The sequence below is a fragment of the Paenibacillus sp. FSL H8-0034 genome, from assembly GCF_038000305.1.
Taxonomy (GTDB): Bacteria; Bacillota; Bacilli; order Paenibacillales; family NBRC-103111; genus Paenibacillus_S.
Map to the genome: position 1 here is coordinate 2055315 of NZ_JBBOBS010000001.1, position 57671 is coordinate 2112985.

Here is a 57671-nt window from a genome sequence, read left to right on the forward strand (position 1 = left end):
AATCTGATCCATGTGAATCTGCGATTGGTTCGTCCGATACAGCTTGGCTGACGGGTTCATCGTGACCAAGCGTTGCTCCAGCTTATGCAGCGCCTCCTCGGATACTAAATCCACTTTGTTAACAAGCAGTACATCGGCAAAAGCTACCTGCTCCTGAGCTTCATGTCCTTCATCCAGATGCTGTCCGGCATGTCTGGCATCGACAACGGTAACGATCGCATCCAGCTTATAAAATTCAGCCATTTGCTCGTCCACAAAAAAGGTCTGGGCAACAGGAGCAGGATCAGCCAAGCCTGTAGTTTCAATCAGAACACGATCAAAGTCAGCCTTACGCGCACTGCTTTTTCCTTGCTTAGCCTCCATCAGTTCACTCAGAATACGAATAAGATCACCACGGACGGTGCAGCAGATGCAGCCGTTATTCATTTCGACAATCTCTTCATCAGCCCCAACAACGAGTTGATTATCAATGCCGACCTCACCGAATTCATTAATAATAACGGCAATTTTTTGGCCGTGCTGTGCGTTAAGCACATGGTTCAGCAGTGTAGTTTTGCCGGCGCCAAGAAATCCGGTCAATACGGTTACAGGAATTCGGTTATCTACTTGTTCTACAGCTGGCATGGAATGCACTCCTTGTATGGAAGATGGTTTTATTTAAATGTAATTATTACAATTAAAATCATATAATGGTCATGAATATTTGTCAAACCATAATTATGCTGTATAGTTATAAACCCTCATAATGGAATAATTACGATTAAATCATTGACGAAAGCACACACAGCTGATAGAATGAAAAAAGTAATAATTACTATTAAACATTTTTGGTTATGCAGATGTAGATTTATGGTATGTCATACGAGGGTTCTCATCGAATCGGCTTCCCAATGCGGCAGCTTTTCTTTTAGCGACCATATCGTAATAATTACTTATTAGTAAGGAGGCGGAATGTACTGTGATCGATCAAGGCGTGGAGCGTACGATTCAGGTGATGTCCAATCATGGACTGCGAATTACCGGACAGCGTAGAACGCTTGCGCGATTATTTGCAGAAGCATCCGGCTTTTTGTCAGCGAAGGAAGTTTATCAGAGTCTGGAAATGAAGCACCATGGACTTAGCTTTGATACCGTCTATCGCAACCTTAGATTATTGCAGGAATTGGGAGTGCTGGAGCAGTTTAATTTTGAGGATGGAATGAAATTCCGACTGGGCTGCGATGGACATAAGCATCATCACCATCATCTGATATGCATGTCCTGTGATCACATCTATCCGCTCGATTATTGCCCCCTGGAGCATCTGACGAATCTTCCGGCGCATTTTCAGGTGGTGAAGCATCAATTTGAAATATACGGATACTGCGAGGAATGTCAACAACAAGGTAACAAGCCCTTGCAGAACATTGTATCCGTTTGAAAGGAACATGAGTATTATGCTGCTTGCTTCAATGAATAAAGTGGTGTTTGGCTATCATGACATCCCGAGTCTGGATGGCGTCAACATCGAACTATTTTCCGGCGAGTTCGTGGCCGTAGTGGGACCCAACGGCGCCTCCAAAACCACTCTGCTCAAGCTGGTGCTTGGTCTGCTGCAGCCATGGAGCGGCGAGGTCCGGCTATCCACTCACAATAAGGATGGGAACAAGCTGACAGTCGGTTACGTCCCCCAGCAGGTCGCTTCATTTAACAGTGGATTTCCGAGCAAGATTCTTGAATTCGTGCTATCGGGCAGGTATACCAGAGGGTCATGGCTGCGCAGGCTGCGTCCTGAGGATCATGAAATCACGGAACGTGCCCTGCGTCAGGTCGGCATGTGGGAGCAGCGGCATCGGAAGATCGGCGAGCTGTCTGGCGGTCAAAAGCAGCGGCTGTGTATTGCCAGGGCTCTGGCGCAGCAGCCGGATTTGCTCATACTTGATGAGCCAACAACCGGTATGGATGAGGAAAGCCGATACGGGTTTTATGAACTGATGCACCATCAGGTGAACGCACATGGCCGCACAGTTGTCATGGTCACTCATGGGTTGTCAGAGGTTAGCCACTATCTGGATCGCATCATTGAGCTGGAAAGAAAGGAGCACGGAGGATGGAAATGCTGCACTACGACTTCATGCAGCGGGCATTTTGCGCCGGTGGAATCATCGCAGTAATCGCTTCGGTGCTGGGTGTGTACTTAATGCTTAGACGGCAGGCGCTTATGGCTGATATGCTGTCGCATGTTTCACTGGCCGGGGTGGCAGCGGGTGCCGTACTGCGAGTGAATCCGGCTTTAATGGGATTTGCTGTAGCTGTGCTTGGCGCGATTGCGGTTGAATATGTACGGCGATCATACAAAACCTACAGTGAAATTTCAGTTGCAATCATCATGATCGGCGGCTTGTCTACAGCTGTTGTTCTGATGAGCTTGAATCAAAGCATTAACAAAGGCTTTTCTGCTTATTTGTTTGGCTCGGTGGTAGCGGTCAATGAAACCGAGCTTTATATGATGCTGGGCGTTGCTGTAATCGGAGGGATTTTCTTTTATACGCTGAGAAGACCTTTATACCAAATTACGTTTGACGAGGAAACAGCCCGAACCAACGGTCTTCCAGTCAAGCAGATTTCACTAGCCTTCAGTATTCTAACGGGAATGATTGTAGCTGCCGCTATGCCGATTGTTGGTGTGCTGCTGGTCTCTTCCTTGATCATTCTGCCTGCAGCACTCGCGATCCGGATAGCCCCGAGCTTTGTAGCTGCACTGCTGTTATCCATGGTTATCGGCTTGATCGGCGTATTCAGCGGACTGACGGCCTCTTATGCCTGGAGCACCCCTCCGGGTGGTACGATTGCACTTGTACTTTTGACTTTTCTGGTAATCGGAATTGTGGTTAAAAAATGTATCGTCAAGCTAGGCAAAAATCATAACACGAGTATGGAATTACAGAAAAGAGAGCTTCATAGCGAGGCTCGCAGTTTTATGAAAGAACCATCTATTCAGGAAACAGGGGGAAAGAATCATGAACGCGTGGTTTAAAACAACAGTTGTATTGGCAATCTCCTCAAGCTTATTGCTTGCAGGGTGTGGGAATTCAGATTCGCAGACGTCCTTTAGCGGCAAGAAATTGAAGGTCGCAGCATCTTTTTATCCGATGGTTGAATTCACCAGACAGGTGGCAGGTGAGCATGCCGAAGTGATCGGCTTGATCCCTTCAGGCGTTGAACCGCATGATTGGGAGCCTTCAGCCAAGGAGATGAAGCTGATCAAGGAGGCTGACGTTTTCGTATATAACGGGATTGTGGAGGGCTGGGTCGAGGCTTCCCTGAAGAGTGCGGCTAATGATAAAAGAATTGTGGTGGAGGCCAGCAAGGGAATCGATCTGTTGGAGGGCTTGCCGGAGGAAGAGGAAGCTGATCATAAAGCGCCTGCCAAGGAGGAAGAGCACCATCACGACGATGATCACGATCCACATGTATGGCTGAACCCGGTTCTGGCGCAAAAGGAAGTAGCATCGATTCAGGCTGCTTTGGAAAAAGCCGATCCTACCCATAAAGACGATTACAAGAAAAATGCCGATGCTTACATAGCGAAGCTGAAGGATCTGGATCAAGCCTTCAAGACAGATCTGAAAAGTCCAAAACGTAAAGAATTCGTAACCCAGCATGCTGCATTTGCCTACCTGGCCAAGGAGTATGGTTTGACTCAGGTGCCTATTGCAGGACTATCGCCTGAACAAGAGCCATCCCCTGACAAAATGGTAGACATTGTGAAGTTCGCGAAGGAAAAGCAGGTGAAAACGATCTTTTTCGAAACACTGGTTGATCCGAAAGTGGCGGCTACCGTTGCCAAAGAAATAGGGGCCAAAACCGATGTGCTTAATCCCTTGGAAGGCTTGACGGATGAAGACAAGAAGAACAAGCTGGATTATATCGGCGTGATGAAAAATAATTTGGCAGCCTTGAAAAAAGCATTGAATGAATAACTCTTTATAGAACTTATTCGATAAGGCCGGTTACTGCTGAAGGGGAATGCTTAAAGGCTGTGGTTAACATTGCCAGTATCCCCTTTCTCTCCGGTCTTTCTTCTGAGTGTATAATAGTAATAATTACACATAAAAGGAGCCTGACCATGCAACCATTCCAAATACCCGTAACCGTACTTAGCGGCTATCTCGGTTCTGGGAAAACCACATTGCTTAATCATGTACTCAATAATCGAAATGGACTGAGAGTAGCTGTTATTGTTAACGATCTGAGTGAGGTTAATATTGATGCTGACCTAATAAAAAACGGCGGCGGTTTATCACGTACGAATGAGACGCTGGTGGAGATGTCCAACGGCTGCATATGCTGTACATTGCGGGAGGATTTGCTTCGGGAGGTTGAAAGGCTTGCCAAGGAAAACCGGTTCGATTATATCCTGATCGAATCCACTGGGGTTGGTGAACCGGTTCCCGTAGCGCAAACCTTTACGTATATGGATGAGGAGCATGGGATTGATCTGACCCGCTTTTGCCGTCTGGATTGTATGGTTACGGTTGTTGACGCCTATCGCTTCTGGCATGACTTCTCATCAGGCGAAACACTGCTGGAGCGCAGCCAGGCTGTTGGGGAAGACGATACACGCGAGGTTGTGGATCTGCTTATCGATCAAATCGAATTTTGTGATGTGCTCGTACTGAATAAGTGCGATAGCGTAGAAGAGGACGAGCTGCTGGAGCTTGAACAAATTCTCCGTAAGCTGCAGCCTCGTGCCAAGCTGATTCGTTCCGTTCAGGGGCAGGTGGACCCGGCAGAAATACTGAATACCGGTTTATTCAATTTTGACGAGGCAAGCGTATCCGCAGGCTGGATTAAAGAAATGGAAAAACCTTCACATACCCCAGAAACTGAGGAATACGGCATTACTTCTTTTGTATACGAACGGACAAAACCTTTTCAACCGGAACGATTAATGGAATGGATGGCGCAGTGGCCAGCTGAGATTGTCCGTGCCAAAGGGATGATGTGGCTGGCAACGCGTAATGATTACGCACAAAATATAAGCCAAGCGGGCCCTTCGGTTCAATTTGGTCCTGCCGGATACTGGATTGCCGCGCTTCCTGAAGAGGAGCAAGCAGCACTGCAGCTGGAGGATCCCGAATGGAATGAGACTTGGGATGTGGTCCATGGTGATCGTATCAATAAGGTTGTATTTATCGGTATTGAGATGGACAAGGCACAAATCGTCTCCTCCCTGGACGCCTGTTTATTGACGGATGAGGAAATGCATCAGGATTGGACCTTGTTCGTTGACGAGCTCCCGAATATGCTGGAACCGGAATTAGAGACCGTTCAGCAATGAAGAATGTAGGGTTACAACGGCCGCAAAGCGGAACTGGAAGGAGGTGAACAGCTTGCGAGTAATCATCACATTGGCTTGCACGGAAACTGGAGATCGTAACTACACGACAACCAAGAACAAAAGAAATCACCCGGAACGTATGGAATTGCGTAAATACAGCCCCCGATTAAAAAAATATACCATTCACCGCGAAACCAGATAATAGCCGGAACGTGGGACCGGGCTGCAAAGTCCGGTTTTTTTATAATATCAGAATGGATAAGTTTTCAGCAGAGCTGAATATTCTGATATGGCAAGAAAAGCTGCATGTAAAATACGGATGTATCTTCGTCGAATAGGCTCCGATCAGGAGCTTTTATTATCATCAGGGGTTTCGAATGAAAAAAAAGAGCCAACAGATTCGGAAGCATGCTACAGCTTCTGAGTTCCTAGCTCCCTACTTCGGCTATTTGGTTTTGAGCCTGTGCTTTGAGATGGCTGTTGTGGAGCCACGGTCTGACTCTGTTTTTCCGATACCCTTGTCGTTGTGTTCAAAAGAACCACAAAAACTTCCGCCTGGGCTCGACTTGCCGTTCGGAACGAGGGATTAGTTTGTATTTGACAGCTTCATGAGCAATCGCTGCTCCTGTCTCTGCCAGCATTTCCTTACCTGTAGATGTCTCCAGCATGGTCTCCGAATCCTCGATGGATTCATTATCCCTGCTCAGCGATTTTATCCACATAAGCCGTTCCGTCGTAACCGCGACTTCCCCGATTAGCAGCTGCTGCTCTGTCAATTGCCGCTCCATGGACTCGATTCGTTGTTTAAGCGCCGCATGCTCCCGCTCCTGTATCTTGACTCGCTCATAGAGCATTTTCATCGTGAGCTTGGGAATCGTCTGCTGCTTCGACTCATCATCATTGGATACAATAATGCTCACCTTACCTACTCCTTCTGATTCATAGATTTCATCAGCTCGTATTCGCTGATAACTCTATCGTACAGCAAGTCCATTAAGGATACTGTCACAACCTGCTGTCAAAATCAGGGCATAATCGACGATTAAAATAATAATACGATAGCAAGCAGATCAAACAGGACTAACGGAATAATAAACGGGAAAAATGAGGTATGGACTTTCTTGCCATCATTGACGGAAGTAACCTTAAGATGGACCCTTTTACCATCGACTTTGACAATTTTTCCTACATAGGTATTTCCATTTCTGGATTTGATGCGGACACGCCGATTTAAATATTTGATACATTTATTGTAATTGGAAATAACGGACATAAGGATAACCCCCTTTTCGTGTGATACTGTATGATATGGCACTGGCAAGCAATAAGTGTGGACGGTTCGGGAGTTGGCAGCCTGCAGGCTGGACCCTGGTTGTTAAGGTGATGCCATTTGAGCAACGGGTGCTAGTTTGCAAACCGATCATGGTTGTGGTTCACTATGGTGTAAGTTAAGCTTCAGGAGGGATTTTCATGATACGACAGGCAACAAAAGAAGACGCGGCAGCTGTTATCAGTTTAATGTATACAGCGATAGGCGGTATTGTGCACACACTGGCAGGAACCGATGATGTCGAGGATGCGCTGCAGGTGCTGGAGCAGTTTTTTCAGGAAAAGGGAAACCGGATCAGCTTCGAAAATGTGCTGGTCCTGGAAGAGGATCAGCGAGTGATTGCCTTTATGCTTGCTTACCACGGCAGCCGCGCTGCGGAGCTGGATCGTCCATTTCTTGAACGTTTGGCCGCGATCGGCAGCACAACACAAATCATTGAACGTGAAGCGCGTGAGGATGAGTACTATTTGGATTCCATCGCTGTTCATTCGGACTATCAGGGCAGGGGCATCGGGACCGAGCTGCTGCGCTTGTTCCAACAGCAGGCCACAGAGCTTGGACATCATAAAATTATGCTGCTTGTAGATCAGGAAAATGCGTCTGCCAAGCAGCTATATGTTAAGCAGGGATACAGCGAGGATGGGGTTGTTCAGGTCAGTGGACATCTTTTTTATCGGATGATTAAGCGACTAGATCAGGTTCACTGAACATGCTAAATATATAATTTTATTGTAATTATTTACATTCGATGTTAGTATAGTAAAAATTATGTGGAAGGACTTCTAGGGATCCGAGGGTCAGCAATGGCCTGCTCGAACCAAGCGAAGTCGAACGCAGCTGGCTGCTGCGTTACACCGTAGGGATAAAAGACCTCGAGTAAGTTCCGCCTGTCCAAGGCGAAGCTGCTCGGGGTCTTTTCTGCGTTAGTGGAATAAAGGGGGATGAAACGATGAATGCAATCCGGGTAGAGGGCTTGACCAAATCTTTTGCCGTGAAACGTAAAGCAACGGGTTTATTGGGGAGCATGCAGTCGCTGATCAAGCCCCAATACACGGAAAAGCTGGCAGTACGCAGTGTGGATTTGCAGGTAGAGCAGGGTGAGATGCTAGCCTTTCTGGGACCGAATGGTGCCGGTAAATCAACAACGATCAAAATGCTCACGGGAATTTTGCATCCGTCCGGGGGTGAAGCACAGGTTCTGGGGTATTGTCCCTGGAAGGAAAGAAGTCGTCTGGCCTATCATATCGGTTCCGTATTTGGTCAGAAGTCCCAGCTGTGGTATCACCTTCCGCCGTTGGATTCCTTTGAGCTGATGAGTCGAATCTACGAATTGAAGCGTTCCGATTTCTACAGCCGTCGCGATGATCTGGTTCGCCGTTTTGAGCTTGGGCCTTATTTGCATACTCCGGTGCGCAAGCTGTCTTTGGGTGAGCGGATGCGCTGTGAGATTGCTGCCGCGATGCTGCACCGGCCCAAAATTGTGTTTCTCGATGAGCCGACCATCGGTCTGGACGTAATCGTCAAGCAAAAAATTCGCGAGCTGATTCTGGAAATGATTCGTGAAGAGGGCATGACGGTTTTTCTGACCTCGCATGATGCGGGAGACGTGGAGCAGTTATGCAAGCGTGTCGTCGTCATTAACCACGGTGAGGTTATTCTGGATGATGGTGTCGAACGGATGAAGCGCGAGCTGCTGACGGTGAAGACGATTCATCTGCAGCTTCAGGAGGCGGGTGCAAGCTTCAGCTTTCCTGGTGTGGAAGTGCTGCAGCAGGACGGACTCACGCTAAAGCTGTCTATCGAGACGACAGCTGTCAGCATGGAGCAGGTGCTGGCGCATATCGTAAGCCAGTACCGGGTTATCGATGTTACGATTGAAGATCCGCCGATGGATCAGATCATTAGCCATATTTATGCCAGAGAATCCGGATTCGTCCAGTAGGAGGGGAGCGCGCGGATGATGCAAGCGTTGAATAAACATACAGGCGCAGACGGCCCATATCCCCATGCTGCCCATATTGACAAACCGCCGGGCCCCCGTGTATCGTTCGTCGGCAAACTGTTTAAGTACGGAGCAATCGGCAGGGTAACACTGCGTAATCATTTTGCCTATGTGTACGATTTCCTTATTCGCTCGATATTTCTTATTCTCATTATGTATATTTTCATTCAGCTGTGGAGTGTTACTTATCAGGGTGAAGGAACCTCGCTTATTGAAGGATACAGCTATGCACAGATGATTTGGTATATTTTATTTGCTGAGGCGCTGACGACAGCATTTCCGAGTCTGGCGACAAGGGTGGAGGAAGAGGTTAAGAACGGAGACGTTGGCTACAAGCTGACGCGGCCCTTGAACTACATTGCATTTCATTATGTAGGTTATGTTAGCGAGGTTACGGTGCGACTTCTTGTTAATCTGAGCATAGGCGGGCTGCTTGGCGTTGCGATCTTCGGATGGCCTGATTTTGGCTGGGGCTGGATGGGCTTCCTGTTGATGTCGCTTGGTGCGATAACGATTAATTTTTTGCTTAATATGGCTCTTGCTCTTTGTGCGTTCTGGGTGGAAGAAACAAGGGGACTGGAATTTGTGTACCATAAGCTCCTGTTCACGGTTGGCGGAATGCTGATGCCTCTTGAGCTGTTTCCCAAGCTGCTGCAGGAGGTATGCCGCTGGCTGCCCTTCCAAACGGTCTTGTATTTCCCAGCAAAAACAGCTGTAAAATGGGCCGATGTTGCTCTCGCTCCCATGCTGCTCACGCAAATGTGCTGGATCCTGCTGTTGGGGGCTGGGGTATGGATGATTTATCGCCGGGGTGTTCGCAAGCTGAATGTGAATGGCGGGTAAACGTATGTCGATGTCAGGTGGGACCTGAGGTGATGATCTGTGAAGTCAGAGAGGGGGACAACCAAGTGGTCAAGCAGGTGGCAGGACTTGTGGCATTCGTATGGGGCTGCTGGAAATTGAACTTGGCCGGAGCGATGGAATTCAGGGTCAGCTTTATGCTAACTGCTGGCATGATGGTAGTGAACAATTTGGTGTGGATTGTGTTCTGGGGATTGTATTTCCAGAGGTTCCAGGTCGTGAATGGCTGGTCGCTGCAAGACGTTATGATGATGTGGGCGGTCAGTGCAGGAGGGTTTGGCTTGTCGGCTGTATTGTTCGGCAATGCTTACCGGTTGGCTTCATTGATCGCGTCAGGTCAATTGGATGTATTTCTGTCCCAGCCGAAGCCGGTGCTGCTGCATATTCTGATCAGCCGGATGTCGGTTTCAGCCATTGGTGATGTTCTGTTTGCCCTGCTTGTATATGGGTTGTTTGGGGATACGTCATTGGCGGGGATATTTAAATTCATGCTGGCCCTGCTTATTGCGCTGTTGATTTTTATATTTTTCGTCGTCATTGTACAATCGCTTGCCTTTTTTATCGGGAATGCCGAGGGTATCGGGCAGCAGGTGTTTAATGGGCTACTGGCCTTTTCGACGTATCCTACGGGCATATTTAGCGGCTGGGGGAAGCTGATATTGTTTACAGTTATTCCTGCCGGCTTTATCAGCTATTTGCCAATAGGTCTGCTGCGTTCGATGGAACCGGTATTTGTGTGGCAGGCGATTGGTGTAGCTGCAGGTTTGACGATCGTGGGGACGGCTTTTTTTTATTACGGTCTGAAAAAATACAGCTCAGGTAACTCGATGGGGATGCGGATGTGATTCAGGCTTTCCAGGCGAAGCCGATATCATTAAGAAACAGCGATGTAATCAACGTCGAGATTTCATGGCATTTATGGCCTTGTCGGCTTGCTGATCTACGTTCGCTGCTGCCGTTTATGCTATAATAAATGCTCTATTCGCTTCTAATTTGGCTAAAATGGGTAATTTACTGGGAAGCTAAATTGCTATAAAACGCAGCATAACCTGTCATAAATGGAGAGGATGTAAACAGAATGAACGACAAATATGAGAGAATACCATTTATACCAAGCGAACATAAGGAAAAATCAAAGAAGAAATCGGGAAGACGCAGTAGAAAAGGTCTACTCGCGCTTATGCTGGCAGTTGCTGTAGGCGGTGGTACTAGTCTGACCCTGCAAGGCCCGTCCGAAGCGTACGCAGCCATACTGGGAGGAGAACGAATAACGGTTGCTTCCCATCCCTTACTTATTGATGGGGTGCGCAAGATGGTTCCAACCGCGAATGTTAAGGGTGACACTTACATCGGTTTACGTTCCCTGAACGATGAGCTGGGTTTGGAAACAAGCTACGATGCAGGTAATCAAGCTGTCACCGTGAGCGGGCGGGGGCGGATGTTAAAGTTCGAGTTAAAGGAGTATAATAGTGCCTATTTGCTGAATGACCAGCTTATTTACGGCTTGCCGCCTATTGTACAGGAGGATAAGACTTATGTGCCGCTTCGATTTTTGCTCGAAAGTGTCGGTTATGGGATTTCCTACGATGCAGCGTTGGGTATGGTAGGTATTGAATCTATCCAGGAAAATCCGCTTACTTACCAAACGGTGCAAATCGCTGAATCCAGTACAGAACTATCACTGAAGGTCAGCTATCCGCAAATCAGTGGCTTGGCTGATGACGGTATTCAGCAAAAGTTGAATACTTTTTTGAAGAAGGAGGTCGAGTCTCACGTCTTGGCGAGCAAGGTATTGATGGACAAAGCAGCAGCCGACAATAAACAGGCAGAAGCCGATAATCCGAAATTCAAGATTCCTCCTGTTAGCCTTGATGGTGTATATAAGATCACCTACAATGAACAAAAGCGGCTAAGCCTCTATATCGATTATTATATATATTTGGGTGGAGCGCATGGGATCACTGAACGTGTACCTTATACATTTGATCTCACTACGGGTAAGCTGCTAACACTCCAAGAGGTAGCAGGTGGCAATGCCAATTATGTGTCGATTATTAATAATGAAATTATTAGACAGTATACAAACACAGGATTGAGTCTATTAGAGCCGTTCAAGACGATAGAGCCTGACCGTCCGTACTTTCTGAAACACAACGGCGTTGTGATCTATTTTAATCCATACGAATACACAGCGTACGCTTTCGGTATGCCTGAATTTGAAATACCCTATGCGGCATTTCGCTAACCGTTTCTGCCAGGAACCTGCATAATCATTGATATTCCAGCATTTCAAGACAAAAGTTATATACTTTTGCGACAAAAGTAGGTATAATGAGGGAGAAATTAGACCTATGTATGACTCGTGATATTGTCGCAAAGGAGCCAGATCATTTTATGAAGGCGGAATACATCAATCCATTTTTGGAATCTGCTAGAATTGTCATAGAGCAAGTCGCCAATATTCGTCCTTCTACCGGACAACTGGGAATAAAGGATGTCAAATTCGTAGAGAACTTTATCTGGATACAGATTGGCATGACAGGAGAAATGCAGGGAGATGTCGTATTCGGTCTGCATGAAGAGGTTGCGTTGAAGATGGTTTCCGCAATGATGGGTGGTTATGTGGTCACCGAGATGGACGAAATGAGCAAAAGCGCCATATCAGAGCTTGGTAACATGATCAGTGGTAATGCCAGCACCATGTTGTATAATCAGGGAGTACGCGTGGATATAACGCCTCCGAAATTGCTTCATTCCGCTAATGCTGCTGGATTTATTCCCAAGAAAGCATTGACGATTCCTTTAATAATGGAGGGAATTGGTGAGTTGGATATACAGGTTTTGATCGTTTGATTCTAATCGGGTACAGAGAAGTGGTAGCTTCCGGCTTGACGGACAGCTACCGCTTTTTTTTGAAAAAATGTTTCATTCTATCACATACATATATTTCTGGGTAAACGTACTCGTCCATGATGGACGGCGTAGCCGTTTATCTCGAATGTTCAGATAGTATAAAGCTGCTGATTTCGGGGTATGGCTAGACAAACGTTACCGTTCTTCCAAACTTGGCGGTACCGTCTATTCTTCTGGGGGTGTCTCAAATGTTTAGCGGTAAAATCGTTGTCGTCACGGGAGCTTCCAGTGGAATCGGAGCCCTCATGGCGGAGGAGCTGTCGAAGCGTGGTGCTATTCCAGTGCTGATGGCACGCTCGGTTGATAAGCTGGAGAAAGTTGCTGCCAAGCTGCAAGGTGAGCATCGTATATATGAGCTGGACGTTACTTCCACCGCACAAGTGGTCTCTACGATGGAGCAGGTTATTGAGCATTACGGACGTATCGATGTCCTGATCAATAATGCAGGCTATGGCCTATTTGAGAAGCTGCTGGATTGTTCCATCGAGGACATGGCCGACATGATGGATGTGAATTATCTGGGAACCGTTCGCTGTACCAAAGCCGTGCTGCCTTCCATGCTGAAGGCAGGTAAAGGTCATATTATTAATATTGCTTCGATGGCGGGTAAAGTCGGCTCAGCCAAATCCTCAGGGTATTCGGCAACGAAGCATGCGGTGCTTGGATTTACTAACAGTCTCCGACAGGAGCTGGTTGGTTCAGGGATCAAGATGACTGCGATTAATCCGGGACCGATTGACACGCCTTTTTTTGACAAGGCTGATCCTTCTGGTCATTACGTAACGAACATCAAATGGTTTATGCTCAAACCGGAGCAGGTGGTCGGCAAAATCATGCGTGCGATCGAGAAGGGGACTCCCGAGGTAAATATGCCTTTTGTGGCAGGCTTTGGGGCCAAGCTGTTCCAGCTGTTTCCACGGACTTTTGAAAGGTTCACCTACAAGATGATGAATAAGAAATAAACACATTTTTACTGAACAGACCCTTATAATATGCAAAAATGCAAACGAGCGCCTTGGACCATATGGTAGTGGTTCAAGGCGTTTGCTTGGTGTCAGGGTGTGGATGCTTACATCTGTGTAATTAAATTGTGCTTTCCTGCAGATCGTACTATTCTTCAGGATTCGTGCTTTTGTTCTTTTCTTTCAGCTCGAGATGCATGGCGCGTACTTCCTCGAAGAGACCCCGAATGACAGCTCTACTTTCTGGATGATCCTGATTCCAATGGCTGGCCAAGGCGGGCATCGTTTTGTGGATATGATTATATATGGACCAAACTTTGATTTTTTCCACCATTTCCGGCGATCTGCTGCCTGTCACCATTTCTGCAAAGGTTTCGACCAAAGCGTTGAATTCACTTTCAAACTCTGTATTCATAGAAAAGCCTCCTTGTCTTCATATTAATAAGGTAACGCTAGTCTAGCGTATTTGTGTGAGTTCTGTAAAGCAGGAGATCCCGAAGTCCGATGGGTAATGAGTGAAGTGGCCATATGATCATGGAGAAGCGTTAGGGTTCCAAAGATATTTGGCACGAAGCGGGGCTTATTCATTGGACTTCTTAGGAAAGGAAAAAATCCTAGTGATGAACATTGGTGAAACCGGAATACCTTCAGGTACGTTGTTACAACGTGATCTATTGCAAAGTCATAGACAGGATGTACGCCTCTATTTATTAACCTATTCGAGTGATGGCCTGAGGGTCAAAGGGTATCTGGCAGTACCGGATTCGAAGGGACCTTGTCCGGCATTGATCTTCTGCCGTGGCGGTATTCGCAAGGTAGGGATGCCCCGCAAGCGCAGGGTGATGACTATGGCGGAACGGGGATATGTGGTGTTTGCTCCTTTTTACCGGGGGAATGAAGGCGGTGAGGGGCGGGATGAGTTTGGCGGGGAAGACCGGCTGGATGTCATTCATGCGATTACAATGATGAAATCTCTCCCTGAGGTGAAGCCGGGGCTTGTTCCGTTGATTGGATTCTCTCGTGGATCGATCATGGCTCTGTCGGCAGCCAAAGCGTGTCAGGGTGTAGGACCTGTCGTCGTATGGGGCGGCGTTAGCGATTTATTCGATACCTATGAAGAGCGTGTCGATCTGAGGCGTATGCTCAAGCGTGTTGTGGGCCATCCCCGCAAGCAAATTGATGCTTATCAAAGCCGATCCCCCGTATATTGGGTGGATGCTTTGAAGGTACCGATTATGATCGTTCATGGTACTTCAGATGCTTTGGTTCCAGTGAGACACGCGTGGAAGCTTGCAGAAGGCTTGAAGCGATCAGGCAAGGATTTTGCTATGGAGCTGCATGAGGGCTTCGGCCATCGTTTTCCAAGGGAACAGGATGACAAGGCATTGGACGCTGTATTCGAATGGTTGTCACAGAAGCTTCAGCAGATGGAGATCTCCTATTGATGTTACCCACTTCCATTGGTATGATGCTTTTATAGGCTTGTTTGGTGAAAATGCTTACGAAGAAGGTTTTGCCAAGGCAAAACCCTTAGGAGGAATTAGATGAACAGTTTTTCAAGTTTGCAAATTGATGAGGTTTATATAAATAAGCTGCGGGAAAAGGATATTGTGGTTCCATCGCCGATTCAGGCAGAGTCGATCCCGGTTATTTTATCCGGCAAGGATGTAGTGGCGCAATCCCAAACGGGCTCTGGTAAGACCTTGGCCTACGTGCTGCCATTATTACAACAGGTTGACAAGAACTCGAGAGAGGTTCAAGGTATCGTGATTGTGCCTACTCGCGAGCTTGGCTTTCAAATACTGGAAACCCTGCAGCTGTTAGCTGATGAAGCGGGTATCCGTGTTCAGGGACTAATTGGCGGCGCTGCCTTAACCCGGCAAATCGACAAGCTCAAGCTTCGGCCGCAGCTGATTGTCGGCACACCGGGCAGAGTGATGGAGCTGTTAAAGCTGCGCAAGCTGAGCGTTCACCATGTGAAGACGGTTGTCGTCGACGAGGTCGATCAAGTATTTGATCTGGGCTCCATGCGTGAGGTTGAAGTCATCTTTAAAGGCACACAGCGCAACAGACAGATGCTATTTTTCTCGGCTACGATGCCTGAGCCTATCCAGGCTGTCATCAGCCGTTGGATGCAGGACCCGGTTTATGTGCAAATCTCGCCTGAGCAGCGGACCTCGGAAACGCTTAAGCATTTGTATTTCGTCTGCGAGGACCGTGACAAGATTGATACGCTTCGTCGTATCGTTCGTTTGTACAATATGCCTGCGGCGATTGTGTTCATTAATGAAATCGATAATGTCGCTGAAATTGTGGAAAAGCTGAAATTTGCCGGATTATCCATTGAGGCATTGTATGGCGATGCAGGTAAGCATGAGCGGGCAAAGGTGATGCAGGCATTTCGGGCAGGCAAATTCCAATTGCTGCTGGCAACGGATATCGCGGCGCGCGGCTTGGATATTCCTCATGTCACACATGTCATCAACTTTGAGCTGCCGATTGATGCAGACCATTATGTACATCGGGTTGGACGGACTGGACGGATGGGGAAAAAGGGTACGGCAATATCCATCCTGACGAACAAACAGCGGTTTATTATCGATAAATTTGCCAAAAAGCTGGGCTGCAAGATAGAAGAACAAGAAATGGCTTACGGCAAGATTTATCAATCCGGATCACGTGGAGCAGCCCGATCAACAGGGCCTTCCAAAGGCAAGGAAACACACGTGAGTCAGGCAAACAAGAAGGAGCCCGGTTCAACTGCGTCTGAAGCGGTATCTACCAATTCCCCTAATTTGGCGCCTGCCCGCAGCACAGCATTGGGTAAGCCAAACCCTGCCAAAGCCTCATCGGCAGCGGGTAAAGCACCGAGCAAGTCTGCATCAGGCAAGCCGGTAAGCTCGCCTTTCAATAAGACCGTGAGTCCAGGCCCATCCAGATCTGAGAGCAGATCCGAGACCAAGCTTGGGGCTGTATCGGATATTCGCAAGTCAGGTGTCTCGAATGCTGCAGCGGCAATCAAGCCTGAAGCCAAGAAAGGCACCAAGCCAGTACAGCAAAAATCCGAGCGTGAGCTTAAGCGGGAACGTAAAAATAAAGGGGCTCCGCGCTGGTTGAAAGAAAAACAAAACAAGCCGACATAAGTTTTTTGCAACTTGTTTATCGATAGTCAGGAGGAACTACGGAAATGGGGAAGCTATTGCGTTTTGTAGGAATGCTGCTTATCCTTTGTATCCTGCTGTTGGGTGTTTCCTATGCGTACGCGCAGCCGGATCGATTGCTGGACCTGAATTATTCGGAAATTTCGGTTCGTGATAAGTTAACGGATATGTTGGCAAACCGAAGGCTTGAGGTTGTGTTGACCGAAAGCGAAGTAAATGATTTGCTGAAAAAGACGCTTTCCTCACGTGCGCAGCTGAATGAGGATTGGAAGCTGTCAGGGGCACAATTCAATCTGAAGGGAAACCAGTGGACAGCTGATGTAATCTTGATGTACAAAGAGAAGTGGCCGATTGGAGCCCAGCTGTTTTTTACCGTCAAATGGGAGGATCCCTTTCTGACAGCTACCCATACGGGAACTCAAATCAAGCAATTATCTGTACCGATGGATTGGTTTCAATTGCAGTCGCTGCAAATTCCGTTGAACGACTATCTGCCCAAGCCTGCAGGCATACGCGCTGTGACGTTCCAGGACAATGTGGTAAGGCTCGCGCTTCGGAGACGATAACAAAAATCAAGAGCCTCAGCCCATTCATATGACGGGTTGAGGCTCTTGGTTTGCCATTCTAGCGGTTACCGCCGCCGCGCAGCTGCTTGTGAATCTTTTTCCAACGTTCCTTTTCCGCACGTGCGGCACCCGCATCGGCTTTACGCTCTGTATAGGCCAGCTCTTTTTGCAGCTTCAAAAAGCTATTCCAGCGAGCATCGTCCAGTGTCCCTGCTTCGAGAGCCTGCTGAATGGCACAGCCAGGCTCCCCGTGGTGCCCGCAGTCGCCAAAGCGACAGCTTGCAGCCAGCTCGTCAATATCCTGAAAAGCGGTGTGCATCGATTCGCTGCTGTCCCAGAGCTGAAGCTCGCGCATTCCCGGCGTATCGATCATGAGCGCGCCGCAAGGCAGCACGATCAGCTCACGGTGTGTGGTCGTATGCTTGCCGCGGTCATCTCCATCGCGTGCAGCACCTGTCTTCTGCTTGTGCTCACCATACAGGCTGTTGAGCAGCGTTGATTTACCTGCCCCGGAGGAGCCAAGCAGCGCAATGGTTTCTCCTGGCTTCAACGTGCTGAGAATCGATTCGATCCCATCATCTGCCAGACTGTTGACGGTATAGATGGGTACACCCGGGGCAATAGCCTCTACCTCCATAAATCTGGCTGCTGTATCGTCGCATAAATCCTTTTTGGTCAGTACGATTTCTGGTGCGGCTCCGCTTTCATAGGCAAGCAGCAGGTAGCGCTCGAGCCGTCTTATATTAAAATCGAGGTTTAAGGCCATAACCAGAAACACACGGTCTATATTGGTGGCTACGATCTGCTCCTCGACGGTTGAACCGGCAGCTCTGCGTGAAAATTTGCTTTTTCGCTTCATAATGTCATGAATGATCACGCGCTGCTCGCCAGGCAATGGGGTCATCCAGACCCAATCGCCAACTGCCGGATAATCCTCTCGCCGAGTTGCTTCATAGCGGCTTTTGCCGGAGAGTTCACCTAACCATTCCCCGTTCTCGCCCAAGATCCGGTACAAATGCTTATGCTCCAAAATGACACGTCCAACCTCATAGCCAGTATGTTGTATGGCCTGTTCTGCAAAAAACGGCTGAAAGCCGTAGGTTTCCAGTGGTGTTTTCATGAATATATGCTCCCTTATTCGCTTCGATTATGCAGGGAGGATAATCCGAGATCACACATGTATGTTTTACCGGGTCCAATCCCTGTTAATTTGGTTCCACTTGTCCTGCATTTCGGTCATTCTAGCGGTATGAGTTACAATTCTCTTCATATACTTCACTCCCAGTTATCAGATCTATGTATAGTATAGACAATAGCGCGTACTTTCAATAGGGAATAAATGATTATATAAGAAAAGCCTCTGATCGAAGCTTATTCGGTGAAGATACATTCGTGTCCAATAGGTTGCTTTTCTTGCAATATCGGAATATTCAGCTCTGCTGAAAACTTGTAAATTCTGATATTATAAAAAAAGCAGCCCCCATTATGTCCTGTTAGGAGCATTTTTGAGGCATGCTTATTTACGATCTGATGTGGTGTAGGGATCGGCTTATTATTTTCGTGTATTCACATAAGCAGGATATACGATTTTACCTATGTCCAGCTTGGCGATTTCATCAGCCGTCCAGCCTTTGATTTTGTTATTGCCTACAACGCCTGTCAGCTTGATCTTGTATTTGGTTTCCAGGTAGCTGTGAAGCGCAGGCATATCGGCTTCCTTCAGCTCCCGCAGCTTTTTCTTACCCTGGATTTGACCAAGCAAAATACCGATGGTTTCAGCGGCAAGGCTCGTATTCGGCTGGATGCGTGCGCTGCCGTACGCAATTGCGGATGAACCGACATTTTTACCAGCCACAAGCACATTATCATAATCCTTCAGCAAAAAGCTGCGTAGGGGCATTCCGTACTTGTCCGGTCTTCCCATCTCAATGCCCCATTTGCTGGTGCTGATGCCTTGGAGATCAAGTGGATAACCCGCGATACTGACATTGTCCCAGAACATATTCGCCCCAAGCATATCCGATGGCTTCAGCACATAATCCGTTTCATAATGATTATATTCGCGGATATACAAGTAGTTGGGGGAGCCGTTCAGCTCGGCCTTTTCCCAGCCAATTATGTTTTTGCGGAAATGGTTGAGGATCAGCGGCAGCTCATTTTTTCCAAGCTCCATCGCTTCGGCTACCGATTTCTCGTCGGAAGGATCGACGGTGTATATGAGAAAAGCATTGATTAACACCTCGCCATCCCGCTGGTTCACGGCATTCAATCCGCGTAAAAACACTCTTTCATTACTCGGCTTGTACGCGCTTGTCATTCCGCTAAGACCGATCGCATAGCTTTCACTGACGGAACCGCCGCCATATTTGGTTTTGCGCTCCTGTGCTGTCATATTGTTAAAGCTGGAGTTGAATTTGGCCCAATCGACATTTTTGAATTTAAGCATAAATCCGGAACTCATATATTCGATTTTGGTCTCTCCATAAAATTGCTCCAAACCGGGCATCCGGTTTACCTTTAACTGACTTAACAATGCGGCAAAATCGCTGTTATCCACCCAATAGGATGCCTTGATGTTCTTCTTGGCGCCGTCTTTTCCAGCATACGTTACCGATTCAACGGCATTGGGTCCGAATTGTCCTGCTGTTTGCTTAATGTCGACGATCTTGATGCCTGATTCTATCGGGATGTCTTTTTTGAGCTTGTCAAAGTATTGTGTGAACTCTGTAAGCTTGCGGATTTTGCCATTGCGGAAGCCATCGAACAGCTCCTTGGCACGTCCTTGCACCATCAGGTTGTATTTGTCATCCCGGGTCTCATCGAGAAACAGCATTTCACCCTGCAGCACCTGACCGCCAAACCCTTCTCTCGGATCCAGCACTTTCACTTTAAGACCTTCATCAGCTGCAGCTCGTGCCAGATAGAGGCCTTCCAGTTCACTGCCGAATATCGCGATATCGACCTGCTCTGTTGGAACAGGCGGCTCCGGTGGTGGCGCTGGTGCAGCCGTTTGCGGCTTGGCAGCCTGCGGTGTTTTGCTAATGTCGGCAGCCGACTCGATACGGGTCTTGTCCTCTTTGGCAAAAGTCATCCATGAATAAAAAACACCCACAGCGACCAACGCAAATAAGGCCAGCGCGACAGAAAGCTTTTTTGCATTCCATTTCATGCTTTTAAATCCTCCCTCAACTCACACCTCTTCGTGATCTATCCATAATCGGAATCATCGCCCTGAAGGCATTGTCGTCCTAAGTTTACCATTTATATCCCGATTGATCAAAATGACCCCCATAAATGTTTGAGCAATGGCGAAACTTTTAGTAATTCCAAAGAACTCTTCGCGAAGGTTCGGATTCATTTTAATTAACCAACAACAACAAAATTTGTGTTATGAGGAAGAGGAGAATGATGATGAATCATTTATTTAAGAAGGTATTAGTAACAGGTCTGACACTGGCTATGGTAGTGGGTGGTTCTACAGCGGCTTTTGCCGATAATTACAAAGGTAAGGGCAACGATAAGGACAATGATCGAGATAAAGGGCGCGAAAAGGCTCAAGCTGTTCAAGCTGTAAAGACGAATTATAATGATAAAAATAACAAGCTTGAAATCAAGCTGACGTTTGATGATGTCAAAGGCTCTGATGTCGAGTGGGCCATGCGTTATATTGCAAGCCTTGCATCCAAGCGAGTGTTCGAGGGTTATGAGGATGGTACCTTCCAGCCACGTAAAACCATTACTCGTATTGAAGCGATTACAGCTGCGGTTCGATTGATGGGATTGCGGGATCAAGCGGAATCGGCTGAGGCGATGCAGGCAAACCTGAATTTCAGCGATGCCGATAAAATCAAATCCAAATATGCTTGGGCAACCGGTTATGTATCCGTAGCGCTGCAAAACGATTTGTTTGAGGAATCCGAGAACGCTGTACAGCCGGAAAAGGAAGCGGATCGCTTGTGGGCGACAACTTTATTGATAAAAGCATTGAAGCTGCAAAACGAAGCAAAAACCAAAATGAATACGAAGCTTACTTTCAAGGATGCCAATAAAATCCCGGCCGGTTCTGTTGGTTATGTAGCCTTGGCGATTGAGAAAAAGCTCGTTGACGGCTACGAGGATAATACGTTCCGTCCGAACAATCCGGTGACACGTGCTGAATTGGCGGCGCTGCTGGACCGCACAGGCAGTCAACTGCCTGATAACACCTCGGTTCGCGGTACGGTGAATGCTGTTGTAACGAACAACCTGCTGACACTCACAACGGAAGGTCAAGCTTATAGTGTGGAACTGGATGCAGGAGCTTTTATTTACCGCAACGGAGCCAGAGTTGCTGCAAGCGAGCTGAGAATAGGCGATGATGTGGTAGTTCGTACTTATGGCGGCAAAGCGATTTTCGTAGAAGTAAAGACGTTGGGAAACGGCAATCAGCTGCCTGATAACACTACTTTCACAGCTTCGATTAACACAACAGTGAGCAATAATACCTTGACGCTCACCAAGGATGGTCAGACCTACAGCGCTCAGCTTGATGCCAATGTGTCTATTATCCGTAACGGCGTGTCCGTTGCAGCTTCCGAGCTAAGAGTCGGTGATTCGGTGCTGGTAAGAACCTATGGTGGCAAGGTGATCTTCGTTCAAGTAGTGACTCCGACACAGGAGCAGCAGACTGACTTTACAGTGATAGGTTCATTGAACTCTTACACGCTGAACTCAAGCGGACAAATTGCGACAATTTCAATCAATCAGACATTGAGCAGTGGTTCAGTGCAAACTGCCGTCTACAATGCAGCAAGCAACCTGTCGATCCAGGGTGATATGTCCTTGCTGACCGCTAATCGCGCGATTGAACTCAGAGGCAACAACCAGGTCGTTCATACGATCGTGATTCGATAATAGGATCCTTAGAGATCCATAGAGAGGTAGACACAAGAGAGAAGAAAAAGGTTGATTACCCGGGAACAGCTCTTTCGTTCAGGCCCTTAGTGCCGGACGGAAGGGCTGTTCTATTATGGTATGGGATTGGATGAGTTTCATAGGGGATGGAATCGGGTAAAAACACATAAGCAAATGAAGAATACGTGGAGGGGAACCCAATGGTGATACGACATGAAGAACAACCACTGACTGCTTTGTCGGAGGAGAAGATAGTAGAATTTTTGATGGATATTCGCGATCGTGTCGATGCGGTAGAATTACTTAAATCTCAGCACGAGGATACGCACGAGGTCAGCTTTTATAAAGGTCAGCTTGCCGAGTTGAACCGGATTATCGAGAACAGCAAGCTGTTTTTTAATATGGATGTGTTTGATCTCAACTACGCCCATAAAATGCTCGATTCGTATGAGCTCAGCCTTCAGGATGCATCGGGTAAAGGTTTTCAGGCTAAGGTTAAAGCATTTGATGTGGAGCATGCACAGCATAAGGCAGCGCTTGACTACCCGGATTACAGCTTTGTAGAAGCTAGAAAAATATAGTCATTTGATGGAACCACTGCTGAGAAATCTTCAAGGCGGTGGTTTTTTTGCGTGTAAGCCGTTGCAAAAAGAAAACTATGGACAACCTGTCCTCGGGGTGTATAATTAAAAAAATGTACATTCGGTGGAGGTTACTATGGACAATCAGACAATCAAGCTGGAAGATATCATCATGGCGAGTCATTTGCTGAAGGATGTGGTGTCTCATACACCTCTGCAAAGAAACTCCATTCTATCTGATAAATATAATTGTAATGTGTTCCTGAAGCGTGAGGATTTGCAAGTTGTTCGTTCCTTCAAAATTCGTGGTGCCTATAATTTGATGCGTAGTCTGCCTGAAGAAAAGCTGCGTAAGGGCGTAGTATGCGCCAGTGCAGGCAATCACGCACAAGGCCTGGCTTACTCCTGCAAGGCGCTTGAGGTGCAAGGTAAAATCTTTATGCCAACCACAACACCACGTCAAAAAATATCCCAGGTCAAGCTGTTCGGAGCTTCCTATGTGGAAGTGATCCTGATTGGAGACACCTTCGACGATTCCTTAAGGGAAGCGATGCTGTACAGTGAGCGGGAGGGGATGCAGTTCGTCCATCCTTTTGACCACCTTAAGGTAATGGCGGGCCAAGGGACCGTAGGTCTTGAGCTGATGAACGATATGAAGGACCCGGTGGACTATGTATTCGCCGGTATTGGCGGCGGCGGCTTGGCTGCAGGCGTGGGTACCTACATTAAGGCTATCAGTCCATCGACTCAGGTGATTGGTGTTGAAGCTGCGGGTGCGCCCTCTATGCGTCAATCTATGGATGAAGGTCAAATTGTCACCTTAACGGAGATTGACAAGTTTGTTGATGGCACAGCGGTTAAGCGTGTAGGGGAATTGACCTACGAGGTATGCCAAAGAGTCGTGGATGATGTTCTGGTCGTACCTGAAGGCAAGGTGTGTACGACGATTCTGGAGCTGTATAATGAGAATGCGATTGTCGCCGAGCCGGCAGGTGCGCTGACGATCACAGCACTTGAGTTTTACCGCGAGCAGATTGCCGGGAAAAATGTTGTTTGCATCATTAGCGGCGGTAATAACGATATCGACAGGATGCAGGAGATTAAGGAAAGATCGTTGATTTATGAGGGGCTGAAGCATTATTTTACCGTTCAGTTTCCGCAGCGGGCAGGAGCCTTGCGCGAATTCCTTGATGAGGTACTGGGACCCAACGACGATATTACACGCTTCGAATATACGAAGAAAACAAGCAAGGAAAACGGCCCGGCGCTAGTCGGCATTGAGCTGAAAAATCAAGAGGATTATGCTCCGCTCATTGATCGTATGGAGAGCAGAGGCATTAAATATGTGGAGATTAATAAAAATCCTACCTTGTTTAATTTGTTGATTTGAGGTTGATATACAGGTATGCTTGCAAGCCTTCCAGAGTAACATTATGGAGGGCTTTTCTTTATGCGGACCACCCTTGAATTTGAGAATCCGCGATCTATAACGATTTAAACCTGACATGTAGGGTTGTTTTCATGTATACTAGAAGATAAGCACAGAATCATTCCTGGAGAGCTAATACAGATAGGAGAGGATGTCGCCATGCTAATTGTTTATTGGAATTGCTTACTATTTGGTATTGCCTTTGCCGTAATAACGCTTGTGATCGGAGAAGTGATTGGTCACTGGCTGGATAGCGCTGCGGCTGCGCTGCATCTGGATCATTTTGACTTTATGCAGCCGATTGTGGTCGTTGGAGGCATCACTACATTTGGCGCGGCAGGTATTATTTTTCACAAATACACACTGCTTGATGTCACACTTATAGCTATTTTGGCGGTGCTTATTGCGCTTGTGCTGTCGGCTGCAATTTACATTTTCTTCGTGCGCAATATGAGCAAGGCCGAGCACTCTATCGGGCATTCGGTTGGTGAATTGGTTGGCAGGGCAGCCGAGGTTTCGGTTACGATTCCGACGCTTGGCTATGGGGAAATCATTATTCATACGAACTCTGGCATATCCAATTATCCGGCTGTCAGCTTTGAGGGCTTGCAAATTATGCAGGGCCAGAAAGTAGTGATCGTTGAGTTAAGAGGCCGCGATTTTGCAGTAAGCGAGCTTAATATTTAAACCCGACTAAAAAACGTAAAAGGTGGGATTTCTTTGACGCAATTGACTACTAACTATGAATACTTAACAATTCCTGTATTATTGATAGCTGTTCTGGTTATACTCGGATTGGCCTTTTGGTCGCGCTATAAAACGGTCAGTCCTGATAAAGCGATGATCATCACCGGTTCTTTTTTAGGCTCCAAAAATGTAATGAATGATGAAACAGACCGTAAATTAAAAATCATTCGTGGTGGCGGCGCATTCATCCTCCCCGTATTCCAGCAGGCACAGTTCATTTCGCTTTTGTCCCACAAGCTGGATATTGCGACTCCTGAGGTATATACGGAGCAGGGGGTACCTGTACTCGCTAACGGTGTTGCGATTATCAAGGTTGGCGGATCGATCGAGGATGTTGCTACGGCTACCGAGCAATTTCTCGGCAAAAGCGATGAGGAGCTGCGTGGTGAAGCGCAAGAGGTGCTCGAGGGCCACCTTCGGGCGATTCTCGGCAGTATGACGGTTGAGGATATTTACAAAAACCGTGATATCTTTGCTCAAAAGGTTCAGGAGGTTTCGGCCATCGATCTTCGTAAAATGGGCTTGCAAATCGTCTCCTTTACGATCAAGGATTTGCGCGACAATAACGGATATCTGGACGCATTGGGTAAACCGCGGATTGCTGCAGTGAAGCGTGATGCGGATATTGCCCAGGCCCAAGCATCCCGGGATGCGCGAATTCAAAAGGCAAATGCCGAGGAGCAGAGTCAGAAGGCCGAGCTTGCGCGTGACACGAACATTGCTGAATCCGAGAAGGATAAGCAGCTGAAGATCGCTTCATTTAAGAAGGAGCAGGACGTAGCGAAGGCCGAGGCCGATCAGGCTTATGGCATACAGGAAGCCAAGTCGAAGCAAATTATTGTAGAAGAGCAAATGAAGGTTGAGCTTGTTCGTAAAGAGCGGGAAATCGATCTCGAAACCAAGGAAATATTGCGCCGCGAGAAGCAGTATGATTCCGAGGTCAAGAAGAAAGCAGATGCGGATCGTTATGCGATCGAGCAGGCAGCAGAAGCAGATAAGTCCCGTCGTATGCGTGAAGCCGATGCGAGACAGTATCAGATTGAGGCAGAAGCAAGAGCCAATGCGGAGCAGGTACGTATTTCTGGGATTGCCATCGCAGAAGCGGGCTTGGCCAAGGGTAATTCCGAAGCTAATGTTGAGCGGGCCAAAGGTACCGCACAAGCGGAGGTCATTCGTCTTCAAGGGTTTGCGGAAGCAGAAGCCAAGGAAAAGCTTGCTGAAGCTTACGCCAAGTTCGGTGAAGCGGCGATTCTGGATATCATCGTCAAGATGCTGCCTGAGCTGGCAGCCAAAATCGCCGAGCCGATGTCTCATATCGATAAGCTGACCATTGTAGATGCCGGTGGCAACGGTGGCGGCGCTACAAAGGTTAGCAAATATGTAACCGAGTTGATGGCTACAGCACCAGATATGCTGAAAAGCGTGTCTGGCATCGATCTGGAGGAGCTCGTCAAAGGGCTGACCAATCGGTTGGGAGGCGTGGGCGCACCTGACAAACAACAGATCGTGTCTACACCTGCAGAGCCTCACAAAGTCATTCCTCTGGAACAGATCGTTGTACCGACAGAGGGCAAATAACGAATTCAGCCAGCAGCCTTCCGGCCGTCATAGACGCTTGGAAGGCTTTTTTGCGGCTGTACTTTCTTTTCCATTATAATGATAGTATCCTCAGTGGATGATAAGGCTTCTTTATGAAAGGAGAGGCGATGAGACTGTGATGGACGACGTTATTTTTGCGATGAGAGATCTTGAATATATACAGAAAACTGTTGACTGGCCGCTCGAGTCCAAGAGGAGTGGAAGCTACACGCTTTTTTTAATCACAGAAGGCGCAGGTCTTCTCCATATGAATGAAGAGAAAATTCGTTTGTTCGCAGGGCGCTGCCTGATTGCAGAACCGGGTATTGCACTGAGGCTGCTTGCTGAGGAGGAAAGTGAGCTCAAAGGCTATATGCTCACTTTTGATGAAATGGTAATCAACAGTCCGGATACAGCCGGAATCGCGGTTTTGAACCCTTGCCGAATGACAAGCAATCCGTTTAATGGAGAGATTTCTGCCGAAATGTTCGGAGAGGTTCTGCGGATGCTGAGCACACTATTCGAGCAGCGTGGCTCCCTGCAGATGCTGAAGAGGCAGATCCTATTCCTGAGTTTACTCGATAAAATCTGGGAGCAGGGTGAGCACGTCAATGTCAAAGTCGAAGGAAAATCTGCGATTGAGCAGACGATAGCGTACATAGATCAAGCCTATGCGGAGGAGCTGACCCGTGACAAGCTGGCTGAAGTGGCGGGGATGAGTCCAGGTTATTATTCGACGTTATTTAGAAAGGAAACAGGCAAAAGTCCTTTGGATTATTTGGCCGAGGTGCGGATTGACCGGGCTAAAGAAAAGCTTTTGACTACAAAGGATCGCATACGCGAGGTAGCACAAAGCGTGGGCTTCAGCAGTGAATTTTATTTTAGCAGCCGCTTTAAACAAATAACCGGACTTTCGCCAACCGAATATGTGAGGCGTAATCGGGTTCACCAGGTGATCAGCTCCCATCCCTATGCTTCACATCTACCGTCAAGCCGTTTTGTTGCCGGAGCGTCATCTTCAACGCCGGAACGTGTGATCGGCCTGTTTTTTGAGGATTACTTAACCGTATGCGGTATTAAGCCGCTGATGCAGTTTGCATCGCATCGTTACTATCAGCGTTATCTGGAGCCCTATCTTCAGGATGTAGACAAGCTCGATGTCACGGGAATTGATTTTGAATCGCTGCTGAGGGCGAAACCGGACCTGATTCTATTGGGCTTTCCCAGCTTTGCCGATGATGGTCATTATGATCAATTCGTTAAAATAGCGCCTACCCATGTATTCGAGAATGCAGCTGAGGATTGGCGGCAAACGCTGCGAATGGTCGGCATGCTGCTCGGAAAACAAGATGCCGCGGAAGCAGCAATCGATCGTTATCAAGATAAGGTTGCAAACGCAGTTCCTGTATTACAAAAGGCAGTCGGCAGAGAGACAATCGGACTTTTACGTATCCATGTAAGCAGGGAGCTGCGTCTTTACGGAGGACCTCATGGCTATACGGGTACCATATTATATACAGATTTGGAGCTGGAGCCTCCTCGTTTTGTGCGGGAATCCGTCTGGGGTGATCCGAGCGGTATGAAGGTGATTACGATCGATATGCTGCAGCAGCTGATTATAGATCATTTGTTTGTGGTCATCGACAATGAAAGTGATCCATACGTACAGCAGTTTCTGGCAAGCGAGGAATGGAATTGTCTATCGGTGGTGCGGGAGGGGCAAATCTACGAAGTGGCTATGGATATCTGGATGACTTTCGGGGTTATTGCGAATGAACGAAAAATCGATAATGTGCTGCGTGCCCTAGTGAACAGAAATATGTATACCGAGCCATCTGACAATACTGCAAAGCCGATCGAATAATCCAGTATGGCTTCCCTTTTTGAGAAATGCTAGAATCATTGATGAAAATGAGAATCAATATCAATGGTTTGAAAGGGGGATTTATCGTGCATTCATCATCACAAGGATTAATCCGTCTGTGGATTGTCGGCTTACTGCTGTTATTGACGTTGCTAACAGCCTGCTCGGGTCAAGGAGAGAAAGCTTCCAGGGCTTCAGGAAGCGAAGGTGTCCCAGGTGCTGCGGCTCCAAGTGCTTCCGCTATTTCTAATGCGGCTCCGGCTGCCCAACCAGTTATTCATAAATTCAAACATGTGATGGGAGAAATTGAATGGTCGACGCCTCCCAAACGGGTTGTTGGGATTTACACAGAGGATTTTTTGCTGGCTCTTGGCGTTAAACCTGTGACACAAACGGTTATAGGTAATTTTTCATTGAAGTATTTGCTGCCTGAAATCGGCAATTTACCCAAGCTGGATACCAGCGCGATTAGCTTTGAGGCTGCTCTGCAGGCCGAGCCGGATTTGTTTGTGCTTGGGTTTGCCAATTATGGGGCAGAAGGGCGTTATGAGAAATTCTCGAAGATAGCTCCTACCTACGTGCTTCCGGCGGATGCCCCGAACAATTGGCGAGATACGCTTCGTACCATTGGAGAGCTGGTTGGCAAACCGGAAGAAGCGGACAAGGTGTTGAAGCAGTATTCGGAGAAAGTAGCAGCAGCGAAGAAAACACTCGAGACCTCTGTTGGTCGTGAAACCGTTGCGCTAGTACGTATACGCAGCAATAAAGAAATCAGGCTGTATGGTGGGCCTCAGGGCTATTCCGGATCTGTACTCTATCAGGATCTGGGATTGGAGCCACCCGCGATTGTCAAAAAGCTTTCATGGGGGGAATCCGGGGGAACCGTTCCGATCTCGATGGAGGTACTGCCGGAGCTGGATAGTCAGCATCTCTTTGTTACCATCGATGATGGCGGGCGTGAGCTTGCAAAGGAATTGATGAACAGCAGCATTTGGAAGAACCTTCCTGCCGTTAAGAATAACCGTGTACATGAGGTGGATGTTGACCATTGGATGACATTTGGTCCTATCGCCTATAACAAGAAGGTTGATGATGTACTGAAGGCTTTGGGTAAATAGCTTAACTATATGCAGGAAAAGGAGACAAATCTGATGATAGATATTCATGAAGGTATTGTAACAACCATTCGCGAGCGAAGAACCATAAATCAATTTACAGTAGAGCCGATCCCCATAGAAGTGTTGATGGAGATTTTGAATGATGCGGTATGGGCTCCGTTCCACTCACTGAAGGAACCCTGGAGATTCATTATGTTTGTAGGAGCAGGCAGGAAACAGTTCTCGGATGCAGTCCTGCTGACCTATCCGAAGGACAAATTGGAGAAGTTTGCGGAGAAGGTGGCAGATGCCTATTGTCATGGGATTCCGGTGACTTTGTTAGTCCTGATTAAGGAGGAGCCCAGATCTAAGGAGTGGGAAGAAGCTTTTTCCGCAGCAAGCGCACTTATCCAAAATATTCAGCTGTTGGCATGGGAACGGAGTATAGGTGTCGTTTGGAAAACCAATGAGTATAACTGGGATCCGAAGTTCCGTGAAGCTGCGGGCGTCAAACCGGGTGAAAAGGTTGTAGGTACCCTGCACATGGGCTATTTTGACAAAACTAAAATGCGCAGTCCCAAACCGCGAACTCCAGTGTCGGAGCTGCTCACATTAGTCGAATAGGGATGAGACCTGATTTATGAAATAAGCAGGAAGGGCCAAGCTAAGTTCTGCCATCAATCACTGAATGGGACAGTTGTCACATGCCAGTGGTTTTTGCTGTTCTCGGTACCTGTGCCATGCTTCTCTTACGACCGTTCTGTTTTAAATTATCTTCAGGAGCTATATAATGAGGAAATCAAGAGTCATTGCCGTTTGTATTTGCCGGTATGACTCTTTCCAAGGAGGAGAAGCTACGTTGCTGTCAGATCAAGTTGAACAATTCCTGAATTTATCATCCCGGCTGCGCCCCGCTTATATTCCGAGTCTGGGAAGCCATCAAGAGGCATCCGTCAGCATTGGGGATATACTCCCGGAGGTACCCGTACTGCTAATGGCATTGTACGGTAGAGTGGCTGGCACCCGCAGAGAGATAGAAGACCAGACCCTGATGGATTTTATGCCCGGCTATCGGCTGATTCATCTTGAAGAATACGAGCAGGAAATGCAGCAGCTGTCCGAATTATTGCTCAACAGGCATAAGGAGCCAGGCGAGATCGTACTGCCTTTGTTAACGAATTATGCGAGTGACTATATTTGCTACCGAAGGTCTGCTGAGGGTGTAGAACAAATATGTGATTTGTTATTGGCTGATCATGACGATCTGGAAGTACTTCATGCTTCACCCGAAAAGTTCATGGAAACCTTGTGTGCCTTTTATGAGCAGCAGGTATACTATTTGGATGATGAGGGATATCTCGATTATGATTTGGTAAGGGAAGGCGAGGTAGGAGCGGCCCTGAATCCTGATGTGGCGTATTGGTCATCATGAGGGATAAGCTCAAGGATCGAATAGGATGCTGTATATGGTATTAGGCGGCTAGTTAAAATGGATAGAGTATTCAGGAAACCCTGAGATCTATCCATTTTTTTATTTATTTCCAAAATATGCTCATTCCCTGATTTCTTATTTGCGCTTTCTTCGGTACTTGAGATAAAACCAGCGCCACATTTAACAAATCAACGGACGAGCCCAAAGCGTTAAGAATAATGAGAAAAATAAGTAATGGGTTCAAATAGCCCAAGGTTCCTAAAAGCAGAGGGAGTATTATCGAAATGAGCACGAATGGCGCGAGAGATACGATCAAATAACGCATGCGCGACATGATTTCCTCTGTAAATACAAATCCACCGAAAATTTGAATACCAATTCCTGTGTGCTTGGATTTCATAAAGCTCGGAATCAGGCTGAGATGGATCAGCTCATGGATCAGCAGGAGCACGAAAATAGAAAGGATATACAGAATATTAATATTAAAGCTGATTCCACCACCTTCAAAGCCGTAATCCTTCAGGCTAACCGGTACAAACATCCTCGTTAGCATCAGTGTTACGAAGCCCCCTACAAGCATAAAAGGAACCGATAATAAAATCGAAACGGGCAGGGATTTGGGCTCTTTTAACTGTACCCAATGCTCGGAAATGAGCCCAGCTTGTTTATCAGGGTCAGCTTTGGGTAATTGATAAGTGACTTTCACGCTAGCTAACCTCCTACTTATGGTGAATAAACGAATTAAATGCCTTCCTGCAGCATCGGTTCGTACATCATAATGGCATGATTCTCAGTAATTATTTCATCATCAATAAGCTCATGTTCCATATTATACACTTTCCTGTATATCCGGTTATGTCTGACATAACCACCCCAGTACTCATGGGTTATCCAATGTTCTTTTTCATAAATATCATAGGTTTGGGCTGGCGAAGTATCTGCTTTCCATTCCCCAACCAAATGGGTATCCGTGAAGTAAATAACCAATTGATAATTATGGCTGGTTTCATTCTTGATCTGTAGATCAAGGTAGTTATAAGCACAAGTGGCTCCACTTCCGAAGGGCTGGCTTCGATTGGAATCGCGGAATACATCATAGCTATGGCGATATCGCTCCGTGATGGTTAAAGGTGAATGTAAAGTCATCCAGTATATGAGATTGGATAATTGACATAAGCCTCCCCCGACGCCTGTCGTCACCTTTCCATAAAACAAAATCATGCCATCCATATAACCTTTTCTGCGGGTGGTATTTCCAATTAAACGCCAATATGAAAAGGTTTCGCCCGGCTTTACAACCAGTTTATTGAGTGTCTGTGAGGCTATGATAAGATTGTTTATTTTATTATGCTGCAGCCACATATCCACATCTTTTAATTCACGCAGCAAGGGAGTCTGATGTTTGAAAATTGTATACGGCAAAAGTGTATTTTGTTTGGCTGCAGCGTATTTTTTTATACCGACATACCATTCCAGATAACGCTTGCAGCGATAATATTTCTTACCCAGGTAAATTCTTAAGGGACTTCTTGTTATTGGCTTCAAAGATTTCATCCTTTTTGTACCTCCTTACACCCGGGAATACTGCATAGTAGAAGCTCGAACAAGTCTGAACATAAAAAAGATGAGCAGCGCAAAAAGGGTAGGTCCCACTTTACGTTACTCATCAAGTTGACTTTTTAGGCCTATATTAACGCATTTACTTGGCAGCAGCTTTTTCTAAATCCTGTACGCCGCGGAAGATGGATTCAAACAGCTCTTCCAGGTTAACTTCCTCGATGCACGAGAAGGCAACACGCAGGTCGGTTTCACCCAAAGCAATCGTACCAATCCCGTATTCGTTCAGCAGGTGAACACGAAGCGTTTCGGCATCGACGGTTTTCAGCTTAAGGCACATAAAGTAGCCGGAGTTGAACGGGTAATAGTCCCAGCTTTCGTTATATTTGCCTGTGTTCAGAATGCTTTTCACCTTGTTGGCGCGGCCCTTCATGATGGCTGCTTTCTCCTGCTTTTGCTCTTTAAATTCAGGAGCATTCAAAGCATGCAGCACGAAGGTTTGGGATGGATGCGGTCCGCTGGAAATCGTAGCACGGATGATGCCAAGTGTTTTTTGCTCCAGCGCAGCCAGCATAGGATCGCTAAGTCCGGCATAGGTAATGAAGCCTACACGGAAGCCCCAGACGAATTCTTCCTTGGTTGCACCGTCAATCTTGATCGATAGTACACGAGGATGCAGACCAGCCAGTTGACCAGCCAACGATTCCTGCATCGAATCTTCAAAGAATAGACCGAAGTAAGCATCATCAGTAACAGCTACAACATTGATCCCAGCTTCCGCAGCTTCCTTGATGACAGCGACAATTTGCTTGCCTTCCTCGGCACCCGGTGTATAACCTGTTGGATTGTTAGGGAAGTTCAATAGCACAACCGCTTTGCCTTTATCCTTTTGAGAAAGTAAAGCTTCACGCAAGCCCTCTGCATTAAAGCGGCGCTCGCTGTTGTATAATGGGTAATTCAAGATTTGGGCACCACGGCGAATCCCGAAGGTCAGCTCGTAGTTCTCCCAATTTTTATCAGGAATGATAACTGTATCGCCAGACTCGGTAAACAAATCAGCGACGATGCTTAAACCATGAGTCAGTGCATTGGTGACGACCGGGTTGCCCAGGCCTTTATCGGATAAGGAAGGGTTCTCTTCAAGCATTTTTTTACGCCATGCGGTACGCAGCTCTGGCTTACCAGCTGGAGGTGCGTACTCATAAAGATCCTTCGGATTGTATGCGGATAATGTATCCTGAATAACCTTGAGATGCATCGGCTTCCCGTTTTCAAGAGCGGTTCCGATTGTGGCATTAAAGGTTGTAGCTTTTACCTTGGCTTCAGCAGATTGGCTCAAAATGCCTACCTTTGGAAAATAGATTTCTTTTCCGAGATTCGAAAGCATTTCATACACATGCGTATTTTCATTCGCAATCGTATTGTTGAGCTGTTGAGCAAGAGGGTTCATTGAAATTTCATCCTTCCGTCTTCCATATGGAGTTGCCTAATTAGTTCGGCAACATTATACCATTTTAAGGACGATGAGTCACGGTCTGATTTGAAGGTTTGTTGAAGGCTTTGAGTTTGAAACTATACACTTGCCGGTTCAAAAGAACAGCAGTTGTTTACTCGAATATTTCATATTCTCGTACTTTTCGCTGCCCATATGCTGCAGCAGGAGCAGCGTCAATATGTGGTGCTGCTTCTCCGGCCTCGACCATACGGCGGATCAACGTTTCGCGAAGCTGGTCAGCAGCCTTGCGATGGGATTCCATTCCGGCAAGGTTGGTAAGCTCATACGGGTCCGCGTAGAGGTCATACAGAAACTCCTCAACATATCGGTCAGATGAAGCGGTAAGGACCGGATCGCTTTTGATTGCGGAAGTGACACTGTATTTCCAGCGCTGCGTACGGATCGCCCGCGCAGTCTGCGACTCGCTGATTTGCACGAATACTTCAGCGGGCCATTCGGCGTGACGGTCATTCAGCAGCGGAACGACGGATCGGCCCTGCATATGGTCAGGAACCTCGATACCTGCTGCATCCAGCAGCGTAGGTACGAAATCGACGATACTGACAAGCTCTCTTACGCTGCCACCGCCTGTAAATTGCGAGCCATACAAGGCACTGGGAACCCGGATGGAGCTCTCATGGCAGGAACGCTTGTACTCGGCATTACGCGTCTTGAAATGCGAACCGTGGTCGGACGTGAACAAAATGATCGTATCCTCAGTCAGATGTAAGCTGCGCAGCGCATCTCTTACCCTGCCGAGCGCCTCATCGAGCCGTTTGACCATTCCATAGTAGCCGCCCAGATGCTGATGGGCGGTTCCACCGAGCGCAGCCAGATCGGGCGGTACCCACCTGGAGGTATACATATCCCGGTACACATCAGGTGCCGGATAGTCGTCTCGGTGATTCTGATGATGCGGCTCCAGGTACGAGAGAAACAGGAAGAAAGGCTTGTCCTTACGGTCGTCGATATAGCGGATGGCTGCGTCTGTTAATGCGTCGACGCGATAGCCTGGCAGCTTGACGGGCTGGCAATCATTGTCGTAGAGCAAGGTTTCATAAGCATCAGAGGTATGCTCCAGGGCATCGGCAGCAAGCCAATATTGATAACCTCCGCGCAGATGCTCAGGCACCGGCTGGTCGCGGGTTACGGCGAGATGCCATTTGCCGATATAGCCGGTGTCGTAACCTGCTTCGTTAAAATAACCGGCAAGCGTAGGCAGCTCCTGAGGGAGCGGGATGCCGTTCCGGTAGCAGCCCGTTTCGGTGGCGTACAAGCCGGTTTGCAGGCATGACCGCGCCGGTCCGCAGACCGGCTGGCAGGTAAAGGCATGCTCCAGGTGGGTTCCCTGACGGGCCATTTGATCGAAATTCGGGGTCAGTCCGAGCGGGTTTCCATGAACGCCGGTCGTATCCCAGCGCTGCTGGTCGGTAAAAAACACGATGACATTGGGCTGCTTGCGCTGTGGTTTTGCGGAATTGCGCATCATTAATCACTCCTTATCACTTCATAGCTAATACCCATGTTAAGCTTAAAACGTTATCCTTTCAATCCGGTTGTGGAAATTCCATCCACAAAATGCTTTTGAGCGATAAAGAAGACGATCACGCAGGGAAGAATCGTAACGACGGACATCGCCATAACCTGATTCCAGTGGACAGCCCCTTCGTTATCCAGCACCATCCGCAGTCCGAGTGCGACCGTAAACTTGGATACACTGTTGATATAAATCAGGGCATTAAAGAACTCATTCCAGGTCCAGATAAATTGGAAAATGCATACCGAGAACAGCGCGGGCTTCGCTAACGGCACGAGCACCCGTGTCAAAATCCGGAACGAGCCACAGCCATCAATAAAGGCGGCCTCATCGAGATCGCGGGGAATCCCACGGAAAAACTGAATCAGTAAATAGACAAAAAACGCGTGAACAGCCAGCAGGGCAGGTACATAAAAGGGTAAATACGTATTCAGCCAGCCGAAATTTTTGAATAAAATATAACGCGGTATCATAATAACGGCATCAGGCAGCATCAGCGTGGACATCATCAGCCCGAACAGCAGCTTTTTGAGCGGAAATTTGAAGCGGGCAAACCCGTAGGCGACGATGGTGCTGGACACTGCGGTGAGGATCACGACTGGAACGACCATAATGAACGTATTGGTGAAAAAAGTGCTGAAGCTGTTTTTGCCAATTCCGGTCCAGCCCTTGCTGTAGGAATCCCAGACAAATGTCGAGGGAAGAAGCCCAACCGTGGAGAAAACCTCCTGGTTTGGTTTGAATGAAGCAAATACGAGCCACAGCAGTGGATAAATAAAAAGCAGTCCAAATAATGACAAGAGAATTAGGGTCCAGAGGTTGTTTTGACGTGTCATTTATCATCGCCCCCGTCTTCATAATGCGTCCAACGGTTGGACGTTTTCAGCAAAATAAACGTGAATGTCATAATAATAATGAACAAGATCCAGGACAGGGCGGAGGCATAACCCATTTTAAAATAGTGGAACGCGTTATCGTACAGCATCAGTCCATACAAATAAGTCGATTTTACCGGACCGCCGCCTGTAATGACGAAAGCCGCCGTAAACTGCTGGAAGGCTCCAATCGTCTGCATAATCAAATTGAATAATATAATCGGTGTCAGCAGGGGCAGAGTCACGCTGAAGAAGGTGCGAGCTTTGGAGGCTCCATCGACCTTGGCAGCTTCATACAATTCCTTGGGAACCTGCTTCAGTCCTGCAAGAAACAATACCATCGAGGAACCGAATTCCCAGACTGGAAGCAGCGTTATGGTGAATAAAGCCAGATTGGGGTCACCCAGCCAGTCAATGGGAGGTATCGATAAGTACGACATCAGCTGATTGACCAGCCCTTCGCGCATAAACAAAAATTTCCACAGGACGGATACAGCAATACTGCCGCCAAGAATAGAGGGAAGGTAATAGACGGTACGGAATATGCCAATACCTTTCATCGATCTGTTCAAAATAATCGCAACCAGCAGTGCGAAGGCCAGCTTGGCGGGAACAGCCATCAGAACGTAGAGAAAGGTGACCCATAACGATTTATAGAAATCACGGTCGTTCGTAAAAATGTCAATATAGTTAGTGAAGCCGACGAAGCTTGGCGGTCGGATCATGTTATAGTCCGTGAATGAGTAATACAATGATGCGAAGAAGGGGTAAAGCGTCAGGATGATAAACCCTATAAGCCAGGGGCTGATATATAACAAGCCGATATACTTTTTGCTCTGTGTTCCCATAAGTCCACTCCTGTCTGTATTCGACATAAGACGACAAACGGGAGGTGCAGCCTGCCGCTCCTCCCGTTGTTTCGAGGCTACTCCGAAGTCATCCGATTCGATTTGATCTGTCCAAGCCTGTTATTTAATAGCTTTTAATTTATCGTTCAGCCTTTTGATGATTTCCTGAGCTGCTGCATCCGGGGTTGTACGTCCGAACGCGACCTGCTGCATATAATCCTCTACGAGCTTGATCAGCTCCTGATTGCTGCTGATGCCGTTAAGAGGCTCGCCCGGCTTTTCAAGCGCAATCTTGACCGCTTTGGCTACAGTTGGATCAACCAGCTGCTTCTCAACGAGTGCCTGCGAATTTTTCTCGACAGCCGGTATGCTGTAGGTATCACGAAGAATCAATGCTGCTTCCGGATCGGTCAACAGCCAGCCAGCGAACTTGGCGGCCTCTTCCGGGAATTTGCTGCTTTTGTTAATCGCCAGTGGATTACTTGGGTTAACTAACACACCTGAATCCTTGGCATTTTGTGGAACTGGATACATACTGACGTCGATTTGCGGGATAAACGATTTCAGCTTCGTAATGGTCGAAGACAGGCCGAATGCAATCCCGATGTTGCCTTTTTGCCACGTAATATTTTGCGTAATTTCCGGGTACAGACTGCTTTCTGCCACAGGCTGCAACACACCGTCATCCAACAGCTTCTTGTAGTACGCCAACGCTTCCGCCAGAGTAGCCTGGTCAAAGCCGAGTGTTTTATCCGTATTGATCCACTGCTTCCCGGTTTTTTGCTTCACATAAGGCTGCAGGAAGCCGCGGACGTCCAGCATCGAGAGCAGGTAAGCATTAGCATCCTGCTGATGCACCTTTTTACCGAATTCATGAAGATTATCCCAATCCCACTTGGTATCCTCGGGAATATTGAATTTTTTGAAAAATTCCTTGTTGTACGCCGTAACCATGCCGTTGATCCCCATTGGAAGTCCGACCATTTTGTTATTAAACACGACATATTTGTTAAGGAAATCGCTGTTGAAGGCACTGAGATTGAGATTGTCCTTTTGTGTATTCAAATCCATTACCAGATCGCCTTTAACGGCAATTTCATCGATCCAGTCAAACGATAGCGGTGTTAAATCGGGTGCGGTACCGCCGGCGAACTGTGTGACCAGCTTTTGATAATAACCGTCAAAGCCGCCATATTCGGCTTCAATCGTCACATTCGGATTTTTGCTCATATACAAGCTGATTGCTTCCAGTATCGCTTTATGACGGCCCTCGGAGCCCCACCATGCAAAGCGAAGCGATACCTTGCCTGCCGGCTTTACGCCTCCGTCTGCCTGTGAAGCGGTTCCTCCGCCACCCGTGCTGCAGCCTGTAAATACGACAAACAGCAAGGAGCAGATGCATACCATTTGAATCCATTTCATCGTGTGTTTCAAAATTAATCCCCCTTGATTATCATTTAATAGTATAAAATATAAAGCCAATGCACTAGAATGAAAAGGCATACAGATTTGTTTTAGGTATCATTATTCACATATTTGGACGAAAAGGTATCATTATTTGCGCTTATCGTTTTTAAGGCGTATTTTTGTTAAAACAGGGGGTTTTCAACCGATGTACAAGCTGGTATTGGTCGATGACGAGGTGGAGATCAGGAACGGGCTTACGCAGTATTTTCCATGGAATGAGATTGGCTTTGATGTCGTAGGCGTATTCGAAAATGGAAAAAAAGCTTTAACCTATATAGATGCCCACGCCGTTGATGTGCTGCTGTGTGATATCCGCATGCCGGTCATGACCGGACTTGAATTAGCGCAGGAGCTGCACAGCCGTCAAAGTAAAATCAAAATTACGCTGTTAAGCGGCTACAAGGATTTTGAATATGCCAAGCAGGCGTTATCCTATGATATCAAGGGCTATATCGTAAAGCCGACCAAATATAATGAGCTGTATGAGCACTTTTCGAAGCTGAAGCAGGAGCTTGACAAGGCGGACGAGGAGCAGCATGGCAGATATGGCAATGATGACAACAGCACATTTAACGAAAAAGTTATCGCAGCGATCCGCACGTATGTGGAGCAGAACTACAAGCACGCAACACTCGAGGAGGCCGCGTCGCTCGTCAGAATGAATTCTTATTATGTTAGCCGTTATTTCAAGGAAAAAACCGGGCAAAACTTTTCCGATTATGTGGCGGAGGTTAAGATGAGCAAGGCTGCTGAGCTGTTGAAGGATATTCGTTACAAGACGTATGAAATCAGTGAAATGGTCGGCTATAGCCATGCCAAAAACTTTACCCGCACCTTTAAAAAGCACTTTGGCATGAATCCGCGTGAATTCAGAAACAGTCGTGAAGATGAAAGAGGCTAGCAATGAGAAAAAAGTTTTTTTTGAAAAACCTGCTGCTGTTTCTTGTCCCGCTGCTGATTCCGATTCTGATCCTGGGTACGCTTTCTATTGTTATTACCCAGCGATATATCCAAGGGGAGATCAACAAAAATAATCTGAATTTGTTCAACCAGATCGACCGCAATATCGAGCTGATTTTTAATGAAATCGATTCGCTCAGCATCAGTCTTGGCAATCCGGAGGTTCTGTACAGGCTGGAGGACATTCTGCAGACACAAACCTTGACGCTGGAAAATCTGAGGCTGATGAAAATATCGCAAAATTATATTAATGCTCCGGTTACGGCCAAGCCCTTTATAGAATCAATCTATGTGTATGTGAATAATGATCACAATCAATTTCTTGCCAATGGCGTGGGCTTGACCAATTTCAGCGAATTTCATGATGTATCGTGGAGGGACAGCTTTAATAATAATCAGAATAAAACCGACGTCTGGACAGAGCCGCGGGAAATTCAGCGTTATTCGTTTGAAGCGCCGATTCCGGTTACAACCGTTTATAAAAACCTGTTTTCTACCGTACAAAATGAGCCGAACGGTGTCATCGTGTTGAATATTTATACCAACTATATCGAGAAGCTGCTGGAAAATATCGTTACCTACCCAGATCAGCATATTTTGGTCGTGGACGGGAATAACCGCGTTATTTTTAAAAATCGCCGGCTTGATGAATTGAAGCCCTTTGATCTGAAAGAAATCCTGCTGTCGGATACCTCCTTTACCTTAAACACGAACGAGGGGGCGTATTTGATCTCGCAGCTGCATTCAAGCAAATACGGCTGGAGATATATCTCGATCACACAGGGGCAAGGGCTGACGCCTATACCTTTTCAGCTCAGTACGCTTTCACTCTCTCTGGTACTGTTGTCTTTCATTCTGGGGCTGCTTTTAACCTACTTTTTGACTCGGCGCAATGTGAACCATATCCGTAACATTATTACGATTATTGATTACGCGGACCGTGGAATTCCACTACCGGCTACCTCGTCGGCGAGCGGAATTGATGAGTATGATTTTATTACGCAAAAAATTATTAAAAATTTCATTGAGCAAAATTACCTGCAGGTGCAGCTGTCCGAAAAAAAGTATAAGCTTCAGGCTGCCGAGCTGCTCGCGCTGCAATCGCAGATCAATCCACATTTTTTGTTCAACACGCTGGAGACGATTTATTGGAAGGTTGTCGGGCTGACGGGAAAGCCGAATGAAGCGAATCAGATGCTTGAATATTTGTCCGATCTGCTGAAATATGCGCTGGATACGCCTAATAGAATCGTGACGCTGGAAAAGGAGATTATTTACACGAAAAACTATATCTCCATCCAAAAAATCCGCTACCGCGACCAGTTTGATGTGATCTGGGAGTATGACGATGAGGATATTAACAGGTACAGCACCGTCAAGCTGCTGCTGCAGCCGTTAATCGAGAACTCAATCTATCACGGAATTAAAGTAAAGGAGGGCCATAGCTGTATCAAAATAAAAATTAACCGATTTGAATCCTACATTCGCATCGCCGTTATCGATAATGGAATCGGGATGAGCCGGAAGCGCTTGCTGGAGGTCAATCAGATGTTGGGATTGGAGGAGCAGGCCATCGAGGAGGTCGAGCATATCGGACTTGTCAACACGAATAAACGGATCCAGCTCACCTACGGTATGCAGCAAGGAGTTCGTATTCAAAGCAAGCCAGGGGTTGGAACGGTTGTTTCCGTATGTATTCCTTGTTAGCAGAGATGCGACAAGGCCTCGAGCTGCCCTTGCTGCAAGGGTAGAGGTAAGCGTTTGTATGGATGCTGTGGCGGGAGGAAGCAATTTATGATACCATAGACAGGTATGCGGCTATCTGCCCGTACAAGAAAATGAAACGTTTTAATATTGAGGTATCATTGAATGACCTCAATCCAGTACCTATTTTCGAGGAGGCAATTGTTACAATGGAAATTCGCTACGCAACGAATCCAACGGAAACCAAAACGTATGATACGGCAAGACTAAGAAGTGAGTTTTTGATCGAAGAGCTGTTTGCTCCAGGCAAGCTGAATATGGTATACAGCCACGTAGACCGTTTTATTACAGGTGGAGCTGTTCCGGTATCCGAGTCCATTAAGCTCGAAGCGGACAAGCATGACATGGGTGCTGAGTATTTTCTGGAACGCCGTGAAATCGGTATCATCAATGTGGGTCCAAAAGGTTCGGTCATTGTCGATGGTACAGAGTATGAATTGGACAACAAGGATGGCCTGTACATAGGTCTTGGCAACAAGGAAGTTATTTTTAAAAGCGCGGATTCCGCAAATCCGGCACGTTTCTACTTTAATTCAACGCCTGCACATAAAAATTACCCAACCGAGAAAATCGAAATCACCAAAGCTGAGCCTGCGCATCTGGGTTCTATCACTTCCTCCAATGAGCGTACGATTTACAAGTACATTCATTTGAATGGTGTACAGAGCTGCCAATTGGTGATGGGGATGACGCTGTTGAAGCCGGGCAATATGTGGAATACTATGCCTTGTCACACGCATAACCGTCGCTCGGAAGTGTACTTGTATTTTGATATGCCTGAAGATGGACTTGTGTTCCATATGATGGGCGAGCCTACTGAAACTCGTCATCTTGTTGTTCGCAACGAGCAGGCGATTATTTCCCCAAGCTGGTCGATCCATTCCGGAGTCGGCACGAATAACTATACGTTTATTTGGGCGATGGCTGGTGAAAATCAAGAGTTCAGCGATATGGATATGGTAGCTCCACAGGATTTGAGATAAGTCCTCAGTTCAAAATTTCTGAATCATAACTGTCCAATCCAAAGTCCGCAGGCATGAAGCCTTGCGGACTTTTTGAATTAGGGAATCCAATCGTTGGGTTCGGCTAAGACTGTTGCCGATGATGAGGACAATAGGCTTTCATAAGCGCTGCGGTTTCGGCATCAAGCTCCAAATTTCTTTCAACAAGTCCATCGCTAATTCGTTCTAATCGGTCCTCCTGCATGTTTTGCCCGAATTTAAACTTGGCTGTCATCTCGGAAATTACAATACGTACAACAGAAGTCGCTTTAAGCTGAGGGATGTAATCGGAATCCAGCGGATCAATCTGCTCATAGCCACCTTCGCTTTGCAGCTTCTGCATAAATGCGCTAAGCGCTGCTGCTTTTTGTTGCAGATCATTGACCGGCTCCGCATGTCCCTTGATCAGTACAGATTTAAAAAACGCGGTTGCCGGACAAGCAAGCTTGGCGTCTGACCAGTAAGAAGGAATAATCGCATATTCCTTGGCAACGGAGAAGGTGACTCGGGTATCTGATTTGAGATTTTTCATTTTTTGACCAGCATGGCTGCCATGGAAATATAGACAGCCTTCGTGATAAACGAAGTTTAAAGGAGTCAGCTGCGGCCAGCCCTCCTCACCATTCGAACCTAACACGCCAAAGCTCACCTCCTGCAAAAATTGCAGTGTTTCCTCCTGGTCCATCACTTCAAATTCTTTTCTTCTCATAGGGATGACCTCCTTGATTCGTTTGATTATGAGCTTAACGTACTTATTGACAAATAATAAGCTCCAATTTAGAGTTAAATGACTGTACCAATATGGATATCCACTAGAAGTCCGGTGAATAAGTCTCGCTGCGCGGCCAAATATCCTTCCGATCGCTGTTGAAATCGTGAAAATGGATGAGATTAAGCGGTTTATTCACGATTTCAAAGGCGAACGCTTACGCTTCTCCAAGACAATTTGGCCGCTTCGCTCGTTCTTCACCGGACTTCTAACTAACTGCATTATGGTTTCTCTAATTAAATCAAGAGGAGTCCTCGGCATGCATTTTCAAATTCCGTTTCATCTTTACCGTTCCAAGTATCCTACCAAGCTGCTGACTTTGTATCATTCATTAAGAGATTCAATTCTGGATGGGGTGTTGACTTACGAAACACGGCTTCCTTCGAGTAGGGAATTGGCAGCCTTGTACGGATTGTCCCGGGGGACAGTCAACGTTGTTTACGATATGCTGAATGCAGAGGGGTACGTGCGAAGCGAGATAGGACGCGGGACCTTCGTTTCGATCCATTATGAACCGAAGTCCACTCCTGCGCGGCAAAGCCAAGTCTACGTACTGTCGGATTGGGGAAAACGGCTTATGTCGCAATCAACAGGGGATGTTTCGTATGATTTACCTGCAAATGCTGTGAAGCAAGTTGATTTTCATTGGTTTGCACCGGATATCGGGTTATTTCCACAAGAAGAATGGAACCGGCATCTCCATGTAGCGGCCAAGGAATTAACGGGACAAGGAGTTATTCCACGTGGTGAACTGCAGGGAGATTATGAATTACGGAACAGCATTGCACAATATTTACGCAGAGCCCGGGGGATCGATAGTCATCCATCGCAAATTGTCATATTCAACGGTTCGATGCAGGCTATCGCACTGACGGTTCAACTGTTGGTTAATCCCGGAGATCCTGTTGTCATAGAAAATCCGGGATATTTGGGAATTCGGCGAGCCGTACATGCAGCAGGAGGTATTACAAAGCCGATCTCCATGGACGGGCAAGGAATTATTCCAGATGACTGGGAGGCCAAGCTGTTGTTTGTTACACCAAGCCGTCAGTTTCCTACAGGTGTTGTTTTAAGCATGGAACGGAGACAGCAGCTTTTAAAATGGGCCAATGAGCAGGATGCGATTATTATCGAGGATGATTATGACAGCGAATTCCGTCACCGTGGCAAGTCATTGGAGCCACTTAAGGTATTGGATCGGGAGGATCGTGTCATCTACATCGGCAGCTTTAGTAAAACGCTCTTGAGCGGCATTCGAATCGGTTACGCAGTTATGCCTGCTTCCTTGGTGGAACCTATACGTAAAGCGAAAGCCTTATTTGAACCGCGGCCTACGGGCTTGCTGGAGCAGCGGACTCTTGCAGCTTTTATGGGGAGCGGCAGCTACGAACGTCACCTGCGCAGAATGAAGCGTACCTACAGTCGAAAGTTCGAATGCTTGCAAAAATGGCTGTATAAGCTGCTATCCGATCAATTTGCCTGGGTGGAGGGTGACGCAGGTCTGCATATTTTTGGATGGTGGCGCGGCAATGAACCGACCTATATCAAGTTTCGTGAGCAATGTGCTCAAGCAGGTATCCGTTGGTCAGAGGTTGGTGTGCCTGTTCAGTCAACAGAAACTGAGGCAGAAGCAGAGAAAGTCAGCTATGGAGCTTATTTTAATTTCCCCCATTTGTCGGAGGCGGACATCGAGTATGCGATTAAGAGGATGGAAGAGGTTTGGAGATCGATGCAAGCTAAAAGCAGGATGAACAAATAGCTTGGAGTAAGGACAATGCCTAATACTCCAAGCCTGCGCAAGCTCGTCAGTTTATGGTTTGTGTTTAACGAGGCCCAGTATTTCTCCCATCTTGACTTTACTGCCGACCTGCAGATCGGTGCGGCTTTCGAAGGTATCGGTTTCCATTAGAAGCACGACTGTGGAACCAAATTGAAAATAGGCAAGCTCATCGCCACGTCCAAGTCGCTGCGGCAATGGAGAGACGTATTGAATGCTGCTGACATTCATCGCTCCAACCTTAACGACGGCAATTTCTCCGTCCTCATGCTGCATATACGTAATCAGTCTTTCATTGCGGCTTAATACTCGGCGCATTTGGCGAAGCCCGAACTCATTAACGGGATATACTTTGCCGGGAATGTGTTCTTTTTCAATAATATCACCCTCTATAGGGGTGTGAATTCTGTGGTAATCGGTTGGGCTGAGATAAAGCACATAATAAAAGCCATTCTTATAGCTGACCGCACGCGGCGAGAAATTAAGCATTTCATCGATCGTGTAATCTTGTCCCTTGACATTAAGAATTAATCCTTCGCTGATCGGTCCCATACCGGTAATGGCTGCATCCACCGGACTGACTACGATATGTGGTGACATATCAATCGGACGAAGGCCATTTTTTAATCTGCGTGTGAAAAAGTCATTTAAAGACACATACTCGTTCCAGGGCTTTTCTGCATCCTCCAACCGGATACCATAAATACCGGCGAAGCGTGGGATAAGCTTGCGACTTACTTTGGATTGAGCAAATGCTCCCGTTACCCGGGATATCGCTTTACGTGAATAGAGTTCAGTCAGTAAGCGAAAAAAAGATTTCATCATGAATGCATTTCACCTATTTCTTGTCGATTGGATACTAACGAATATCTTGACACATAACCTGCTGCAACGCAAGAAAAAAGAAGCTTTTTTTGAGTATGGCAGGAGACCGTGGTATGGGAAAAAATAGGTTGCGCGCTACCGAATAGTTGGTACAATAAGCAGGGGGATCATTCATTCAACCGATTTTATTCATGAGGAGCTGTTCCGTATGCCTAATGTAGATATGCCCTTATCCCAGCTTCAGGATTATAAGCCTGAGCTTACGAACGAGACTGATTTTGACTTGTTTTGGGATCAAGCCAAAGCGCTTTCAAATCAAAAACCTCTACATGCGCAAGTAAATCTCGTACAAGATTATCCATTAAAATCAATATCGATTTATGATGTGGTTTTTGATGGAGCCGACGGTACACCGATTCATGGCTGGTATGTAACACCCAAGGGTGATCATCAACCGGGCTCACTGCCTGTCCTGGTCAAATATCATGGTTATTCGGGCAATCGCGGTTATCCGAATGAGCTGCTGCAATGGGCTTCGATGGGAATGGCGGCCTTGGCGATCGACGTAAGAGGTCAGGGAGGCTTAACACCGGATAGGGCTGAATATCCACAGGGTGGTATTCCAGGGTGGATGACCTTGGGCATTCTGGACCCAGCTTCTTACTATTATAAGCAGGCGTATCTGGATTGTATCCGTGCGCTTGATTTCGTGTGTTCACGTGAAGAGGTCGATGCCAGCCGAATCGCGGTGTATGGGGGCAGTCAAGGCGGTGGATTGGCACTCGCCGCAGCAGGATTGGATTCGCGTCCGAAGCTGGCATTGCCTGTATTTCCATTCCTGTGCCATTTCCGTCGTTCCGTAGAAATTCATGCTTCTGGACCTTATGTGGAAATCAAGAACTGGTTCCGTCGGTATGACCCCGAGCATCGACAGGAAGAACAGGTGTATAGAACGCTTAGTTACTTCGATGGTATGAACATGGCTAGCCGGATCAAGGCCAGGACCTTGATGGCGATAACCCTGCAGGATATTACTTGCCCGCCTTCGACCTGCTTTGCTGCTTACAACCATCTTGCAGGTCCAAAGGAAGTTCGATTGTACCATGATTACGGACATGAGGGATTGCCTTTTCATGAAGAGGCGATGATGCGTTATATTGAGACTTATTTATAAGTGATAATAGTGAATCCTAGAGCCGTTCATGTCCAATTAGGAGATGAACGGCTTTTATATGCAATTTTGTCTAAAATTATACACATTTTCGACAATTTAATTCTAAAGTATTGTTTATATTTCTTTTTTATTAAGAAAATCAGCTTATAATGTTTAGGAAATAGGTCTTAATACATATAAAATAGGAGTGAAAATTGATGAAAAAAGTATTAAAGTTTCTAACGGTTTCCATTATGCTTTGGGCTTGTTTGCTTGGTTTGTCTTCAATGGCATTTGCTGATGCGGCCATGGATTTTGAAATTACATCGGTAGCTTATGAGAATGGTGTCTTGACCGCAGTTGGTAAGTTTAAGAACACAGGGGACAAAAACATTGCGGATGTAACAAAAGTAGACGTTAAAATCATCCTTCACAACGATGCTGGTGATTCCAAAGAAGTAGCCAACCACTATTTTACAGACTTAAAGCTGAATATCAAACCAGGTGAAGCAGCAGAGTACACTTTGACTTTCGCTGATGTACCTGAGTATACTGATGCAACTTCTTGGACTGCTGAAGAAGGCGATTGGGAATTTACATACTTCGAAGATGCTACTGCACCAGCTGAAGAACCGGCAGCTCCTGCACCAGTTGAGGAAACTGCTGCGGCAGCACTTGATTTTGTCATCACTTCCGTAGCTTACGAGGATGGCAATCTGACTGCTATTGGTAATTTCAGCAACACAGGCGGCAAAAACATCGACTCTGTTCAAAAAGTAAGCGTAAAAATCATTCTTCACAACGATGCTGGTGATTCCAAAGAAGTAGCTAATCAATATTTCACGGATTTGCCTTTGCATTTGAAACCAACAGAATTCAAGGAATACACGTTGATTTTCAACGGTGTACCTGAGTACACAGACGCCACTTCATGGACTGCTGAAGAAGGCGAATGGGAATATACATTTTTCGAATAAGCCAGCCGTGTCATGAATTGATCTTATGCATATATTCGATTTAATGGAATTATGGACAGGCCTAAATGCGGGCTTGTCTTATTTTTTTGTCGTTGACATTTTGATCAAACCTGATAATATGAAGGTTGTCACTAGGGGAGCCATTTGGGCTGAGACTGAATCCATAGATTCTAAACCCTCTGAACCTGATCTGGATGAAACCAGCGTAGGGAAGTGGAGAGCACTCGAAGCGTGTAATGGATTTATACATGCAGACCACTTCCGATATGGGAGTGGTCTTTTTGGCGCTCACTTATCGGTTCAAACAGCCCCCATAATCGAAGGAGTGGGTATTATATGTCCAAAGGTTTAAAATTGACTGATATTCTGGTCACGGTCGTCATCTCTGTTGTTTTTGCGATTATTTATCGTCTGTGGGGAGATGTGTCCAATGTGGTGAAGCTCGCAGGCTTCCAGCTGGATCAGTTGATGTACGGCGTATGGTTTATGGCGGCTGTTGTTGCCTTTCTGATCATTCGTAAGCCGGGTGTAGCGCTGCTTGCAGAAATTGCTGCAGCTTCCGGTGAGCTGATCGCAGGCTCTCAGTACGGGGTTGAAGCATTAACCTATGGGATTGCCCAAGGACTTGGAGCGGAATTGATCTTTCTGCTGTTTGCTTATCGTCGTTTCTCGATCACAGCTGCTTGCTTGGCTGGTGTAGCTTCCGCTATTGCATCGCTTGTGTTTGATGCCTTCAAAGGCTATTTGCTAGACCTCGAATCCTGGAATTTGATTTTGTACTTTGTATTCCGGATTATCGGGTCGATCTTCTTTACTGGACTGTGCTCGTACGGCCTTGTGAAGGCACTGGAGGCAACGGGTGTTACCCAGCTGGTCCGTCCAGCCAGCCAGGCTGACTTCGATGCGCTGGAGCGTAAGCAATGATGGACGTATGTGCCTCAGTCAAGGGCTTGCGCTTGAAATTTGCAGGAAGTCCTTCCCTGCAGTTCGAGGATCTATCTATTGAATTGTATACAGGGCAGAAGGTGCTGCTGCTGGGACCAAGCGGATGCGGCAAGTCAACCTTACTGCAGGTGCTGACAGGCTTAATTCCACAGGCAATTGAGATTCCGATGAAATGTGATGCTATCCAGATCCCCTCCTCCTGGGGTTATGTGTTTCAAGATCCGGATACGCAGTTTTGCATGCCCTTTGTGGATGAAGAGATGGCCTTTGTATTGGAGAACCTGGGAGTGCCGCGTGCAGAAATGCCGCAGCTTATCGAGAGTGGACTTCGCGAGGTTGGGCTGAATTTTGAACAAAATCACGTACCGATTGGCTCCATGTCGCAAGGGATGAAGCAGCGATTGGCTATAGCATCTGTACTGGCTTTAAAGCCGGAGGTGTTGTTTCTGGATGAGCCCACCTCACTGCTTGATCCGGAAGGAACCCGGGAAGTATGGGATACGATCAAAGCGGTCGGGCAGGACAAGACAATCATCATTGTCGAGCATAAAATTGATGAGATCATCGATTTTGTTGATCGTGTCATCTTGTTTAATAAGTATGGAGAGATATTGGCCGATGGTACTCCAACAATGATTTTTGCTGATTACCGAGCGGAGCTTCAGGAATATGGCATATGGTATCCTGGAGTATGGGAGCACTATGCGGATGAGCCACTGTTTAAAGAAATTGCAAGTAGACGAAGCAATGAACTGAGCAGTAAGACGGCATCCGCTGCTATTGCTGATACAGCGACATTGGCCCTGCATAACTTCAATGGTTATCAAGGACGTCGGGTGACCAAGATCGCAGTCGCTGAGCTAAGCCTGACAGTCGGGGAATGGATTGCCGTTGTCGGTCATAATGGCGCAGGCAAAAGCACGCTGCTGCAGGCCATGATGCAGTTGATCCCGACAAGCGGCAGCTACAGGCTGCTGGGTCAGCAGGTACGGGGCTTTAAAGATGTGGCAGAGACAGCGGCATATGTATTCCAAAACCCGGAAATGCAATTTGTGACCAATTCGGTGATCGATGAGGCGTCTTTTGGTTTCAAGCTTGATGGAAAAGCTGATTTTACAAGTAGAGCTGAGGCACTGCTAGCTGAGTTTGATCTCTATGGGCAGAGAGCTCTGCATCCTTACCAGCTCTCACTTGGTCAAAAACGCAGGCTCAGTGTTGCCACTGCCATGTTCAAGGATCAGAAGCTGCTGCTTCTGGATGAACCGACCTTTGGGCAGGATGCTGCCAATACCTTCGCCATATTGGAGAAGCTGGAAGCATGGCGGCAAAAAGGAACGTCGATCGTTATGGTTACCCACGATTTGGATATTGTCCGTTATTTTGCGACGCGTGTGTGGGTCGTGGAGCATGGGAAGCTTGCAGCAGATCTTAGCCCTGCAGACTATCTGATTTCAATTGCTGATAGAGATGACCGCATGAATAAAAGGGCTGGTGACGAGATAGAGCTTGTCGGAGAGGGCATCTTATAAGCGAAGCTTATAAAGGCTTGCTGTGTCCAGTGAAGGTTGATAAGGAAGTGGAATATTGTGCATCATATTTTGGATTTCAAGGAAACCTGGCTGCACCGTGTCAATCCCGGATTGAAGCTGCTGTTGTCGATTGCCATGTTTTTTGTAGTGCTGCTGACCGACAATATTAACGTACTTATTAATGTTACGGCCGTTCAATTGGTGCTGCTGCTCTGCTGTACGGGGCACCCGATACGCAGGCTGCTGCTGCTATGTCTCCCGTTTGGTCTGCTGTTTGTCTCCTCATCGATGTCGATGATGATGTTCGGCAAAGGAGACGCAGTGTGGCTGCAATGGGGACTTATACGTGTGACCGAGGAAAGCTTTTTCCGTGGGGTTCATATCGGTTTAAAAACCGTCAACATGGCACTGAGCGGCTTGCTGTTTGCGTTGACGACCCGACCGGTTGCCTTATTTTATTCGCTGATGCAGCAGTGCAAGCTGCCGGCCAAATATGCTTATAGCTTTATGGCAGCGCTGCGCCTCCTGCCGATGATGATCGGTGAGTTTCAAACGCTGCAGATGGCTATGAAGGTTCGTGGCGTGAAGCGGCGCCTGGGCTTGCGTGGTATCTACGATACACTGAGAGTATATGCCATTCCCATGCTGGCACAAAGTATTCGCCGTGCACAGCGGATTGCAGTAGCGATGGAGGCGAAGCGCTTCTCGACCGTACGTCAGCGTACTTATTATTACCGTATCGGCTTTTCCGTCGCCGACTTGGGTTTGGTCCTCTATTTGGCGGTGCTGCTGGGTGCTGCTTGGTATACCGGTCAGCACGCTCCTTATTTTCATATCGGTGATGTCAGATATCAAGTGAATGGATAATAAAGTTCGAGGATCAAGAAAACAATACAAGGGGGCAATGTCCATGAAGTTTAGTGATCAATTGCGTCAAGCTGTCGATGTAAGCTGGCAGGCCAGCTTTGAGCATCCTTTTGTACAAGGAATTGCCAAAGGCACACTGCCATTGTCCTGCTTCCGTCATTACTTATTGAACGATGCGTATTACTTATCTCAATTTGCTCGGGTTCAGGCGCTTGGTGCGGCTAAGGCCGACAGCTTGTTTGACTCCAACAGGATGGCTGCCCATGTGCAGAGCACGTACAATGCCGAATTGTCGCTGCATGAGGACTTTGCGAAGCAGTTGGGTATTTCCGATGAGGAACGAGCAGCCTTCGAACCTTCACCAACGGCTTATGCTTATACATCACATATGCTTCGTGCGGCTTATACCGGGCATTTAGGCGATATTGTAGCGGCGATCCTGCCGTGTTACTGGCTGTATCATGAAATTGGCGAGCGTCTGCAGGTTTATAAGCCCGAGGAGCCGATCTATTCGCAGTGGATCAGCACCTATGGGGGCGAAGCTTTTGGTGAGCTGGTTCAGGAGCAAATTAATCGGTTAGATCAAATTGCCGAACAGGTTACAGCTGCAGACCGTGAGCGTATGAAACGGCATTTTGTAATTAGCAGCCATTATGAATATAAGTTTTGGGAGATGGCTTATACACACGAAACCTGGCCAACCTATGGTGCGTAGGAACAAGAGCCAAATGTGTAAAGTTCGTTATCATTAATAAGTTCAATAACAAGCTGTGAATGAAACAGGGGAACCTGTGTCATTTACAGCTTTTTTCATACCTATGACGATACATGCCATTTTGTAATAAGTAGTTCGTTTCACGGGGATACTAAATTGTAGATGATCTGTTTGAATATGGAAGGATTACAGCTATGACGAGAGGATATCCCCATCATGTCGTTATTTAAATGGCTTATCAACAAACAAATTAGAAGGAGCATAAAGCAGAAATATAAGGAAGCTTCGCCTAATAATCAGGGTCTAACCGACTCTGAGAATTCCATAATCAACACTGGACCGCTAAAAAATCGACTGGACTGGATTCGTCAACAATTAACCAACTGTTCCGATGTGGTTTATCATACATTCGTTGCGGGTCCTGATCAAGCGTGTGCATTGATCTATTTGCGAGGCATGATTGACCGGAAAACGATTCAAGAGGAAGTCCTGGCTCGTATTTTATCCCTCTCTGCTCAAGATCCAAATCAATTCCGCAATCAAATTTTTAATATGAAGCAGCTGTCTGTTACCGACCTTTCAGAGCTATCCACCCTGCCGGAGGGGGTGAGTGCTGTTCTAAAAGGACATGCGTTATTGCTTGTTGAGGGTGAACCAAGATTGCTCGAAATCCCATTCTCTTCTTTCCAGACACGATCCATTGTGGAAGCGCCTAATGAAGCAGTCTTAAGGGGGCCGCGGGAAGCTTTTATAGAAGATTTGGAAATCAACCTGACCCTGATCCGAAGACGACTGAAAACGCCTGATTTTAAGACGGAAATGCTGCTGATCGGTACAAAGACACAAACCAAAGTGATTATCGCTTATGTTCAGGGAGTTTGCAAGCAAGAGCTAGTTGATGAAGTGAATAAACGAGTATCAGAAATTGAAATCGATGGTGTTCTGGCTGACAGCTATCTGGAGGATTTTATTGAAGATTTCCCATTTTCGCCTTTTCCGCAGCTGCAGTATTCCGAGCGTCCGGATACGGTTACAGCTTCCTTATTGGAAGGAAGAGTGGCTATTATGGTAGATGGCTCACCAATCGTTCTACTTGCGCCTACCACTTTGTTCATGCTGATGCAATCCGCTGAGGACTATTATCAGCGGTATATTGCAGCAACATGGATCCGCTGGATTCGTTATATCTTTCTGTTGGCGTCACTATTATTACCTTCTATTTATATCGCAGTTACTACCTTCCATCCGGAGATGATTCCGGCAAGGCTGCTGATCACGGTAACATCATCCAGGGAAGTTGTACCCTTTCCCGCTCTTATTGAGGCGTTTATGATGGAGCTTTCTTTTGAAGCCTTACGGGAGGCAGCGGTGAGAATTCCCAAAGCAATCGGTCAGGCTGTGTCCGTTATCGGGGCCCTCATTATAGGCACAGCGGCTGTTCAAGCGGGCATTGTATCGGCAGCGATGGTAATTATTGTATCGTTGACAGGTATTGCCTCTTTTATTAGTCCGCACTTCGATCTTGGTTTGGCCTTTCGGCTGCTGCGTTTTCCAATCATGATTTTAGCGGGGATTTTTGGTTTATTCGGGATTTCCTGCGGGATGATTCTAATTTATCTTCATCTCATCAATTTGCGCTCGTTTGGAACGCCATATCTATCTCCCTTTGCCCCTTTGGTGATAAGTGATCTGAAGGACACTTTCTTAAGAGTGCCTTGGTGGTTAATGAACAAACGTCCATCTTTATCGGGAGTCAACCGTACAAGACAGCAAGCTAATTCCCGAAAATGGGCGCAATCACAGGAGGAGAATGGGGATTGAAAACCATATTTGTTATTTTGTCCCTGCTATTACTAACAGGCTGCTGGTCATCCGTCGAATTGAATGATCGTGCATTTGTGAGAATGATGGTTTTGGATAAAACCAAATCCGGCATAGAACTGTCCCTCGACTTTTCATTGCCGAATCGGTTAATTCCCGGATCAGCAGGGGGAGGAGGATCGGGAGAGCAAGGCGGCAAGCCGTACACGTACATTAGTGCAACAGGCATTGATATCAGTGAAGCTTATCGAAGAATGCAATCCGACTTATCACGTAAAATTAGCTTCGGACAAACACGTGTGATTGTGATCGGCAGAGAATTGGCAGAGGCGGGAATCGAGCCTATTCTGGATTTTCTTGCTCGTGAACCCGCGATGCATATTAATGCCTACTTGTTTGTAGCACCTGGCAGAGCCCGAGAAATTGAATCCATCGCGACCTTATTCGAAAGATTCCCTTCTGACATCTTGTCAGCATACGGCGAAACCCATGTAGTCCTGGATACGACTATAAAAGACTTTCTTGCAGCGAACTATAACGGGGGAGATATGGTTGTGCCTATGCTCAGATTTGGAACGAAAAAAATAGCAAGCGAAGAGAAAAAAGAACAAAAATGGATGGGTACCCAGGGGGCAGCTATTTTTAAGCAGGGGAAAATGGTAAGTACGTTAAATACAAGTGAAATGCGGGGAGGGCTGTGGATCCTTGGTAAACTGAAAAATGCGGAGATTTCGGTTCCTTCACCCACCGACGGCAAAAATATAAGCTTTATCGTACAAAGGGCAGATACACGAATAAGTCCACGAATCAAAGAGGATCAGATCGAAATTCAACTCCAAAGTAAAGCTGAAGCCGAAGTTCTCGCTTCAAGCTCGAGCATTAATTTAAAGGATATTAAGCAGTTAGAGAAACTCGAAAAAAACCTCAACCAGGTAGTCAAGAAGCGAATAACGAGTGCGATAGCGAGGACGAGAGCAGTAAGCTCAGATGCCTTCCAGCTTGGGAATTACATTGATTGGCATTATCCGCTGAAGTGGAAGAGCATCGAGCCTAAATGGCGAGACGTCTATAACAGTAAGATGAAATTAGACGTACAAACAGATGTCACGATCACACGGCTGGGAACTTTTCAACATGCGATCACGGAAACGGAAATGTCAGACTCGGAGGCAGAGCAATGATTGTGATCGGCATCTTATTTGGCAGTATAGCTTGCTTTGAATGGCGCTATATGGTGTTACACAAACGCAAGCCGCGCACGATTCGATATGTACTGGGTACCACAATATTTTTGTTTCTCGCTTTAGAGGCTATATTTTACTTAAAAGAACAATGGACGATTGGTGATGCTATTGAAATGGTGTTTGCCCCCATCGAAAAAATTATTCGCATGCAGGATTGAAAGGGAGGATCAACATTGGAACGGGTATCCCAGTCGCAGATTTATATGCTGTTCTCCCATTTTCTGTTTACTACGACACTCGGTTTCTTTGCGAATACCCTTGTGAAAAATGGTCGTTACACAGTCTGGCTATCCTTACTTATAGGTGCCACCCTTGGAATTGTGCTTACTTATTTCGCCTATAAGCTGGCAATTAAAAGGCCAACTCAGTTTTTGGGAAATTACGGCAAGGAAATTTTGGGTAAATGGCTGCACTATCCATTGATTATCATATTGATAGGCTCGTTCATGTTTGCGGCAGCAACGGTTTTACGACAATTACAGGATTTTATGATAGAAGTTTACTTGCCTGCTACACCGGGATGGGCTGTTGCTGCCATATTCGGGATATGCATTGCCTATGCGGTTCGTTCTGGAGTCGGAACGATTTTTCGCAGCTCACAGGGGATTTTTTTCTTGAGCGCAGCTGGAGTGCTGATTGTTCCTTTTTTTGTGCACAAGGAAATCAATTATAATATGGCAATTGCGATGTTAAATCATTTTGAATTCAAAGGTATTTGGAACGGTACTTATATGGTCACAGCACTGTATGGAGAAATGGCTTTTATCCCCTTCTTATTCCCGTATTTTACCAGTCAAAACAAAACAATGAGATCCTTGATATGGGCCGTGATTACATCAGTAATTATTGTACTAACCAATCTGATTTCAATGATTTTGGTTTTTGGCCCCGACTTAACGGCTAACCTGCAGTACCCGCAGCTTGAACTGATACGCTATATTCGTGCCGCAGCCACTCTTGAAAATTTGGATCCTGTGCTTATTGCAATCTGGTTATCCAGTTTGTTTATCAAGATCAGTTTGTTTTTATATGTAGCTATTCTTTGCGTCACGCATACCTTTTCGTTAAAAGACCACAAGCCCTTCTCATTATCCATGACGGTTATGGTCGTTGGCATATCTTTATATATGGTCAGATCAAAGCCTGAATTCGACGACCTGTATCGACATGGCGAATTCACGTATCTGTTGTTAACTGAAGTGATCCCTATTGTCTATTTGGTGGTGGATCGGATTCGTTCTTCTCGTTTGAAGCAGGGGTAGATCGGTAAATATTTGTATTGTAATCAAATAAAAAGCTAAGTCAGAAGAGGGCCTTGCCCCTGACTTAGCTTTTTTGCTATGCTCTCTACTCCTCCTACAGAGGAGTCAGGTGAATATAAGCGGAGCGGCCATGATGTTCTGGAGAAGCGGAGCGCTCGCCTTTGTTTCCGGAATTTCACCGATAAATGTTATCAATTCAAAAATTCTGGAAACGACAGCGATCGTAAGAACGTCATGGCCGCACAGCGATACCTATTTACCATGCATGCTTGTCCTATTCACCTGACTCCCTCTCGCCATACAACGTTCACCTTTACAGCCCTCCTGCTGTGATCGAAATCATAGTTGATGCAGGCTGGAACCTTTTACAATAAGCACATGATAGCACAGTTGAAAGGATGGAATCAGGATGAAAAAGGAGCACAAGCACAATGATGAATCGTTAAAAGGGACTCTTGTGTCGGTCCTGCTGCTCGGAGCTTTTATCGCGGTAAGCTGGTTAGGAGTTTATGCGCTCTTTATTGCCCGCGGCTAATAACTACCATAGATCAAAGGGAGATGGTCACATGCATTTGCATCGATATGAAAAGATTTGGTTACTGTTCGGGGTGTCCATGCTGGTTGTATTTTTAATCGTGCTGGGTGTCGGTGCATTCGCACAGGGAGCACAGCCGCCAGGCCAGCAGCACAGCGGACATGCTGCGCATCGTGAGACCGTGAATCCGGAAACAGTGGAATCAACGGCGCCGTTCAATCAGCTGGGCTTGAAAAAAATCGGCGAGAACGAATATGACGCCTATATGCTTGCTTTTGCTTTTGGATACGGACCGGAGAAAATGGAAATTCCGCTCGGGGCTACTGTGCATTTTCACATTACGAGTAAGGATGTTGTCCATGGCTTTGAAATTCCGGGAACGAATGTGAACATGATGGTCGTGCCCGGGGAAATCACCCAAATGACGTACAAGTTCACCAAGGCTGGAGAGCTGTTGGTGCTGTGCAACGAATATTGCGGTATTGCGCACGAAATGATGCAGACACGGATTATTGTGAAATGACTACATGAGGAGTGTTGAGTAAGATGATAACTGAAGAACAAGCATTTGACCGCCGCGATACGAGACTGGTGCTGGCTCATATTCTGTTCGCTTTTCTGGCACTGCTGCTTGGAGGTGTGGCGGGCTTACTCCAAGGTCTGGTGCGCAGCGGGAGCATAACGCTTCCTTATGAGATTGGCTATTACCAGCTGTTGACGGCCCATGGTATTTTGATGGCGATCGTATTTACGACCTACTTTATTATTGGATTTTTGTACTCTGGTGTGGCTCGAACGTTGGGCGGCCAGCTGCTGCCCATATCCAGATCACTGGGTTGGCTTGGATTTTTCATGATGACGGCAGGTACCGTGATCGCTACAATTCTAATTTTGCTTAACAAGGCAACCGTGCTGTACACCTTTTATGCGCCGATGATGGCATCACCCTGGTTTTATGTAGCATTGGTGCTAATCGTCGTAGGCAGCTGGATGAGTGGATTTGGTATTT

The 57671-nt window shown here is 46.8% G+C and carries 57 protein-coding genes and 1 riboswitch (2 of these 58 cut by a window edge); of the genes, 42 read left to right on the plus strand and 15 right to left on the minus strand.

Annotation, left to right across the window (positions count from 1 at the left end; translation table 11 throughout):
• Positions 1-624 carry the 5' portion of a CobW family GTP-binding protein gene (locus NST47_RS09355; protein ID WP_341154893.1) on the minus strand. 381 nt of this gene lie to the left of the window's left edge, so only the first 624 of its 1005 coding nucleotides appear in the window; its start codon is at positions 622-624; its stop codon lies beyond the left edge, outside the window.
• A 370-nt stretch (positions 625-994) separates the two neighbouring features.
• Here NST47_RS09355 and NST47_RS09360 point away from each other — a divergent pair, with 370 nt between their 5' ends.
• The 6 genes from NST47_RS09360 (at position 995) to rpmG (ending at position 5525) form a co-directional block, all read left to right on the plus strand.
• A complete protein-coding gene (locus tag NST47_RS09360; RefSeq protein ID WP_445667451.1) occupies positions 995-1420 on the plus strand; it encodes a Fur family transcriptional regulator in 426 nt (141 codons plus the stop codon).
• A 16-nt stretch (positions 1421-1436) separates the two neighbouring features.
• Complete coding sequence (locus tag NST47_RS09365; RefSeq protein WP_341159636.1) at positions 1437-2153, plus strand: metal ABC transporter ATP-binding protein; 717 nt, start codon at positions 1437-1439, stop codon at positions 2151-2153.
• Positions 2090-3016: a metal ABC transporter permease gene (locus tag NST47_RS09370; RefSeq protein ID WP_341154895.1), complete on the plus strand. Its 927-nt coding sequence runs from the start codon at positions 2090-2092 to the stop codon at positions 3014-3016. Before NST47_RS09365 ends, NST47_RS09370 begins: the two co-directional genes overlap by 64 nt.
• Complete coding sequence (locus tag NST47_RS09375; RefSeq protein WP_341154896.1) at positions 3000-3962, plus strand: metal ABC transporter substrate-binding protein; 963 nt, start codon at positions 3000-3002, stop codon at positions 3960-3962. Before NST47_RS09370 ends, NST47_RS09375 begins: the two co-directional genes overlap by 17 nt.
• A 146-nt stretch (positions 3963-4108) precedes the next feature.
• A complete protein-coding gene (locus NST47_RS09380) occupies positions 4109-5323 on the plus strand; it encodes a GTP-binding protein (RefSeq protein ID WP_341154897.1) in 1215 nt (404 codons plus the stop codon).
• Between the two features lie 52 nt (positions 5324-5375).
• The gene (rpmG, locus tag NST47_RS09385; RefSeq protein ID WP_341154898.1) at positions 5376-5525 is read left to right on the plus strand and encodes a 50S ribosomal protein L33; all 150 of its coding nucleotides are present in this window, start codon (positions 5376-5378) and stop codon (positions 5523-5525) included.
• Between the two features lie 328 nt (positions 5526-5853).
• On the opposite strand, the gene NST47_RS09390 is transcribed toward rpmG, so the two are convergent.
• Together NST47_RS09390 and NST47_RS09395 are read right to left on the minus strand one after the other, a co-directional pair.
• Positions 5854-6243 (minus strand): hypothetical protein, encoded by a 390-nt coding sequence (locus NST47_RS09390; protein ID WP_341154899.1) that lies wholly within the window; start codon positions 6241-6243, stop codon positions 5854-5856.
• Between the two features lie 122 nt (positions 6244-6365).
• Positions 6366-6596 carry a hypothetical protein gene (locus tag NST47_RS09395; RefSeq protein WP_076232156.1) on the minus strand — a complete coding sequence of 77 codons (231 nt, stop codon included), beginning with the start codon at positions 6594-6596 and terminating at the stop codon, positions 6366-6368.
• 197 nt (positions 6597-6793) lie between these two features.
• On the opposite strand from NST47_RS09395, the gene NST47_RS09400 reads away from it, so the two are divergent.
• The 7 genes from NST47_RS09400 (at position 6794) to NST47_RS09430 (ending at position 13391) form a co-directional block, all read left to right on the plus strand.
• Complete coding sequence (locus tag NST47_RS09400; RefSeq protein ID WP_341154900.1) at positions 6794-7360, plus strand: GNAT family N-acetyltransferase; 567 nt, start codon at positions 6794-6796, stop codon at positions 7358-7360.
• Positions 7361-7602: 242 nt separating this feature from the next.
• The gene (locus tag NST47_RS09405) at positions 7603-8595 is read left to right on the plus strand and encodes an ABC transporter ATP-binding protein (RefSeq protein ID WP_341154901.1); all 993 of its coding nucleotides are present in this window, start codon (positions 7603-7605) and stop codon (positions 8593-8595) included.
• A 15-nt stretch (positions 8596-8610) separates the two neighbouring features.
• Positions 8611-9498: an ABC transporter permease gene (locus tag NST47_RS09410; RefSeq protein ID WP_341154902.1), complete on the plus strand. Its 888-nt coding sequence runs from the start codon at positions 8611-8613 to the stop codon at positions 9496-9498.
• Positions 9447-10361: an ABC transporter permease gene (locus NST47_RS09415; RefSeq protein ID WP_341154903.1), complete on the plus strand. Its 915-nt coding sequence runs from the start codon at positions 9447-9449 to the stop codon at positions 10359-10361. The genes NST47_RS09410 and NST47_RS09415 overlap by 52 nt, the downstream gene beginning before the upstream one ends.
• Before the next feature lie 233 nt (positions 10362-10594).
• A complete protein-coding gene (locus NST47_RS09420) occupies positions 10595-11761 on the plus strand; it encodes a PdaC/SigV domain-containing protein (protein WP_341154904.1) in 1167 nt (388 codons plus the stop codon).
• Positions 11762-11910: 149 nt separating this feature from the next.
• Complete coding sequence (locus NST47_RS09425; RefSeq protein WP_341159637.1) at positions 11911-12369, plus strand: chemotaxis protein CheX; 459 nt, start codon at positions 11911-11913, stop codon at positions 12367-12369.
• Between the two features lie 248 nt (positions 12370-12617).
• Positions 12618-13391 carry an SDR family NAD(P)-dependent oxidoreductase gene (locus tag NST47_RS09430; protein WP_341154905.1) on the plus strand — a complete coding sequence of 258 codons (774 nt, stop codon included), beginning with the start codon at positions 12618-12620 and terminating at the stop codon, positions 13389-13391.
• Positions 13392-13539: 148 nt separating this feature from the next.
• Here NST47_RS09430 and NST47_RS09435 read toward each other — a convergent pair whose 3' ends face one another.
• Positions 13540-13806, minus strand: coding sequence for a DUF2573 family protein (locus NST47_RS09435; protein ID WP_076232145.1), 267 nt, complete (start codon positions 13804-13806; stop codon positions 13540-13542).
• A 205-nt stretch (positions 13807-14011) separates the two neighbouring features.
• Here NST47_RS09435 and NST47_RS09440 point away from each other — a divergent pair, with 205 nt between their 5' ends.
• The 3 genes from NST47_RS09440 (at position 14012) to NST47_RS09450 (ending at position 17118) form a co-directional block, all read left to right on the plus strand.
• Positions 14012-14836 (plus strand): alpha/beta hydrolase family protein, encoded by an 825-nt coding sequence (locus NST47_RS09440; RefSeq protein ID WP_341159638.1) that lies wholly within the window; start codon positions 14012-14014, stop codon positions 14834-14836.
• Positions 14837-14935: 99 nt separating this feature from the next.
• Entirely contained in the window at positions 14936-16534 is a 1599-nt protein-coding gene (locus NST47_RS09445) for a DEAD/DEAH box helicase (RefSeq protein ID WP_341154906.1), read from the plus strand.
• A gap of 44 nt (positions 16535-16578) precedes the next feature.
• Complete coding sequence (locus NST47_RS09450) at positions 16579-17118, plus strand: hypothetical protein (protein ID WP_341154907.1); 540 nt, start codon at positions 16579-16581, stop codon at positions 17116-17118.
• 58 nt (positions 17119-17176) lie between these two features.
• Here NST47_RS09450 and rsgA read toward each other — a convergent pair whose 3' ends face one another.
• A complete protein-coding gene (gene rsgA, locus NST47_RS09455) occupies positions 17177-18238 on the minus strand; it encodes a ribosome small subunit-dependent GTPase A (RefSeq protein WP_341154908.1) in 1062 nt (353 codons plus the stop codon).
• Between the two features lie 432 nt (positions 18239-18670).
• The gene (locus NST47_RS09460) at positions 18671-20287 is read right to left on the minus strand and encodes an FAD-dependent oxidoreductase (RefSeq protein ID WP_341154909.1); all 1617 of its coding nucleotides are present in this window, start codon (positions 20285-20287) and stop codon (positions 18671-18673) included.
• A 242-nt stretch (positions 20288-20529) separates the two neighbouring features.
• Here NST47_RS09460 and NST47_RS09465 point away from each other — a divergent pair, with 242 nt between their 5' ends.
• The 9 genes from NST47_RS09465 to NST47_RS09505 all read left to right on the plus strand — a co-directional run bounded on the left by NST47_RS09465 (position 20530) and on the right by NST47_RS09505 (position 30739).
• The gene (locus NST47_RS09465) at positions 20530-22011 is read left to right on the plus strand and encodes an S-layer homology domain-containing protein (RefSeq protein ID WP_341154910.1); all 1482 of its coding nucleotides are present in this window, start codon (positions 20530-20532) and stop codon (positions 22009-22011) included.
• A gap of 200 nt (positions 22012-22211) precedes the next feature.
• Complete coding sequence (locus tag NST47_RS09470) at positions 22212-22592, plus strand: hypothetical protein (protein ID WP_341154911.1); 381 nt, start codon at positions 22212-22214, stop codon at positions 22590-22592.
• Between the two features lie 136 nt (positions 22593-22728).
• Positions 22729-23982, plus strand: coding sequence for a threonine ammonia-lyase IlvA (ilvA, locus tag NST47_RS09475; RefSeq protein WP_341154912.1), 1254 nt, complete (start codon positions 22729-22731; stop codon positions 23980-23982).
• A gap of 198 nt (positions 23983-24180) precedes the next feature.
• A complete protein-coding gene (locus NST47_RS09480) occupies positions 24181-24708 on the plus strand; it encodes a protease (RefSeq protein WP_341154913.1) in 528 nt (175 codons plus the stop codon).
• Between the two features lie 33 nt (positions 24709-24741).
• Entirely contained in the window at positions 24742-26346 is a 1605-nt protein-coding gene (locus NST47_RS09485) for an SPFH domain-containing protein (protein WP_445667371.1), read from the plus strand.
• Between the two features lie 139 nt (positions 26347-26485).
• Positions 26486-28210, plus strand: a complete 1725-nt coding sequence (locus NST47_RS09490) for an AraC family transcriptional regulator (protein ID WP_341154914.1) — start codon at positions 26486-26488, stop codon at positions 28208-28210.
• A gap of 86 nt (positions 28211-28296) precedes the next feature.
• Positions 28297-29328 (plus strand): ABC transporter substrate-binding protein, encoded by a 1032-nt coding sequence (locus NST47_RS09495; RefSeq protein WP_341154915.1) that lies wholly within the window; start codon positions 28297-28299, stop codon positions 29326-29328.
• Positions 29329-29361: 33 nt separating this feature from the next.
• Positions 29362-29931, plus strand: coding sequence for a nitroreductase family protein (locus tag NST47_RS09500; RefSeq protein WP_341154916.1), 570 nt, complete (start codon positions 29362-29364; stop codon positions 29929-29931).
• Positions 29932-30166: 235 nt separating this feature from the next.
• Complete coding sequence (locus NST47_RS09505) at positions 30167-30739, plus strand: hypothetical protein (RefSeq protein WP_341154917.1); 573 nt, start codon at positions 30167-30169, stop codon at positions 30737-30739.
• Between the two features lie 103 nt (positions 30740-30842).
• Here NST47_RS09505 and NST47_RS09510 read toward each other — a convergent pair whose 3' ends face one another.
• The 7 genes from NST47_RS09510 to NST47_RS09540 form a co-directional block, all read right to left on the minus strand.
• The gene (locus tag NST47_RS09510; protein WP_341154918.1) at positions 30843-31445 is read right to left on the minus strand and encodes a DUF3267 domain-containing protein; all 603 of its coding nucleotides are present in this window, start codon (positions 31443-31445) and stop codon (positions 30843-30845) included.
• Positions 31446-31480: 35 nt separating this feature from the next.
• On the minus strand, positions 31481-32293 hold the full coding sequence (locus tag NST47_RS09515; protein ID WP_341154919.1) for a VanW family protein: 813 nt from the start codon (positions 32291-32293) through the stop codon (positions 31481-31483).
• Positions 32294-32438: 145 nt separating this feature from the next.
• On the minus strand, positions 32439-33746 hold the full coding sequence (locus NST47_RS09520) for an aminotransferase class I/II-fold pyridoxal phosphate-dependent enzyme (protein ID WP_341154920.1): 1308 nt from the start codon (positions 33744-33746) through the stop codon (positions 32439-32441).
• Between the two features lie 157 nt (positions 33747-33903).
• On the minus strand, positions 33904-35277 hold the full coding sequence (locus tag NST47_RS09525; protein WP_341154921.1) for a sulfatase-like hydrolase/transferase: 1374 nt from the start codon (positions 35275-35277) through the stop codon (positions 33904-33906).
• Between the two features lie 53 nt (positions 35278-35330).
• The gene (locus tag NST47_RS09530; RefSeq protein ID WP_341154922.1) at positions 35331-36164 is read right to left on the minus strand and encodes a carbohydrate ABC transporter permease; all 834 of its coding nucleotides are present in this window, start codon (positions 36162-36164) and stop codon (positions 35331-35333) included.
• A complete protein-coding gene (locus NST47_RS09535) occupies positions 36161-37051 on the minus strand; it encodes a carbohydrate ABC transporter permease (protein ID WP_341154923.1) in 891 nt (296 codons plus the stop codon). Before NST47_RS09535 ends, NST47_RS09530 begins: the two co-directional genes overlap by 4 nt.
• 120 nt (positions 37052-37171) lie before the next feature.
• A complete protein-coding gene (locus tag NST47_RS09540) occupies positions 37172-38485 on the minus strand; it encodes an ABC transporter substrate-binding protein (RefSeq protein ID WP_341154924.1) in 1314 nt (437 codons plus the stop codon).
• A 178-nt stretch (positions 38486-38663) separates the two neighbouring features.
• Between NST47_RS09540 and NST47_RS09545 the strand changes: the two genes are divergently transcribed.
• From NST47_RS09545 to kduI, 3 genes are all read left to right on the plus strand, one after another.
• Complete coding sequence (locus NST47_RS09545; RefSeq protein ID WP_341154925.1) at positions 38664-39419, plus strand: response regulator transcription factor; 756 nt, start codon at positions 38664-38666, stop codon at positions 39417-39419.
• 2 nt (positions 39420-39421) lie between these two features.
• The gene (locus NST47_RS09550; protein ID WP_341154926.1) at positions 39422-41185 is read left to right on the plus strand and encodes a sensor histidine kinase; all 1764 of its coding nucleotides are present in this window, start codon (positions 39422-39424) and stop codon (positions 41183-41185) included.
• A gap of 206 nt (positions 41186-41391) precedes the next feature.
• Positions 41392-42225, plus strand: a complete 834-nt coding sequence (kduI, locus tag NST47_RS09555) for a 5-dehydro-4-deoxy-D-glucuronate isomerase (RefSeq protein WP_341154927.1) — start codon at positions 41392-41394, stop codon at positions 42223-42225.
• A gap of 103 nt (positions 42226-42328) precedes the next feature.
• Here kduI and NST47_RS09560 read toward each other — a convergent pair whose 3' ends face one another.
• On the minus strand, positions 42329-42952 hold the full coding sequence (locus tag NST47_RS09560; protein ID WP_341154928.1) for a pyridoxamine 5'-phosphate oxidase family protein: 624 nt from the start codon (positions 42950-42952) through the stop codon (positions 42329-42331).
• Positions 42953-43271: 319 nt separating this feature from the next.
• Between NST47_RS09560 and pdxR the strand changes: the two genes are divergently transcribed.
• Entirely contained in the window at positions 43272-44771 is a 1500-nt protein-coding gene (pdxR, locus tag NST47_RS09565) for a MocR-like pyridoxine biosynthesis transcription factor PdxR (protein WP_341154929.1), read from the plus strand.
• 51 nt (positions 44772-44822) lie between these two features.
• Here pdxR and asd read toward each other — a convergent pair whose 3' ends face one another.
• Positions 44823-45614, minus strand: coding sequence for an archaetidylserine decarboxylase (gene asd / locus NST47_RS09570; protein WP_341154930.1), 792 nt, complete (start codon positions 45612-45614; stop codon positions 44823-44825).
• Between the two features lie 208 nt (positions 45615-45822).
• Here asd and NST47_RS09575 point away from each other — a divergent pair, with 208 nt between their 5' ends.
• The 13 genes from NST47_RS09575 to NST47_RS09635 all read left to right on the plus strand — a co-directional run.
• Entirely contained in the window at positions 45823-46788 is a 966-nt protein-coding gene (locus NST47_RS09575; RefSeq protein ID WP_341154931.1) for an acetylxylan esterase, read from the plus strand.
• Positions 46789-46985: 197 nt separating this feature from the next.
• Positions 46986-47744, plus strand: coding sequence for a hypothetical protein (locus NST47_RS09580; RefSeq protein ID WP_341154932.1), 759 nt, complete (start codon positions 46986-46988; stop codon positions 47742-47744).
• A 123-nt stretch (positions 47745-47867) separates the two neighbouring features.
• A riboswitch (TPP riboswitch) is annotated at positions 47868-47973 on the plus strand.
• A gap of 107 nt (positions 47974-48080) precedes the next feature.
• Entirely contained in the window at positions 48081-48668 is a 588-nt protein-coding gene (locus NST47_RS09585; RefSeq protein ID WP_076232082.1) for an ECF transporter S component, read from the plus strand.
• On the plus strand, positions 48668-50218 hold the full coding sequence (locus tag NST47_RS09590) for an ABC transporter ATP-binding protein (protein ID WP_341159640.1): 1551 nt from the start codon (positions 48668-48670) through the stop codon (positions 50216-50218). The genes NST47_RS09585 and NST47_RS09590 overlap by 1 nt, the downstream gene beginning before the upstream one ends.
• Before the next feature lie 57 nt (positions 50219-50275).
• A complete protein-coding gene (locus tag NST47_RS09595; RefSeq protein ID WP_341154933.1) occupies positions 50276-51085 on the plus strand; it encodes an energy-coupling factor transporter transmembrane component T family protein in 810 nt (269 codons plus the stop codon).
• Positions 51086-51128: 43 nt separating this feature from the next.
• The gene (gene tenA, locus NST47_RS09600; RefSeq protein ID WP_341154934.1) at positions 51129-51800 is read left to right on the plus strand and encodes a thiaminase II; all 672 of its coding nucleotides are present in this window, start codon (positions 51129-51131) and stop codon (positions 51798-51800) included.
• A gap of 216 nt (positions 51801-52016) precedes the next feature.
• Positions 52017-53621: a spore germination protein gene (locus NST47_RS09605; protein WP_341154935.1), complete on the plus strand. Its 1605-nt coding sequence runs from the start codon at positions 52017-52019 to the stop codon at positions 53619-53621.
• On the plus strand, positions 53618-54802 hold the full coding sequence (locus NST47_RS09610; RefSeq protein WP_341154936.1) for a Ger(x)C family spore germination protein: 1185 nt from the start codon (positions 53618-53620) through the stop codon (positions 54800-54802). Before NST47_RS09605 ends, NST47_RS09610 begins: the two co-directional genes overlap by 4 nt.
• Complete coding sequence (locus NST47_RS09615) at positions 54799-55023, plus strand: hypothetical protein (RefSeq protein WP_341154937.1); 225 nt, start codon at positions 54799-54801, stop codon at positions 55021-55023. The genes NST47_RS09610 and NST47_RS09615 overlap by 4 nt, the downstream gene beginning before the upstream one ends.
• 15 nt (positions 55024-55038) lie before the next feature.
• The gene (locus NST47_RS09620; RefSeq protein ID WP_341154938.1) at positions 55039-56127 is read left to right on the plus strand and encodes a GerAB/ArcD/ProY family transporter; all 1089 of its coding nucleotides are present in this window, start codon (positions 55039-55041) and stop codon (positions 56125-56127) included.
• Positions 56128-56536: 409 nt separating this feature from the next.
• Positions 56537-56662, plus strand: a complete 126-nt coding sequence (locus NST47_RS09625; RefSeq protein WP_076232065.1) for a cytochrome c oxidase subunit 2A — start codon at positions 56537-56539, stop codon at positions 56660-56662.
• A 31-nt stretch (positions 56663-56693) separates the two neighbouring features.
• Complete coding sequence (locus tag NST47_RS09630; RefSeq protein ID WP_341154939.1) at positions 56694-57185, plus strand: cytochrome c oxidase subunit II; 492 nt, start codon at positions 56694-56696, stop codon at positions 57183-57185.
• Positions 57186-57208: 23 nt separating this feature from the next.
• On the plus strand, positions 57209-57671 hold the 5' end (the start) of the coding sequence (locus tag NST47_RS09635; protein ID WP_341154940.1) for a cbb3-type cytochrome c oxidase subunit I. It continues 1187 nt past the right edge of the window; the window shows 463 of its 1650 coding nt (coding positions 1-463); the start codon lies at positions 57209-57211; the stop codon falls past the right edge of the window.

Excerpts from the sequence above, each read along its gene's own strand:
- NST47_RS09360 (WP_445667451.1), top strand. The coding sequence starts at position 995 with ATGTCCAATCATGGACTGCGAATTACCGGACAGCGTAGAACGCTTGCG.
- NST47_RS09365 (WP_341159636.1), top strand. The coding sequence starts at position 1,437 with ATGCTGCTTGCTTCAATGAATAAAGTGGTGTTTGGCTATCATGACATC.
- NST47_RS09370 (WP_341154895.1), top strand. The coding sequence starts at position 2,090 with ATGGAAATGCTGCACTACGACTTCATGCAGCGGGCATTTTGCGCCGGT.
- NST47_RS09375 (WP_341154896.1), top strand. The coding sequence starts at position 3,000 with ATGAACGCGTGGTTTAAAACAACAGTTGTATTGGCAATCTCCTCAAGC.
- NST47_RS09380 (WP_341154897.1), top strand. The coding sequence starts at position 4,109 with ATGCAACCATTCCAAATACCCGTAACCGTACTTAGCGGCTATCTCGGT.
- NST47_RS09395 (WP_076232156.1), bottom strand. The coding sequence starts at position 6,596 with ATGTCCGTTATTTCCAATTACAATAAATGTATCAAATATTTAAATCGG.
- NST47_RS09400 (WP_341154900.1), top strand. The coding sequence starts at position 6,794 with ATGATACGACAGGCAACAAAAGAAGACGCGGCAGCTGTTATCAGTTTA.
- NST47_RS09405 (WP_341154901.1), top strand. The coding sequence starts at position 7,603 with ATGAATGCAATCCGGGTAGAGGGCTTGACCAAATCTTTTGCCGTGAAA.
- NST47_RS09410 (WP_341154902.1), top strand. The coding sequence starts at position 8,611 with ATGATGCAAGCGTTGAATAAACATACAGGCGCAGACGGCCCATATCCC.
- NST47_RS09415 (WP_341154903.1), top strand. The coding sequence starts at position 9,447 with ATGGATGATTTATCGCCGGGGTGTTCGCAAGCTGAATGTGAATGGCGG.
- NST47_RS09420 (WP_341154904.1), top strand. The coding sequence starts at position 10,595 with ATGAACGACAAATATGAGAGAATACCATTTATACCAAGCGAACATAAG.
- NST47_RS09425 (WP_341159637.1), top strand. The coding sequence starts at position 11,911 with ATGAAGGCGGAATACATCAATCCATTTTTGGAATCTGCTAGAATTGTC.
- NST47_RS09430 (WP_341154905.1), top strand. The coding sequence starts at position 12,618 with ATGTTTAGCGGTAAAATCGTTGTCGTCACGGGAGCTTCCAGTGGAATC.
- NST47_RS09435 (WP_076232145.1), bottom strand. The coding sequence starts at position 13,806 with ATGAATACAGAGTTTGAAAGTGAATTCAACGCTTTGGTCGAAACCTTT.
- NST47_RS09440 (WP_341159638.1), top strand. The coding sequence starts at position 14,012 with ATGAACATTGGTGAAACCGGAATACCTTCAGGTACGTTGTTACAACGT.
- NST47_RS09445 (WP_341154906.1), top strand. The coding sequence starts at position 14,936 with ATGAACAGTTTTTCAAGTTTGCAAATTGATGAGGTTTATATAAATAAG.
- NST47_RS09450 (WP_341154907.1), top strand. The coding sequence starts at position 16,579 with ATGGGGAAGCTATTGCGTTTTGTAGGAATGCTGCTTATCCTTTGTATC.
- rsgA (WP_341154908.1), bottom strand. The coding sequence starts at position 18,238 with ATGAAAACACCACTGGAAACCTACGGCTTTCAGCCGTTTTTTGCAGAA.
- NST47_RS09460 (WP_341154909.1), bottom strand. The coding sequence starts at position 20,287 with ATGAAATGGAATGCAAAAAAGCTTTCTGTCGCGCTGGCCTTATTTGCG.
- NST47_RS09465 (WP_341154910.1), top strand. The coding sequence starts at position 20,530 with ATGAATCATTTATTTAAGAAGGTATTAGTAACAGGTCTGACACTGGCT.
- NST47_RS09470 (WP_341154911.1), top strand. The coding sequence starts at position 22,212 with ATGGTGATACGACATGAAGAACAACCACTGACTGCTTTGTCGGAGGAG.
- ilvA (WP_341154912.1), top strand. The coding sequence starts at position 22,729 with ATGGACAATCAGACAATCAAGCTGGAAGATATCATCATGGCGAGTCAT.
- NST47_RS09480 (WP_341154913.1), top strand. The coding sequence starts at position 24,181 with ATGCTAATTGTTTATTGGAATTGCTTACTATTTGGTATTGCCTTTGCC.
- NST47_RS09490 (WP_341154914.1), top strand. The coding sequence starts at position 26,486 with ATGGACGACGTTATTTTTGCGATGAGAGATCTTGAATATATACAGAAA.
- NST47_RS09500 (WP_341154916.1), top strand. The coding sequence starts at position 29,362 with ATGATAGATATTCATGAAGGTATTGTAACAACCATTCGCGAGCGAAGA.
- NST47_RS09515 (WP_341154919.1), bottom strand. The coding sequence starts at position 32,293 with ATGAAATCTTTGAAGCCAATAACAAGAAGTCCCTTAAGAATTTACCTG.
- NST47_RS09520 (WP_341154920.1), bottom strand. The coding sequence starts at position 33,746 with ATGAACCCTCTTGCTCAACAGCTCAACAATACGATTGCGAATGAAAAT.
- NST47_RS09525 (WP_341154921.1), bottom strand. The coding sequence starts at position 35,277 with ATGCGCAATTCCGCAAAACCACAGCGCAAGCAGCCCAATGTCATCGTG.
- NST47_RS09530 (WP_341154922.1), bottom strand. The coding sequence starts at position 36,164 with ATGACACGTCAAAACAACCTCTGGACCCTAATTCTCTTGTCATTATTT.
- NST47_RS09535 (WP_341154923.1), bottom strand. The coding sequence starts at position 37,051 with ATGGGAACACAGAGCAAAAAGTATATCGGCTTGTTATATATCAGCCCC.
- NST47_RS09545 (WP_341154925.1), top strand. The coding sequence starts at position 38,664 with ATGTACAAGCTGGTATTGGTCGATGACGAGGTGGAGATCAGGAACGGG.
- NST47_RS09550 (WP_341154926.1), top strand. The coding sequence starts at position 39,422 with ATGAGAAAAAAGTTTTTTTTGAAAAACCTGCTGCTGTTTCTTGTCCCG.
- kduI (WP_341154927.1), top strand. The coding sequence starts at position 41,392 with ATGGAAATTCGCTACGCAACGAATCCAACGGAAACCAAAACGTATGAT.
- NST47_RS09560 (WP_341154928.1), bottom strand. The coding sequence starts at position 42,952 with ATGAGAAGAAAAGAATTTGAAGTGATGGACCAGGAGGAAACACTGCAA.
- pdxR (WP_341154929.1), top strand. The coding sequence starts at position 43,272 with ATGCATTTTCAAATTCCGTTTCATCTTTACCGTTCCAAGTATCCTACC.
- asd (WP_341154930.1), bottom strand. The coding sequence starts at position 45,614 with ATGATGAAATCTTTTTTTCGCTTACTGACTGAACTCTATTCACGTAAA.
- NST47_RS09575 (WP_341154931.1), top strand. The coding sequence starts at position 45,823 with ATGCCTAATGTAGATATGCCCTTATCCCAGCTTCAGGATTATAAGCCT.
- NST47_RS09580 (WP_341154932.1), top strand. The coding sequence starts at position 46,986 with ATGAAAAAAGTATTAAAGTTTCTAACGGTTTCCATTATGCTTTGGGCT.
- NST47_RS09585 (WP_076232082.1), top strand. The coding sequence starts at position 48,081 with ATGTCCAAAGGTTTAAAATTGACTGATATTCTGGTCACGGTCGTCATC.
- NST47_RS09590 (WP_341159640.1), top strand. The coding sequence starts at position 48,668 with ATGGACGTATGTGCCTCAGTCAAGGGCTTGCGCTTGAAATTTGCAGGA.
- tenA (WP_341154934.1), top strand. The coding sequence starts at position 51,129 with ATGAAGTTTAGTGATCAATTGCGTCAAGCTGTCGATGTAAGCTGGCAG.
- NST47_RS09605 (WP_341154935.1), top strand. The coding sequence starts at position 52,017 with ATGTCGTTATTTAAATGGCTTATCAACAAACAAATTAGAAGGAGCATA.
- NST47_RS09615 (WP_341154937.1), top strand. The coding sequence starts at position 54,799 with ATGATTGTGATCGGCATCTTATTTGGCAGTATAGCTTGCTTTGAATGG.
- NST47_RS09625 (WP_076232065.1), top strand. The coding sequence starts at position 56,537 with ATGAAAAAGGAGCACAAGCACAATGATGAATCGTTAAAAGGGACTCTT.
- NST47_RS09630 (WP_341154939.1), top strand. The coding sequence starts at position 56,694 with ATGCATTTGCATCGATATGAAAAGATTTGGTTACTGTTCGGGGTGTCC.